This window comes from Streptomyces sp. DSM 40868, assembly GCF_011820545.1.
In the GTDB taxonomy this organism is placed as follows: Bacteria; Actinomycetota; Actinomycetes; order Streptomycetales; family Streptomycetaceae; genus Streptomyces; species Streptomyces eurythermus.
Window position 1 is genome coordinate 7,614,006 of record NZ_CP050504.1, and the last position, 57,671, is coordinate 7,671,676.

43 protein-coding genes (2 of these 43 cut by a window edge) are annotated in these 57,671 nt (G+C 74.2%); 25 read left to right on the forward strand and 18 right to left on the reverse strand.

Annotation, left to right across the window (positions count from 1 at the left end):
- Positions 1–818, forward strand: partial view of a TauD/TfdA family dioxygenase gene (locus HB370_RS34395; protein ID WP_030786740.1) — the 3' portion only. Its footprint begins 7 nt before the window's first position; 818 of the gene's 825 nt are visible here — the last part of the coding sequence; its start codon lies off the left edge, out of view; it ends in the stop codon at positions 816–818.
- Between the two features lie 105 nt (positions 819–923).
- On the opposite strand, the gene HB370_RS34400 is transcribed toward HB370_RS34395, so the two are convergent.
- Positions 924–2,009 carry a M12 family metallopeptidase gene (locus tag HB370_RS34400; RefSeq protein ID WP_030786737.1) on the reverse strand — a complete coding sequence of 362 codons (1,086 nt, stop codon included), beginning with the start codon at positions 2,007–2,009 and terminating at the stop codon, positions 924–926.
- Positions 2,010–2,103: 94 nt separating this feature from the next.
- Here HB370_RS34400 and HB370_RS42165 point away from each other — a divergent pair, with 94 nt between their 5' ends.
- Both HB370_RS42165 and HB370_RS34415 read left to right on the forward strand, forming a co-directional pair.
- Complete coding sequence (locus tag HB370_RS42165) at positions 2,104–4,062, forward strand: LuxR C-terminal-related transcriptional regulator (RefSeq protein ID WP_030786733.1); 1,959 nt, start codon at positions 2,104–2,106, stop codon at positions 4,060–4,062.
- Between the two features lie 119 nt (positions 4,063–4,181).
- On the forward strand, positions 4,182–4,625 hold the full coding sequence (locus HB370_RS34415; protein ID WP_348273512.1) for an RHS repeat-associated core domain-containing protein: 444 nt from the start codon (positions 4,182–4,184) through the stop codon (positions 4,623–4,625).
- Here the strand turns inward: HB370_RS34415 and HB370_RS34420 are convergent.
- Both HB370_RS34420 and HB370_RS34425 read right to left on the reverse strand, forming a co-directional pair.
- Positions 4,569–4,841, reverse strand: coding sequence for a hypothetical protein (locus tag HB370_RS34420; RefSeq protein WP_030786730.1), 273 nt, complete (start codon positions 4,839–4,841; stop codon positions 4,569–4,571). The two genes, HB370_RS34415 and HB370_RS34420, sit on opposite strands and share 57 nt — an antisense overlap.
- A 112-nt stretch (positions 4,842–4,953) precedes the next feature.
- Positions 4,954–7,566 carry a CHAT domain-containing tetratricopeptide repeat protein gene (locus tag HB370_RS34425; RefSeq protein WP_244405746.1) on the reverse strand — a complete coding sequence of 871 codons (2,613 nt, stop codon included), beginning with the start codon at positions 7,564–7,566 and terminating at the stop codon, positions 4,954–4,956.
- 77 nt (positions 7,567–7,643) lie between these two features.
- Between HB370_RS34425 and HB370_RS34430 the strand changes: the two genes are divergently transcribed.
- From HB370_RS34430 to HB370_RS34440, 3 genes are read left to right on the forward strand one after another with little or no spacing between them, the layout of a single operon-like run.
- Positions 7,644–9,071, forward strand: a complete 1,428-nt coding sequence (locus HB370_RS34430; protein ID WP_030786725.1) for a S8/S53 family peptidase — start codon at positions 7,644–7,646, stop codon at positions 9,069–9,071.
- Positions 9,072–9,130: 59 nt separating this feature from the next.
- Positions 9,131–9,706: a sigma-70 family RNA polymerase sigma factor gene (locus HB370_RS34435; protein WP_030786721.1), complete on the forward strand. Its 576-nt coding sequence runs from the start codon at positions 9,131–9,133 to the stop codon at positions 9,704–9,706.
- A gap of 14 nt (positions 9,707–9,720) precedes the next feature.
- Positions 9,721–10,173 carry a hypothetical protein gene (locus tag HB370_RS34440; protein WP_244406068.1) on the forward strand — a complete coding sequence of 151 codons (453 nt, stop codon included), beginning with the start codon at positions 9,721–9,723 and terminating at the stop codon, positions 10,171–10,173.
- 64 nt (positions 10,174–10,237) lie between these two features.
- Here the strand turns inward: HB370_RS34440 and HB370_RS34445 are convergent, their stop codons facing one another.
- The 6 genes from HB370_RS34445 to HB370_RS34470 all read right to left on the reverse strand — a co-directional run bounded on the left by HB370_RS34445 (position 10,238) and on the right by HB370_RS34470 (position 18,612).
- The gene (locus tag HB370_RS34445) at positions 10,238–11,029 is read right to left on the reverse strand and encodes an N-formylglutamate amidohydrolase (protein ID WP_030786715.1); all 792 of its coding nucleotides are present in this window, start codon (positions 11,027–11,029) and stop codon (positions 10,238–10,240) included.
- 110 nt (positions 11,030–11,139) lie between these two features.
- Entirely contained in the window at positions 11,140–13,359 is a 2,220-nt protein-coding gene (locus tag HB370_RS34450; protein WP_030786712.1) for an NADP-dependent isocitrate dehydrogenase, read from the reverse strand.
- 37 nt (positions 13,360–13,396) lie between these two features.
- Positions 13,397–13,828, reverse strand: coding sequence for a DUF4186 domain-containing protein (locus tag HB370_RS34455; RefSeq protein WP_030786709.1), 432 nt, complete (start codon positions 13,826–13,828; stop codon positions 13,397–13,399).
- Positions 13,829–14,701: 873 nt separating this feature from the next.
- Positions 14,702–15,793, reverse strand: coding sequence for a mechanosensitive ion channel family protein (locus tag HB370_RS34460; protein ID WP_030786707.1), 1,092 nt, complete (start codon positions 15,791–15,793; stop codon positions 14,702–14,704).
- Positions 15,794–15,981: 188 nt separating this feature from the next.
- Positions 15,982–17,517, reverse strand: coding sequence for an amino acid permease (locus HB370_RS34465; protein WP_051815915.1), 1,536 nt, complete (start codon positions 17,515–17,517; stop codon positions 15,982–15,984).
- Between the two features lie 108 nt (positions 17,518–17,625).
- The gene (locus tag HB370_RS34470) at positions 17,626–18,612 is read right to left on the reverse strand and encodes a hypothetical protein (protein WP_030786702.1); all 987 of its coding nucleotides are present in this window, start codon (positions 18,610–18,612) and stop codon (positions 17,626–17,628) included.
- A gap of 332 nt (positions 18,613–18,944) precedes the next feature.
- Between HB370_RS34470 and HB370_RS34475 the strand changes: the two genes are divergently transcribed.
- The 3 genes from HB370_RS34475 to HB370_RS34485 are packed head-to-tail and all read left to right on the forward strand — an operon-like array spanning position 18,945 to position 23,004.
- Positions 18,945–20,375 carry an FGGY family carbohydrate kinase gene (locus HB370_RS34475; RefSeq protein ID WP_030786699.1) on the forward strand — a complete coding sequence of 477 codons (1,431 nt, stop codon included), beginning with the start codon at positions 18,945–18,947 and terminating at the stop codon, positions 20,373–20,375.
- Positions 20,372–21,775, forward strand: coding sequence for an FAD-dependent oxidoreductase (locus HB370_RS34480; RefSeq protein WP_030786697.1), 1,404 nt, complete (start codon positions 20,372–20,374; stop codon positions 21,773–21,775). The genes HB370_RS34475 and HB370_RS34480 overlap by 4 nt, the downstream gene beginning before the upstream one ends.
- A complete protein-coding gene (locus HB370_RS34485; protein ID WP_030786694.1) occupies positions 21,772–23,004 on the forward strand; it encodes an FAD-dependent oxidoreductase in 1,233 nt (410 codons plus the stop codon). The genes HB370_RS34480 and HB370_RS34485 overlap by 4 nt, the downstream gene beginning before the upstream one ends.
- 21 nt (positions 23,005–23,025) lie before the next feature.
- Here HB370_RS34485 and HB370_RS34490 read toward each other — a convergent pair whose 3' ends face one another.
- Positions 23,026–23,964: a lysylphosphatidylglycerol synthase transmembrane domain-containing protein gene (locus tag HB370_RS34490; RefSeq protein ID WP_030786691.1), complete on the reverse strand. Its 939-nt coding sequence runs from the start codon at positions 23,962–23,964 to the stop codon at positions 23,026–23,028.
- 96 nt (positions 23,965–24,060) lie between these two features.
- Here HB370_RS34490 and HB370_RS34495 point away from each other — a divergent pair, with 96 nt between their 5' ends.
- The 11 genes from HB370_RS34495 (at position 24,061) to HB370_RS34545 (ending at position 37,862) form a co-directional block, all read left to right on the forward strand.
- Entirely contained in the window at positions 24,061–25,953 is a 1,893-nt protein-coding gene (locus HB370_RS34495) for an ABC transporter ATP-binding protein (RefSeq protein WP_037702299.1), read from the forward strand.
- Between the two features lie 141 nt (positions 25,954–26,094).
- Positions 26,095–26,625 carry a 2Fe-2S iron-sulfur cluster-binding protein gene (locus HB370_RS34500; protein ID WP_030786685.1) on the forward strand — a complete coding sequence of 177 codons (531 nt, stop codon included), beginning with the start codon at positions 26,095–26,097 and terminating at the stop codon, positions 26,623–26,625.
- A complete protein-coding gene (locus tag HB370_RS34505) occupies positions 26,622–27,617 on the forward strand; it encodes a xanthine dehydrogenase family protein subunit M (RefSeq protein WP_030786682.1) in 996 nt (331 codons plus the stop codon). Before HB370_RS34500 ends, HB370_RS34505 begins: the two co-directional genes overlap by 4 nt.
- Before the next feature lie 20 nt (positions 27,618–27,637).
- The gene (locus HB370_RS34510) at positions 27,638–29,755 is read left to right on the forward strand and encodes a xanthine dehydrogenase family protein molybdopterin-binding subunit (RefSeq protein WP_030786680.1); all 2,118 of its coding nucleotides are present in this window, start codon (positions 27,638–27,640) and stop codon (positions 29,753–29,755) included.
- A 2-nt stretch (positions 29,756–29,757) separates the two neighbouring features.
- Complete coding sequence (locus HB370_RS34515) at positions 29,758–32,124, forward strand: glycosyl hydrolase family 65 protein (protein ID WP_106980715.1); 2,367 nt, start codon at positions 29,758–29,760, stop codon at positions 32,122–32,124.
- Positions 32,125–32,240: 116 nt separating this feature from the next.
- Positions 32,241–33,212, forward strand: a complete 972-nt coding sequence (locus HB370_RS34520; RefSeq protein ID WP_030786675.1) for a GNAT family N-acetyltransferase — start codon at positions 32,241–32,243, stop codon at positions 33,210–33,212.
- The gene (locus HB370_RS34525) at positions 33,209–34,519 is read left to right on the forward strand and encodes an extracellular solute-binding protein (protein ID WP_030786671.1); all 1,311 of its coding nucleotides are present in this window, start codon (positions 33,209–33,211) and stop codon (positions 34,517–34,519) included. The genes HB370_RS34520 and HB370_RS34525 overlap by 4 nt, the downstream gene beginning before the upstream one ends.
- Positions 34,513–35,472, forward strand: coding sequence for a sugar ABC transporter permease (locus HB370_RS34530; protein WP_030786669.1), 960 nt, complete (start codon positions 34,513–34,515; stop codon positions 35,470–35,472). Before HB370_RS34525 ends, HB370_RS34530 begins: the two co-directional genes overlap by 7 nt.
- Entirely contained in the window at positions 35,469–36,338 is an 870-nt protein-coding gene (locus HB370_RS34535; protein ID WP_030786666.1) for a carbohydrate ABC transporter permease, read from the forward strand. Before HB370_RS34530 ends, HB370_RS34535 begins: the two co-directional genes overlap by 4 nt.
- Positions 36,339–36,454: 116 nt before the next feature.
- Positions 36,455–37,264, forward strand: a complete 810-nt coding sequence (locus HB370_RS34540; protein WP_030786663.1) for a LytTR family DNA-binding domain-containing protein — start codon at positions 36,455–36,457, stop codon at positions 37,262–37,264.
- Between the two features lie 43 nt (positions 37,265–37,307).
- On the forward strand, positions 37,308–37,862 hold the full coding sequence (locus HB370_RS34545) for an SRPBCC domain-containing protein (RefSeq protein WP_037702297.1): 555 nt from the start codon (positions 37,308–37,310) through the stop codon (positions 37,860–37,862).
- Between the two features lie 13 nt (positions 37,863–37,875).
- On the opposite strand, the gene HB370_RS34550 is transcribed toward HB370_RS34545, so the two are convergent.
- The 6 genes from HB370_RS34550 to HB370_RS34575 all read right to left on the reverse strand — a co-directional run bounded on the left by HB370_RS34550 (position 37,876) and on the right by HB370_RS34575 (position 43,445).
- Positions 37,876–39,072, reverse strand: coding sequence for a cytochrome P450 (locus tag HB370_RS34550; RefSeq protein WP_030786658.1), 1,197 nt, complete (start codon positions 39,070–39,072; stop codon positions 37,876–37,878).
- A 31-nt stretch (positions 39,073–39,103) separates the two neighbouring features.
- Positions 39,104–40,477, reverse strand: coding sequence for an FAD-dependent oxidoreductase (locus HB370_RS34555; RefSeq protein ID WP_030786654.1), 1,374 nt, complete (start codon positions 40,475–40,477; stop codon positions 39,104–39,106).
- The gene (locus tag HB370_RS34560) at positions 40,467–40,676 is read right to left on the reverse strand and encodes a ferredoxin (RefSeq protein ID WP_030786640.1); all 210 of its coding nucleotides are present in this window, start codon (positions 40,674–40,676) and stop codon (positions 40,467–40,469) included. Before HB370_RS34560 ends, HB370_RS34555 begins: the two co-directional genes overlap by 11 nt.
- Positions 40,677–40,835: 159 nt before the next feature.
- Positions 40,836–41,882: an amidohydrolase family protein gene (locus HB370_RS34565; RefSeq protein WP_030786637.1), complete on the reverse strand. Its 1,047-nt coding sequence runs from the start codon at positions 41,880–41,882 to the stop codon at positions 40,836–40,838.
- Between the two features lie 361 nt (positions 41,883–42,243).
- On the reverse strand, positions 42,244–42,876 hold the full coding sequence (locus HB370_RS34570) for a TetR/AcrR family transcriptional regulator (protein ID WP_030786634.1): 633 nt from the start codon (positions 42,874–42,876) through the stop codon (positions 42,244–42,246).
- A 143-nt stretch (positions 42,877–43,019) separates the two neighbouring features.
- A complete protein-coding gene (locus tag HB370_RS34575) occupies positions 43,020–43,445 on the reverse strand; it encodes a cold shock domain-containing protein (RefSeq protein WP_030786631.1) in 426 nt (141 codons plus the stop codon).
- A gap of 98 nt (positions 43,446–43,543) precedes the next feature.
- Between HB370_RS34575 and HB370_RS34580 the strand changes: the two genes are divergently transcribed.
- Genes HB370_RS34580 through HB370_RS34590 form a run of 4 tightly spaced genes read left to right on the forward strand, consistent with a single transcriptional unit; the run spans position 43,544 to position 46,071 of the window.
- On the forward strand, positions 43,544–43,999 hold the full coding sequence (locus HB370_RS34580; RefSeq protein WP_030786628.1) for a hypothetical protein: 456 nt from the start codon (positions 43,544–43,546) through the stop codon (positions 43,997–43,999).
- 54 nt (positions 44,000–44,053) lie between these two features.
- Positions 44,054–44,188, forward strand: a complete 135-nt coding sequence (locus tag HB370_RS42535; RefSeq protein WP_280117770.1) for a hypothetical protein — start codon at positions 44,054–44,056, stop codon at positions 44,186–44,188.
- A gap of 46 nt (positions 44,189–44,234) precedes the next feature.
- Entirely contained in the window at positions 44,235–45,287 is a 1,053-nt protein-coding gene (locus HB370_RS34585; RefSeq protein WP_051815913.1) for a DJ-1/PfpI family protein, read from the forward strand.
- Positions 45,235–46,071, forward strand: a complete 837-nt coding sequence (locus tag HB370_RS34590) for a DJ-1/PfpI family protein (protein ID WP_051815911.1) — start codon at positions 45,235–45,237, stop codon at positions 46,069–46,071. Before HB370_RS34585 ends, HB370_RS34590 begins: the two co-directional genes overlap by 53 nt.
- Here HB370_RS34590 and HB370_RS34595 read toward each other — a convergent pair.
- Positions 46,045–49,410, reverse strand: a complete 3,366-nt coding sequence (locus HB370_RS34595; protein WP_030786619.1) for a sialidase family protein — start codon at positions 49,408–49,410, stop codon at positions 46,045–46,047. The genes HB370_RS34590 and HB370_RS34595 overlap by 27 nt on opposite strands.
- A 186-nt stretch (positions 49,411–49,596) precedes the next feature.
- The gene (locus tag HB370_RS34600; protein WP_051815923.1) at positions 49,597–51,570 is read right to left on the reverse strand and encodes a tachylectin-related carbohydrate-binding protein; all 1,974 of its coding nucleotides are present in this window, start codon (positions 51,568–51,570) and stop codon (positions 49,597–49,599) included.
- A 325-nt stretch (positions 51,571–51,895) separates the two neighbouring features.
- On the opposite strand from HB370_RS34600, the gene HB370_RS34605 reads away from it, so the two are divergent.
- Positions 51,896–57,671, forward strand: partial view of a polymorphic toxin-type HINT domain-containing protein gene (locus tag HB370_RS34605; RefSeq protein WP_051815909.1) — the 5' portion only. It continues 3,899 nt past the right edge of the window; only the first 5,776 of its 9,675 coding nucleotides appear in the window; the start codon lies at positions 51,896–51,898; the stop codon falls past the right edge of the window.

A 57,671-nucleotide genomic window follows, 5' to 3' on the forward strand; every position in this document is an offset into this window, starting at 1 on the left:
CCGTCACCGATCCCGGCACCAGTCTCGTCATCCACCGGACCGGCCCGCGCATCGGCGCGGAGATATCCGGCGTCGACCTGACCCGCCCCGTCGACGCGGCCACCGCCGACGCGCTGCGCGGGGCCTTCCGCGACCACAAGGTGCTGGTGTTCCGCGATCAGCACCTGACCCCCGAACAGCACGTCGAGGCGGTCCGGCTGTTCGCCGAACCGTTCGACCACCCCACCGCCAAGCGCCACCCGGACCACCCGCTGGTCTACCCCTACAACGTGCGGCACACCGGCAAGGCCAGCACCTGGCACATCGGCGGCCTGTGGCGCACCCCCGCCTTCGCCATCGAGTCACTGACCTACGACGAGGTGCCCGAACTCGGCGGCCACACCCTGTGGGCCGACCTCCAGGCGGCCTACGACGACCTGTCCGAGCCCTTCAAGAAGCTGCTCGCCGACGTCAACGCGGTCTACGACGGCAACCCGGAGAACTACGCGCAGGGCAGCCGGAAGACCGCCCCGGACGAGACCACCACCGAGCACCCGGTCGTCCTCGAACACCCGCTCACCGGACGCAAGGGACTCTTCCTCAGCTCCTCCGCGCTCGGGCTCACCGGCGTCACCGCACAGGAGGGCCGGGCCCTGCTCGACCACCTCCTGCGGCACGCCGCCTCGCCGGACTACACGATCCGCTTCGGCTGGCGGCCCGGCGACTTCGTGCTCTGGGACAACCAGGCCACCTGGCACTACGCCGTCGACGACTACGGTGACGGCGCCCGCGTCTACCGCAAGGTCATCGGCGTGGAGCCGCTGCGCACCGCGTCCTGAGCGGGTACGAACGCGGCGTGGGCGCGGACGTCACCTCCCCCGTAGGTGACGTCCGCGCCCGTTCCCCCGGTGCCGGACTGTGGCCTCAGTGCCGTCCGTGTGCCGTCACCAGCACATGACCGCCGTCTCTCCCGACCCCCACGTCGAGTACAGGCGGACCCGGACGGTGTAGCGGCGGCCCTTGACGAGCCGGACCCGGACGGCGGCGTTGTCCGGCGTGCCGCCGTCGTCCCGCCCCGCGAGGAAGCGCGGCTCCCCGTCGCGCTCCTCGAAGACCACGAGCACGGTGTCGGCCTCGCCGAAGGTGCCCACGGTGTACTCGCGGGTCTCCGGCGGCTCGACGGCGAAGTCCGCCTGCTCGCCCGGCCCGAGACCGAGCGGCACCGACCGGAACGGCACCAGCGCGGCCGGCCCCGCCGGACCGGCGGGCGGATACCAGCGCAGTACGAACTCCTTGTCGGCCGGGGACGGGCTGCCGGGCGGCCGCAGCCCCCCGCGGTACTGCTCCGGCTCCAGCACCAGCCCCGGCCCGAGCGGCAGCGTCATCACCGACTGCGGATCCCACACCGAGGCCCCCGCCTCGCAGGCGTCCAGCCGGCCCAGCACATTGGTGTACGTCGTCTCCCGGCTCCAGAAGTTCGGCGGGCCGGCCAGCTCCGCGTACACCGCCTCGTCGTCCCAGTGCAGCCCCGCGTACGGGCTCTGGTGCTCGTGCACCATGCCGAGCGCGTGCCCGATCTGGTGCAGGACCGTCCCGCGCTCCCCGGGCGCGGTCACGTCCCAGCCGAGGTTCATGGTGCGCTCGCCCCGGCCCGCCGACAGGGCGTCCCGGCCCACCGCCGACCAGGACCCGGCACCGGCCTGGAACCCGATCCGCAGCTCCGCCTCGTGCCGGTCGGCGACCTCGGCGAAGGTGACGCCGATGCCGAGGTCCTGCCACTCGCGGAAGCAGTCGCGGACCACCTCCCGCTGCCCCTGACCGCCCGCCCACGGCACCCGGCGCGGCTCCCCGGCCCCGGGAACCGGGATGACCGAGGCGTCGGTGCGGGCGTCCAGGAAGCAGTAGTGCAGCACCGTGCCGTTGACCCACATCCGCCGCCCGGCGAGCAGCGCGCCCAGCCGCTCGGCGGTCAGTTCCGCCGCGAACGACGGGACCGGCTGCCGCGGAAGCGAGCAGAGGCGTCGGGTCATGCCAACAGAGTGCCGCCGGCCCCGGCCGCACACCTGAGTCGAGGGCTACTCAAGTCGCCCTGTATCAGAACCGAGTATCCGCGCTCAGCATGGTGTGAGGACTTACCGACAGGACGCGAAGACCCTGGAGCTGCCCTGGCCGTTCACCGGCCGGTCGGAGGAACTGGAGCGGGTGCGCGCCGCGTTGACCGGGGGACGGCCGGGCATCGTGGTGACCGGACCGGCGGGCCACGGCAAGACCCGGCTGATCACCGAGGCGGTCCGGGGCCTGGACCACGCCCGGGTGACCGGCACGCCCGAGGCCCGGGACCTGCCGCTCGCGGCGTTCGCGCATCTGCTTCCCGACACCGTCTCGCTGCACCGCGCGGTCCGCGCGCTGTCCGGCGTACGGGTTCTCGTCGTGGACGACGCCCAGTTGCTGGACGAGACCTCCGCCGCCCTGCTCCACCAGCTGGCCGTGCACGGCCGCACCCGGCTGATCGTGGCCGCGGCGGACGGCGTACCGGCGCCCGGCGCGGTGTCCCGGCTGTGGACCGGGGAACTGCTGCCCAGGCTGCCCCTCGGCCCGCTCCCGCACGAGGACACCGCCCGGCTCCTCGCCGGCGCCGCACTGGACCCCCTCACCGTGCGCCGGCTGCACCAGGCCTGCCGAGGCGACCTGCGCCTGCTGCGCGACCTGCTCACCGCGCTCACCGAAGCGACCCGGCCGACGCTCCTGCCGAGCCCGGCACTTACCGGGGTCGCAGCGCCGACGCCTGTTCCGGGGGCGGCGTTCGCGGGGTCCGGCGCGCCGATGTCCGTTGCGGGGGCGGCGTTTGAGGGGGCCGGCGTGCCGACGTCCGTTGCGGGGGCGGCACTTGCCCCGTCCAAGCCGCCGGCCCAGCTCCCGGGCGCCGGGCTCGTCGGCGCCGGGCTCGTCGGGGCCGGGCGGCTGGAGTCCGTTGCCGGTACCGGCGAGTGGGCCTGGCGAGGGCCGTTGCCGGTCACCCCGGCGGTCCGGGAGCGGCTGGCCCCCGCCCTGGAGCGCTCCGGTCCCGGCGAACGCGACATCCTGGACCGCCTCGCCTTCGCCGAACCCCTGCCGCTGCCGCTGGACGAGCTGGACGAGGTGGAGCTGGAGGTCCTGGAACGCCTGGAGGCGGACGGTCTGATCGACGTCGGCGAACAGGGCGCGGTCACCCTCGCCCACCCCCTGCACGGCACCGTGCTGCGCGCCACGGCCGGCCGGCTGCGGGCCCTCCGGCTGGGCCGGACGGCCCCCGCGTACGGACCGGCGCTCGACACCGAACGACACGCCCTGGTACGGCACATGGAGCGGCTGGACGTCCGTCCGCTGCCCACGCCGGTGGGGGAGTGGCTGGTGGCGCACGACGCCCCGCTGCCCGCCCGGTACGCCGAGACCCGCGCCCGGTTCGCCCGCCTGCGCGGCGAGTTGCGCGAGGCGGCGGCCTGGGCCCGGGAAGGACTGCGGTCGACTCCCTCGGACGACGGCTGCCGCGGGGAACTCCGGCTGGCCGGGGGCGGACCGGACGAGCCGGCCGGCCCGGACGACGTCCACGCCCGCTACGCCGCCGTACGCCTCGGGCAGCCCGGCCGGGCGGCCGGACGGCTGCCGGCCGGCAGCGTGCTGGCCCGGCACGCCGACGCCCTCGCCCGCGCGGACGGTCCCGCGCTGGACCGGGCCGCCGAGGCACTGGCGGAGCGGGGCTTCACGCTCTACGCGGCGGAGGCGTACGCGCAGGCCGCCCGGACGCACCGGGATCCGAGCGCCGCGAGACGTTCCCGGACCCGGGCCGTGGCCCTGGCCGGTCGCTGCCAGGGCGCGAACACGCCCGCGCTGGCCGGCCTGGTCCTCGGCGAACTCACCGCCCGCCAACGGCAGATCGTCACCCTGGCCGCGGCCGGACTGAGCAACCGCGAGATCGCCGAGAAGCTGACACTGTCGGTACGGACGGTCGGCAACCATCTGTACGGCGCCTACACACGCCTCGGCACGGGCGACCGGACCGCACTGCCCTGGCTGCTGGACGGCCCCGACCGGGAGACGGCGTGACAGTCACTGTGCGGGGAGGCGACCGGCAGGCCGTCATCGATCCAGACCGGGTTCCGCCGGGCAGGAGGTAGGCGCACTCCTGGGGCAGCAGCCAGTACTACCTCACCGACGCCCAGAACTTGGTCATCGGCCTGGTCGACACATCAGGCAAGCGCACCGCGACGTACACCTACGGGCCCTACGGCGAGCCGCGCACCAACACCGGCACCCAGCAGCCCTTCCGCTACACCAGCGCCTATCTCGACCCGACGGGTCTGTACAAGATGGGCGCCCGCTACTACGACCCCGACCTCGGCCGCTTCACCCAGCCCGGCCCCAGCGGCCAGGAAAGCAACCCTTACCTGTATGCGGCAGGTGATCCGGTCAACAGCAGTGATCCCACCGGAAATCTCAGCTTTCCTGATGTGTCGGGTGCCCTCGACTGGGCGTCCCTCACAGAGAAAATCATGAGCGGTGACGCGAAGGGGGCCGGGCCAGGTCGGTTCGTGGACACCGATGAGGTGGCGTCAGGTGTCTGTCTGCCGCAGCAGCGGGGCGATGGCCGTTGCCGTGCTCCTGTGTGAGGAGAGGCCGGTGCCGGTGCGTTCGGCGAGCCGGTTGTCGACGGTGTCGGGGTGCGGGCCGAGCGCGTGGGCGGTCGCCCGCCGGACCCGGCCGTGGCCGAGGCGGACGCGCAGCGCCTCCAGCGACTCCGGGCGGTCGGCGGGCGACCGGCCGAGGAGCCCGGCGATGCGGCGGCCGCTCCGGCCGGGCCGGGGCGGATGGGGTCCGAGGAGCACGTCGTCGAGCCGGTGCGGCCCCGGCGCAGCCCGCGGGACAAGTGCCGCAGGGCCCGCAAGGTCCCGTCCGGCATCAGACCCCGCAGACAACACTCGTCCCACCGAAGCACCGCTAGGCCGCCCCGAACGCCGCGAAGGCCCAGCCCGTCGCCTGGTGGACGGCGTCGCCCGGCAGGGCGGCGCGGGCGTCTCGCAGGGCCTCGGCCAGGGACAGGCCCGTGTCGAGGCCCTTGTGCAGGGCCAGCATCAGCGGCACCACCGCCGCGTCGTTCACCGGCGCGCTGCTCGCCACCACCCCGGCCGTGCCCAGTGGCAGCAACGCCGTGACCACGCCCAGCAGTTCGTCCGCGCCGACCGAGGCCAGGCGCGCCGTCTCGCAGCTGGACAGGATGATCCGGTACGGGCTGCGGGCCAGGCGCTCGAAGTCGTGCACGATCAGCGGCCCGTCCGCCATCCGCAGCGCGGAGAACAGGGGGCTGTCGGCGCGGAACGTGCCGTGCGCGGCCAGGTGCGCCAGGCCCGCGCCGTCCAGCTCGGCCAGCACCCGGGGCACCCGCGCCTCGTCGTCCTCCAGGACCGTCGCCGTGCCGTACCGGCCGGCCAGCTCCGGCACCTCCGCGCCGCCGGTCGCCAGACCCGGGCCGCGCACCAGCACCGGCCGGCCCCGGGGCGGCGGCTCCGTCTCCCGCGCGCGCAGCCAACTGCCCGCCGACGGCGACACGCTGAGCACCCGCTCGCGCAGCGCGGGCAGCAGCGCCCACGGCACCTGGTGCAGCGCGCCCGGTGGCACGATCACCACCGGGCCGGCCCCCAGATGCGGCACCGCGCCGGCCAGCAGCAGGTCCTGCAGCCGCCGGCCGGCCTCCTCCACCAGCGGCAGCCGCGCCTCGGCCCCCGGATGCGCCAGCCGCCGCAGCGCGGCCTGCACATGCCCGGCCTCGGCCACCGCCTGGTCCAGCGACCCGCCGGCGAACCGCCGTACCCGGCCCTGACCGCACAGCAGGACGTGCACCCGGCCGTCGACCACGACCAGTTCCACCAGCCGCCCGTCGCCGAGCCGGTCCAGCAGCCGGTCCACGTCGAAGCGGTACCCGGCGCCCGCCGCGGCGCCGCCCATGTGCCGGGTGCGGGAGCGCACCTCCCGTTCCAGGCGCCGCTGTTCGCGCTCCAGCGCCGGCACCGGGCGGCCCTCCATCCGGGCGGCCTCCGCCCGGGCCGCGATCTCCCGGTAGGCGGTCAGCCCGCTCAGCAGCGCCGGATCGTCCGGCGGCCGGGTCGGCGGCGCGGACAGTACGGTCGCCCGCCACCGTTCGCTCCACGCCAGCAGCCGCCGCGGACTGCCCTGCGCGAGGCTCACCTCCTGCGCCAGCGCGGCCAGTTCGGCGCCCTGCGCGGTCGCGTGGGCGCGCAGCTCCGAGGCGCCCAGCGTCATCCGGTGGTCGTCCAGCACGTCCAGGCCGCGCCGGCACGCCTCCAGCACGCCCCGCCGGGACCCGGCCGCCCGCGCCCGCAGCGCCGGCGCCGCCCAGCCGGTCACCCGGGCCGGCGGCGGCCCGCCGTACCGGCTGCGCGCGGCCACCGCCAAGTGCCGTTCCGCGTCGGCCGTCCAGCCCAGTGCCAGCGCGATCCGGCCGGCCAGCAGCGAGGCCTCCGGCGCGGCGGGCGAGCCGAAGGAGGCCAGCTTCTCGGCGACCGCCGCCGCGTCCGCGACCATCCGCCCCGACCGGCGCCCTGCCGCCACCCGCGCCTCGATCAGCACCAGTCGCGCGTGCGTCTCCCACCAGGTCCGGCGCTGCGCCGCGAACAGCCGTACGGCGACGGCGGCGCGGGCTATGGCGGTGTGCGCGTCCCCCGCCGAGCGGGCGGCCCAGGAGGCGGCGAGCAGCAGTTCGGCCTTGCGGGTGGACTGCCCGCCGATCCGGTCGAGTTCCGCGATCGCCGCGTCCGCCTCGGCCAGCGCCTCCGGGGCCAGCCCCGCCGCCCGCAGCACCTCGCAGCGCCGGATCGACAGGTTGTAGGTGGGGGTGCCCAGCTTGGCGTAGCGCTCCTCGGCCTCGTCCAGCAGCCGCAGCGCCGCCGGGATGTCCCCGGACCGGAAGGCGGCCAGGCCCCGGCTCTCCACCGCGTCCGCCTTGTCGTGCTCCTGGCCGGTGGTGTCCCACAGCCGCTCCGCCGCCGTGAAGTCGGCGACCGCCCGGTCCACCGCGCCGAGCGCCAGGTGCACGGTGGCCCGCAGGGTCAGCGCCCGCGCGGTCCAGATGTCGTCGGCGACCTGGCGCAGCACCGGCAGCGCCCGCCGCACGTCCTCCAGCGCCTCCCGGTGCCGGCCCAGCACCCACCACACGTAGGCGCGCCGGTACAGCACCCGGGCCCGGGTGTGCCCGCTGCCCCGGGCCACCCCCCGCTCGAACGAGGCGAGTCCCTGCCGTGTGCGCCCCGCGTGCACCAGTGCGACCCCGAGCGTCGCGAGCACGTCGGCCTCCCGGTCGGCCGACTCGGCGCGCGCGGCCAGGTCCCGGGCCCGCCGCAGGTGCCGCAGCGCGATCCGCAGGTCACCGAAGTCCCGCTGCCAGATGCCGAGTACCTGGTGGGCCACGCTCGCGTGCAGCGGTGACGGACCCGAGCGCAGCACGTGTTCGGCCCGCGCCCGGGCCTCGCCCGGGTCGGCGAACACCATGGGCAGCAGTTCGAGAATCGCCTCGCTTCCCGCTGTCACGTCTCGCATGGTAGTAGCCGGCTGTATCAGACGGCGGTCCGGCGACTCTCAACTGTCGCAGCACCGTCTACGGGGGAGGACATCACGTGGCACCACAGCGTTTCCACGAGCAGTTCCAGCACATCCAGCGCGCCCTGCCCGACGTCCCGCTGACCATGGGGCCGGACGACTCGGCGGGCTTCCTGTACGAGAAGGGGGTCGTCCTCGTCCGGGACGGCGAGGAGGCCCCGTTCGTCGAGGACGCCGTGCGCACCCACTTCACCGAGACCCAGGGCCTCGTCCCCGACCACGTACGCCGCGAGGGCCCGCAGACGGGCCGCACCGGCGTGACCCGGATCCGGGTCGGCGACCCGGCCGACGGCGAGGACACCGTGCCGCACGCCCTGCACGCCGTCCGGCAGGCCGAGGACCGGCGGGGCCGCCGGCTGGCCGGACGCAACCACGTCATGCACATCGCGGTGAACGCCTGCCCCGGCGACGAGCCGGTGCCCGTCCCGCGGACCGAATCCGCCAACCCGGCCGCCGCCGAAGGCCGTTACGACCCGGCCACCGCGGTCGGCGTCCTCGTGGTCGACACCGGCCTGGTGCACGACCACCGGTGCTGTCCGCTGCTCGCCCACACCACCGGAGACGCCCAGCGCGCCGAGACCGACGCCGACGGCGTGCTGCGCCAGTACGTCGGCCACGGCACGTTCATCGCCGGGATCCTCGCCGCCGTCGCGCCCAACACCGACATCACCGTGCGGGGAACGCTCAGCGACGCGGGCGCCGTGCTGGAGTCGGAGTTCGGCGCCCTGCTGTTCGAGGCGGTCGACCGGGACGGCTGGCCGGACATCATCAGCCTGTCGGCCGGCACGCCCAGCGAGGACGCCGACGGCCTGATCGGACTGGACGCGTTCATGCGGGAACTGCGCGACCAGCGCACCCTGCTGGTGGCCGCGGCCGGCAACAACGGCAGCGCCACCCCGTTCTGGCCCGCCGCCTACGCCGGGCTGCCCGAGTACGCCGGCAGCGTGCTGTCGGTCGGGGCGCTGCGCGCGGACGGCGAGGGCGGGGCCTGCTTCAGCAACCACGGCCCCTGGGTACGGGCCTACGCCCCCGGCGAGCGCCTCACCAGCGCCCTCACCGGCTTCCGGGTCCCGGTGCCGTACGTCTACCAGCACTCCACCTACGACTCCTGCCGGTTCGGCCCCGACGAGTACGCGTGCACCTGCCAGTACCCGCCGCACACCGGCGTGTTGAGCGAGGGCCTGGCGAGCACGGGCGGGAAGCCGGACCAGGTGATGTTCGAGGGTCCGGCGCAGTGGAGCGGCACCTCGTTCGCCACCCCGGTGGTCGCGGGGCTCGTCGCCGACCGGATGACGCGGTACCGGGAACGCGACCCGCGGGCGGCCGGCGCCGCGCTGCTGGCGGCCGCCGCGGACCGCGCCGAGGTACGCGGGGCGCGCGCTCCGGCGCTCCGCCCGCCCACCTGGCGCCCCGTACCGGCCGCGATCCCGGCGCTGCCGGTATGAGCGCCGGGACCCTTCCCCGCACGGCGTACGATGGCGTGCCGTACACAAGGGATGGAGCCGTGGACCGAACAGAGGTCGGCGCGTTGGTCCGGTCCGCCGTCGACGGGGACGCCGCGGCCTGGAAGGCGCTGGTGGAAGGGCTGAGCCCGCTGGTGTGGTCGGTGGTGCGCGCGCACCGGCTCTCGGAGGCCGACGGGCACGAGGTCTTCCAGACCGTGTGGTTCCGCTTCGCCCAGCACCTCGGCCGCATCCGGGAGCCCGACAAGGCCGGTGCCTGGCTGGCCAGTACGGCCCGGCACGAGTGCCTGAAGGTGCTCAAGGGCCTGGCCCGGCTGACCCTGACCGACGATCCGCGGGTGCTGGACCGGGCCAGCGACGAGCGCACCCCGGAGGAGTCGCTGATCGACTCGGAGGAGGCGGCGGACCGGGCCGAGCGGGTCCGCCGGCTGTGGCAGGAACTGGACGGACTGGGCGAGCGCTGCCGGCAGCTGCTGCGCGTGCTGATGGCCTCGCCGCCGCCCAGCTACGGGGAGATCTCGGCCGCGCTCGGCATCGCGGTCGGCAGCATCGGCCCGCTGCGCCAGCGCTGTCTGCGCCGGCTGCGGGCCCGGATGGACGCGCGAGGTGCGCTGTGAACGGGGACGAGGAGATGCCCGAGGGACCGGACGCGCTCGCGGACGGGCTGCTGGAGGAGGAGCTGCGGCAGGCCGCCGCCGTGCTGGACCCGGTCCCGGCCGAGCTGCTCCAGTCGGCCCTGGACGCGTTCGCGCTGCACGACCTGGACGCCCGGCTCGCCGAGCTGACCTTCGACTCGCTCGTGGACGCCCTGCCGGTCCGGGGCGCCATGGACCCACCGCGCATGCTCACCTTCCGGGCGGGCGAGGTGACCGTGGACGTGGAGGTCACCGGGGACGGGCTGATCGGCCAGCTGCTGCCGCCGCAGTCGGCGCGGATCGAACTCCTCGGCGGCCCGGGGCACGTCCGCCCGCTCACCGCCGACCCCCTCGGCCGGTTCACCGGCGGCCCGCCGCCCACCGGCCCGTTCGCCCTGCGCCTGCGCACCGGCGCGGAGGTGATCGTGACGGAGTGGCTGCGGGCGTGACACGGCAGCGGCGCGGGCCGGTGCCTTCGGGCCGGGGTCCGTGCCGCCGCCGTCGGCCACACCGTCACACCGTGTCGACCAGCCTCGCCAGGGCCGTGGCCAGGCGGTCCAGGCCGGGTCCGGCCGGGCCGCCCGGCTCCGTCATGTACGTGTCCCGGCGGATCTCCACCATCAGCGCGCCGACCCGGGCGTCCGTGCCGTAGAAGTCCAGCGGTACGTACGTCCCGGCGAACGGGCTGTCCAGTCCCGTCTCCCCGCAGCCGGCGAACGCCTCGCGAGCGGCCTCGGTCAGGGCGGGCGGGGTGTGGAAGGCGTCCGTGCCCAGGCACACCGGCGGGCGCGGGCCGGTGCCGTGCAGCTCGTAGGGGAGCGGCTCGGTGGGGTACGAGTGCACGTCGATGATCACGGCGCGCCCGGTCGCGGCCAGCCGGCCGGCCACCGCCTCGGTCATGGCCCGCGCGTACGGCCGGAAATACCGGGCCAGCAGCGGCTCCGGGTCGGTGTCCGCGGGCCGCAGTCCGGCCCGGTGCGTGGTCCGCGTGTACACGGCGCCCATTCCGACGGCCGCCATCTCCTCCCGCTCGTCCGGGAACCGCTCCGGGTCCACCACCAGCCGGGACAGCCGGTTGACGAACCGCCAGGGCCGGGTCCCGGCGAGCGCGGCGGCCCGCTCGGCCAGCTCGGCGGTGTGCGCGTCCGTGATGTGGTCCAGCTCCCGCTCCAGCCCCTCGTCGTCCAGCACGATCCCGGCGCGCACGTCGTCCGGTATCACCCGCGAGGAGTGCGGCACGTGCAGCAGCACGGGCGACTCCGGGGCGCCGGGCAGGAGGTCGAAGGAGGTCACGGGCTGCTCCAGGGGCGTGTCGGTGGCATCGTGCGTGATCACGGTGCCACACGCCACCGACAACGGACCGCGCCCCGGACGGGCGGTGCCGTCCGGGGCGCGGTCTCAGGGTGTCGCGGGGGTCAGCTCAGGGACGCCAGGACCTCGTTCCAGGTGGCCGACGGGCGCATGACCGCGTCCGCCTTGGCCTTGTCCACCTGGTAGTAGCCGCCGATCTCGGCCGGCCGGCCCTGGACGGCGTTCAGCTCGTCCACGATCTTCTGCTCGTTCGCGGCCAGGGCCTCGGCGAGCGGCGCGAACGCCTTGGCGAGACCGGCGTCCTCGGTCTGCTGCGCCAGCTCCTGCGCCCAGTACAGGGACAGGTAGAAGTGGCTGCCGCGGTTGTCGATGCCGCCCACCCGCCGGGTCGGGGACTTGTCCTCGTTCAGGAAGGTCGCCGTGGCGCGGTCCAGGGTGTCGGCGAGGACCTTGGCGCGGGTGTTGCCGGTGGCCGCCGCGTACTGCTCGAAGGACGGCACCAGCGCGAAGAACTCGCCGAGCGAGTCCCAGCGCAGGTAGTTCTCCTTGACCAGCTGCTGGACGTGCTTGGGCGCGGAGCCGCCGGCACCGGTCTCGAACAGGCCGCCGCCCGCCATCAGCGGGACGACCGACAGCATCTTGGCGCTGGTGCCCAGCTCCAGGATGGGGAAGAGGTCGGTCAGGTAGTCACGCAGCACGTTGCCGGTGACGGAGATGGTGTTCTCGCCGCGGCGGATGCGCTCCACCGACAGCTTGGTGGCCTCCACCGGGGACAGGATCCGGATGTCCAGGCCCTCGGTGTCGTGCTCCGGCAGGTACTGCTTGACCTTGGCGATCAGGTTGGCGTCGTGCGCGCGGTTCTCGTCGAGCCAGAACACCGCCGGGTCGCCGGTGGCGCGGGCGCGGGTGACGGCCAGCTTGACCCAGTCGCGGATCGGGGCGTCCTTGGTCTGGCAGGCGCGGAAGATGTCGCCCTGCGCGACCGGCTGCTCGATCAGGACGTCGCCGGCCTGGTCGACCAGGCGGACGGTGCCCGCGGCCGGGATCTCGAAGGTCTTGTCGTGGGAGCCGTACTCCTCGGCCTTCTGCGCCATCAGGCCGACGTTCGGGACCGAGCCCATGGTGGACGGGTCGTAGGCGCCGTTGGCCCGGCAGTCGTCGATGACGGCCTGGTAGACACCGGCGTAGGAGGAGTCCGGGATGACGGCGAGGGCGTCGTGCTCCTGGCCGTCGGCGCCCCACATGTGGCCGGAGGTGCGGATCATCGCCGGCATGGAGGCGTCGATGATGACGTCCGAGGGCACGTGCAGGTTGGTGATGCCCTTGTCGGAGTCGACCATGGCCAGGGCCGGGCCCTCGGCGATCTCGGCGTCGAAGGATGCCTTGATCTCGGCGCCCTCGGGCAGGTTCTCCAGGCCCTTGAGGATGCCGCCGAGGCCGTCGTTCGGGGTGAGGCCGGCCGCCTTGAGGGTATCGCCGTACTTCGCGAAGGTCTTCGGGAAGAACGCGCGCACCACGTGACCGAAGATGATCGGGTCGGAGACCTTCATCATCGTGGCCTTCAGGTGCACGGAGAACAGGACGCCCTCCTCCTTGGCGCGGGCGACCTGCGCGGCGAGGAACTTGTTCAGCTCGGCGACGCGCAGGACGGAGGCGTCGACGACCTCGTCCTTCAGGACCGGTACGGAGTCCTTCAGGACGGTGGTGGTGCCGTCCTCGGCGACCAGCTCGATCCTCAGCGTGCCGTCCTCGGCGATGACGACGGACTTCTCGGTGGAGCGGAAGTCGTTCTCGCCCATGGTCGCGACGTTGGTCTTGGACTCGGGGGTCCAGGCGCCCATGCGGTGCGGGTGGGTCTTGGCGTAGTTCTTCACCGAGGCCGGGGCACGGCGGTCGGAGTTGCCCTCACGCAGCACCGGGTTGACGGCGGAGCCCTTGACCTTGTCGTAGCGGGCGCGGATCTCGCGCTCCTCGTCGGTCTTCGGGTCGTCCGGGTAGTCCGGCAGCGCGTAGCCCTTGCCCTGGAGCTCGGCGACGGCGGCCTTCAGCTGCGGGATGGACGCCGAGATGTTCGGCAGCTTGATGATGTTGGCCGCCGGGGTCTTGGCCAGCTCGCCCAGCTCGGTCAGCGCGTCCGGGATGCGCTGGTCCTCGTTCAGGTACTCCGGGAAGACGGCGATGATGCGCCCGGCCAGCGAGATGTCGCGGGTCTCCACGGGCACACCGGCCTGCGAGGCGTACGCCTGGATCACCGGCAGGAACGAATGCGTCGCCAGGGCCGGGGCCTCGTCTGTGTAGGTGTAGATGATGGTCGAGTCAGTCACCGGGTGCTCCGCTCCACGTCTGCAACATTGCTCGACATCAAGATATCTCGTGATCGCCCTCCGCTCGACAGGGGTCCGGCCCGGGAATTCCGTGACCCGCCGTCTCCCGCTCGATCCAGCGGCAGATCACGTCCACCACGTACACGTGTTCGGTTCGGGTCAGCTCGCGGCCCCGGGGGATGCCGTGCCGGCGCTCCAGGCAGCCGCGGCAGCAGGTGGCGGTCGCGTGCTGGGCCACGAAGACCGGGTGGCCGCGGTAGGGGGTCTGTCTGCCGTCCTTGTACGGCCGGGCCGGTGCCAGCCGCCGGGCGATCAGGTCGTAGGCGTGCCACCGCAGGGTCGCCGGCCCCTTCAGCCGGGCGGTCGCGAGTTCCCGCCCGCGCAGGTGGAACCGGGCCCGGAACGGCTGCCGCGCGAGCGCGTCCAGCCGCCGGTCGAGCGCACGGGGGTCGAAAGCGGGAGAAGCCACGCCTTCCGAGCATACGACCCCTGCGGCCTCGGCCCCCGGCGCTCCGCCCCGCCCCCGGTGCCCTCGGGCCCGGCCTTTCGGCGGCCTCTCACCGTGGCTCGCAGAGGCCGTCCACCCCGGGGCCCGGGACCTTCCGCCTTGGCTTTCCGGCGGGGACGTGTCCTTCTTCGCTCGGTCTGCTGCGGGCTTTCGGCCTTGGTCGCCAGGGGCCGCCCACCCCGGGGCCCGGGACCTTCCGTCCTGGCTTCCGGCGGCGTCCCAGCAGGGGCCGTGCGCCTCACCGCTCGGTCTCCCAGCGGGTCCCTGGACCTCTCCGCCCGGCCTGCTGCGGCCTCCCCCTTGGCCCCCAGCGGCCGTCCACCCCGGCCCCGGGCCCTTCCGCGCGGGCCCCCGGCGGGGTCCTAGCGGGGCCGTGCGCCTCTCCGCCCGGTCTGCTGCGGCCCCCCGTCCTCGGCTTCCGCCGGCCTGTCACCCGGGCCCCGGGTCCTTCCCCCGCCCTTCTGCGGCCTTCGGCCCCGGCCTCTATGGCCTCGGCCTTCCACTCGGGCCGCTGTGGCCGTCGGCCTTGTGCCGGCGGCGTTCCGCCTCGGCCCGTTGCGGGCGCCGGGCAGCCTCGGTCCCGCCCTGCGCCCTTCCGTTCCGCCGACCGGGCCTCGGGCCCCGGCCCACGCCAGGGACCCCTCCAGCCCGCCCCCAGGGCCGCTTCCGGCCGGCGCCCCGAGGGGCCTCCGTACCCGGTGCCTGTACGGTCCTCCACCCGGCGCCTGTACGGTCCTCCACCCGGCGCCTCTACGGCCCTCCGCCCGGCCTCCGCACCCCCACCCGGCTCCCCGCGCACCCCGCTCGGCCCCCCCGTGAACCCGCTACCCCCGCCTACTCCGCGCCCGGAACCCCCGACACCGCGTCCTCGCCGCTGCGCTGCTGTGGGATGGTCACCGAACCCTGCTGGAGGGCCACCGTGCGGGTGGGGGCCGGGATGCGGATGCCCTCGGCGCGGTAGCGGCGGTGGAGGCGCTTGATGAACTCGTGCTTGATCCGGTACTGGTCGCTGAACTCGCCCACGCCGAGGATCACCGTGAAGCCGATCCGCGAGTCGCCGAAGGTGTGGAAGCGGATCGCGGGCTCGTGGTCGGGGACGGCGCCGGTGACGTCCCGCATCACCTCCGTGACCACCTCGGCCGTCACCCGCTCCACGTGCTCCAGGTCGGAGTCGTAGCTCACCCCGACCTGCACCAGCACGGTCAGCTCCTGTTCGGGCCGGGTGTAGTTGGTCATGTTGGCCTTGGCGAGCTGGCCGTTGGGGATGACCACGAGGTTGTTGGAGAGCTGGCGGACCGTCGTCTGACGCCAGTTGATGTCGACGACGTAGCCCTCCTCGCCGCTGCTCAGCCGGATGTAGTCGCCGGGCTGCACGGTCTTGGAGGCGAGGATGTGGATGCCCGCGAAGAGGTTGGCGAGCGTGTCCTGCAGGGCCAGCGCGACGGCCAGACCGCCCACGCCCAGGGCGGTGAGCAGTGGCGCTATGGAGATGCCGAGCGTCTGCAGGACGATGAGGAAGCCGATGGCCAGCACCAGCACCCGGGTGATGTTGACGAAGATCGTCGCCGAGCCCGCCACCCCCGAGCGGGACTGGGTGACCGAGCGGACCAGGCCGGCGACGACCCGGGCCGCGGAGAAGGTCACCACGGCGATCACCCAGACCTGGAGCACCTCGTCGATGTGGTGCTGGACGGTTCCGGTCAGCGGCAGCACGGCCGTCGCCGCCGCCGCGCCGCCCGCGATGGCCGCCCACGGCACGACCGAGCGCAGCGCGTCCACGATGACGTCGTCCCCGCTCCAGCGGGTCCGCTTGGCGTGCTTGGCCAGCCAGCGCAGCAGGGTGCGGGACATGAAGGCGAGGGTCAGGCCCGCCGCCAGGGCGATTCCGGCGAGGACGAGGTCGTCCAGGGTCAGCGCGCGGTTCACCGGTCACCTCCGGGGCGCTCGGCGGCTGCGGGAGGCCGGTTGTGAAGTCTCGTCACGTTGTCACCTGCTCGATGTCCGGGATGTGCGACCGCGCCGGCCGGCGGAACTCCGGGCTCCGGCGCGTTCGTTCATCCTGCCGCATCGCGCACGTCGGTTCGTACCGGGAGCGGTGCCCGCCGCACCGCGGCTCAGACGATGCCCTCCGCGAAATCCGCCTGGTCCCGGCCGCTGCCGTAGGCGGCCGAGGGCGTGCCGTACGACCGGCGGGCGACGAACCACCAGACGGTGGCGAGGACCAGCACCACGGCGAGGGCGACGGAGGCGTAGTTCATCGTGCCCACCGTGACCGGTGACGCCTGCGGCAGACAGAACAGGACGGTCACGCACGCCACCCACCCGACCGCGATCCACCCCACCGGTCTGCTCCAGCGGCCCAGGTGCCACGGCCCCGGCCGGAAGCGGTCGCCCGCGCGCAGCCGCAGCAGGACGGGGATGGCGTAGGCGGGGGTGATGCCGATGACGTTGATGGCGGTCACCGCGTTGTACGCCGTCGCCGAGTACAGCGACGGCAGCGCGAGCACGCAGGCCACGCTCACCGACAGCCACACGGCGGCGACCGGGGTCTGGGTGCGTCCGCTCACCTTGCGCCACAGGTGCGAGCCGGGCAGCGCGCCGTCCCGGCTGAAGGCGAACACCATCCGGCTGGCCGCGGCGACCTCGGCGTTCCCGCAGAACAGCTGGGCGACGATCACGACGAGCAGCAGGGCGCTGGCGCCGTCGGTGCCGAGACCGTCCAGCATGATCTGCGCGGGCGGCACCCCGGTGTCCGTGGTGCGCGTGGCGTCGTAGTCCTGGATGGCGAAGGTCAGTCCGGCCAGCAGTACGAAGCCCGCGAGCCAGGACACCCAGATGGCGCGGACGATGCCCCGGGCGGCGGCCACCGAGGCGTGCGAGGTCTCCTCCGACAGATGGGCGGAGGCGTCGTACCCGGAGAAGGTGTACTGCGCGAGCAGCAGGCCGATCGCCGCCACGTACACCTGGTTGTCCCAGCCGGTCTCGTTGACGAACTCGGTGAACACGAAGGACGCCGAGCGGTGCCGGTCCGGGACGATCACCAGTGCCCCCACGATCAGCGCCACGCCCGCCAGGTGCCACCACACGCTGACCGAGTTCAGCAGGCTGACCAGACGCACGCCGAACAGGTTCAGCACCGCGTGCAGCAGCAGGATGACGCAGAAGATCAGCATGGTCGTGCCGGGCGTCGGCGTGAAGCCCCACTGGAGGTTGGCGAACGCCCCGGCGAACAGGGCCGCGCCGTAGTCGATGCCGGCGATCGCGCCGAGCAGGCCGAGCAGGTTCAGCCAGCCGGTGTACCAGCCCCAGCGCCGGCCGCCGAGCCGGTCGGCCATGTAGTACAGGGCGCCGGAGGTCGGATAGGCGCTGGTCACCTCGGCGAGCGCGAGGCCGACGCACAGCACGAACAGGCCCACGCCCGCCCAGCCCCACAGCATCACGGCCGGGCCGCCGGTGTTCAGCCCGAAGCCGTACAGGGTCATGCAGCCGGACAGGATCGAGATCACCGAGAAGCTGATCGCGAAGTTGCCGAAGCCGCCCATCCGGCGGGCCAGCACCGGCCGGTAGCCGAGTTCGCGCAGGCGCTGCTCCTCGTCCTGCTGCGGCAGCCCGGGGGAGGGCACGGGCGAGGGATCGGGGGTGGGTGACACGCGGGAGACCTCCGGATCGTGGTTGCCGAACGGTGTCGAACTGACTGCCGCTACCCGGTGTTCGGGGACCGGCGCCCTCGGCGGCGGCCCGGCGGCGGCCCCCGGCGTTCAGGGACCGGCGCCCTCGGCGGCGGCCCGGCAGCGGTCCCGGGCCTGTGTGAAGACCTCCACCGCGCGCTCCCGGTCCCGGGTGCGGTACATCCACGGCGGCGGGGTGAAGTAGGGGCCGATCGCCTCGAACACCCGCGCCCCGTCCCGGAACCGGAGGGAACCCCACAGCGCGTGGGCCAGATGGTTGAGGTCCGGCAGCGCGCGCTCCCCGGGCAGCGTCCGGTCGAACCAGCACTCCAGCGCCCACCGCGCCTCCCGGGCCGCCTCCTCCACCACCCAGTGCAGGTCCAGCGCCGCGTCCTGCCCGCTGTCCCGGCGGTACCGCTCCACCCGTACGTACAGCGGCAGCAGGTGCAGCGCCGAGCCGGGCGGTGCCTGGGCCGCCGCCCACTGCGCGTACCCGGACGCCTCGGTGAGCCGCCCCGACCCGCCGCGCACGTACAGGAACTGCAGCATCCGGTGGTGGGCCTCGCGGTTGAACGGGTCGCGCCGGTCCGCCTCGGCCAGCAGCCCCCAGGGGCCCGGCGGCAGCATCGGCTCCGGCGGGGCGGCCCGGTGCTCCTCCCAGCGCTGCTCCGGGTCGAGCTGGGCCAGGGCCAGCAGACACACCCAGGGCACCGGGTCCCGGGGCGCGGCCACGGTGGCCGTCTGGGCCGCGTCCCACGCCTCGATCCACAACTCGTGGGTGCGCCGGTGCCGTTCCCGCCGGGCCCGCAGCGCCCGCTCCACGCCGACCCGGGCGAGCATCACCGTCGCGTGGGCGCTGTCCGGCTCCTCGGCGAGCCAGGCCCGCACCACGTCGGTGCCGGCCGCGGCCGTCGCCAGGACCTGGGTGCGCTGGGTCCAGCGCGGCCATTCGGCGGTCTCCGCCAGCAGGGTGCGCATGGCCATCCAGCGGCCGGTGCGCAGCTCCTGGAGCGCGGCCCGCAGCGCGTGATCGGGGCCGGCGGGGTCGTAGGAGGGGCGGGCTCCGTCCCTGGCCATCAGCCGCCCCCCGGCCGCAGGCGCACCTGACGTAGCAACGGCCCTCCCCTGGGCGGTGAAGCAGTGGTCTCGCGTGGTCGGCGGTCACTATAGAGGTGACCGTTCTCCCTATCCATTGTTGCCAAGTCAACCACCAGGTATGGGAGTTGGCCTACTCGGCGGTAGGCGGCCGGTGCCGCGTCCGGCCACCGGCGAGGACGGGCCGCGCCCCGGCCGGAAGAGCTTGACGCCGGGCCCGCGCGACGGCAGGCTGGCGCGGTGATCTTCAGGGCCGGAGCAGTGGTCCTCAGGGCCGGGGCAGTGGTCTTCAGGGCCGGAGCGGAGGACGCGCGATGACGGGGCCGGTGCTCGCCGTCGACCAGGGCACGTCCGGCACCAAGGCGCTCGTCGTCTGCCCCGAACGCGGCGTCCTCGGCACCGGTTTCGCCGAGGTGCGCCCCCGCCACCTGCCCGGCGGCCTGGTCGAGGCGGACCCGGGCGAGCTGTACGACTCGGTGGTCGAGGCCGGCCGGCGCGCGCTCGCCGAGGCCGGCGAGGACGTCGTCGCCCTCGGCCTCGCCAACCAGGGCGAGACCGTCCTCGCCTGGGACCCGGACACCGGCCGCCCGCTCACCGACGCCCTGGTCTGGCAGGACCGGCGCGCCGACACCCTCTGCGCGGAACTCTCCGGCCATGCCGAGGAGTTGCGGCAGCTGACCGGGCTGCCCCTCGATCCGTACTTCGCCGCGCCCAAGATGGCCTGGGTCCGCCGCCACCTCACCCGCGACGGCGTCGTCACCACCTCGGACGCCTGGCTGGTGCACCGCCTCACCGGCGCCCTCGCCACCGACGCCGCCACCGCCGGCCGCACCCAGCTGCTCGACCTGGACCGCACCGAGTGGTCCCCGCGCGCCCTGGACCTCTTCGGCCTGACCGGCGAACGCCTGCCCGAGATCACCGACAACGCCCAACCCGTCGGCACCACCACCGCGTTCGGCCCCGAGATCCCGCTCACCGCCCTGATCGTGGACCAGCAGGCCGCCCTGTTCGCCCAGCGGATCACCGGCCCCGGCACCGCCAAGTGCACCTACGGCACCGGCGCGTTCCTGCTCGCGCACACCGGGGACCGGCCCCGGCGCGGCGCGTCCGGCCTGGTCTCCTGCGTGGCCTGGCGGCTCGCCGGGGAGACCGGCTACTGCCTGGACGGCCAGGTCTACACGGCCGCCTCCGCGGTCCGCTGGCTCACCGGCCTCGGCGTCCTCTCCTCCGCCGCCGACCTCGACCCCGTCGGCGGCAGCGTCCCCGACAGCGGCGGGGTCACCTTCGTCCCCGCCCTCGCCGGGCTCGCCGCCCCCTGGTGGCGCGGCGACCTGCGCGGCTCGCTCACCGGCCTCGGCCTCGACACCACCGCCGGGCACCTGGTGCGCGCCCTGTGCGAGGGCATCGCCGCCCAGGTCGCCGAGCTGGCCGAGGCCGCCGCCGGCGAACTGGGCGCCCCGCTGGACACGCTCCGCGTCGACGGCGGCCTCACCCGCTCCGCGCTGCTCATGCAGACCCAGGCCGACCTGCTGCAACGCCCGGTCGAGGTGTCCGCGCTGCCCGACGCCACCGCGCTCGGCGCCGCCGCCCTCGCCCGCCTCGGCGCGGATCCCGGGCTGCGCGTCGAGGACGCCCTGCCCGACGGGAAGCCAGCCGCCGTGTACGAGCCCCGCATCCCGGCCGGCCAGGCCGCCGAACGCCGCGACCGGTTCCGCGCCGCCGTCGCCGCCCTCCTCGGCCCGTGACCGTCACCGCGACCGGACCGCTCCCGCGGACGCCGTACGACGTGGCGATCGTCGGAGCCGGCGTGGTCGGCTGCGCCATCGCCCGCGAACTCGCCCGCCACCCCCGGCTGCGCGTCGCCCTCGTCGAGGCCCAGGACGACGTCGGCCAGGGCACCTCCAAGGCCAACACCGCGATCCTGCACACCGGTTTCGACGCCACCCCGGGCACCCTGGAGGCCCGGCTGGTCCGCGAGGGCCACACCCTGCTCGGCGCCTACGCCGCCCGGAGCGGCATCCCCGTCGAACGGGTCGGCGCCCTGCTGGTCGCCTGGGACGGGGAGCAGCTCGCCGCCCTGCCCCGGCTGGCCCGGAAGGCCGAGGACAACGGCTGCCACGACACCGCCCTGCTCGGCCCCGAGGAGCTGTACACCCGCGAACCGCACCTCGGCCCCGGCGCGCTCGGCGCCCTGCACGTCCCCGGCGAGAGCGTCATCTGCCCCTGGACGACCACCCTGGCCTACGCCACCCAGGCGGTCCGCGCCGGCACCGACCTGCACCTGAACACCGCCGTGCGGGACGTGGCCTGGGACGGCGGACACCGGCTGACCACCAGCCGGGGCACCCTGTACGCCCGCCACCTGGTCAACGCGGCCGGACTGCACGCCGACTCCCTGGACCGCGCCCTCGGCCACGACGACTTCACCGTCACCCCGCGCCGCGGCCAGCTCCTGGTCTACGACACGTTCGCCCGCCCCCTGGTGCGGCACATCCTGCTGCCCGTGCCGACCGCCCTCGGCAAGGGCGTCCTGGTCGCGCCCACCGTCCACGGCAACGTCCTGCTCGGCCCCACCGCCGAGGACCTGCACGACAAGCACGCCACCGAATCCACCGCCGAGGGCCTTGCCGCCCTGCGGGAGAAGGGACGGCGCATCCTCCCCGCCCTGGTGGAGGAGGAGGTCACCGCCGTCTACGCCGGGCTGCGCGCGGCCACCGGGCACGAGGACTACCGCATCACCGCCCACCCCGGGCAGGCGTACGTCACCGTCGGAGGCATCCGCTCCACCGGACTGACCGCCTCGATGGCCATCGCCGCCCACGTCACCGGGCTGCTGGCCGGCGCCGGGCTCGACCCCGGCCCGGTACGCGAACCCGGGTCGGTGACCCTGCCCGACCTCGGCGAGACCTCCACCCGGCCCTGCCGGCGGGCCGACCTGGTCGCCGCCGACCCCGAGTACGGCATGCTGGTCTGCCACTGCGAGCGCGTCTCCCGGGGCGAGATCCGCGACGCCCTCGCCAGTACGATCCCGCCGCGCGGCCTGCAGGGCCTGCGCCGCCGCACCCGCGCCGGGGCCGGCCGCTGCCAGGGCTTCTACTGCGGGGCGGCGGTCCGCGAGCTGTTCGAACGGGGAACGGGGTCATGACCGCCGTGCGGCACGTGGACGTCCTCGTCGTCGGCGCCGGTCCCGCCGGGCTCACCGCCGCCGCACGGCTGGCCGCGGCCGGCGCCGGGCGGGTGGAGGTGCTGGAGCGCGAGCCCGAACCCGGCGGCGTGCCCCGGCACAGCGCCCACCGCGGCTTCGGCACCCCGACCCGCCCGCTCACCGGCCCCCGCTACGCCCGGCTGCTCACCGAGGCCGCCGACCAGGCCGGCGCCACCCTGCGCACCGGGGTGACGGCACTGGACTGGGCACCCAGGGGACCCGTGCTCACCACCGTCGGCCCCGGCGGCCCGGAGACCGTCCGGGCCCGGGCGGTCGTCCTCGCCACCGGCGCCCGCGAACGCCCCCGCGCCGCCCGACTGGTGCCCGGCACCCGCCCCGCCGGCGTCTACACCACCGGCGAACTCCAGCGGGCCGTCCACCTGTTCGGGCAGCACATCGGCACCCGCGCGGTCGTCGTCGGCGCCGAGGACGTCTCCTACGCGGCGGCCGGCACCCTGCGCGCTGCCGGCACCGAGGTGGTCGCCCTGGTCACGGAAGACCCGCGGGCCCACACCGGCCGCGCCCGCGCCCAGGCGGCCCGGCTGTACCACGGCATCCCCCTGCTGACCTCCGCCACGGTCACCGAACTCCTCGGCCGCGGACGGCTGTCCGGCGTCCGGGTCCGCCACCGCGACGGCCGTACGGCGGTCCTGCCCTGCGACACCGTGGTCTTCACCGGCGACTTCGTACCCGACCACGAACTGGCCCGGCGCGGCGGTCTCGTCCTCGACCCCGGCACCCGCGGCCCCGCGACCGACGGCACCTGGCACACCTCGCGCCCCGGTGTCTTCGCCGCCGGCGACCTGCTGCACGCCGTGGAGCCCGCCCGCACCGCGGCCCTGGAGGGCGCCCGGGCGGCCCGCGCGGTCCTGGACCACCTGGCGGGCGCGCCCTGGCCGGACCCCGGGGTGCCCGTCCTGGTGTCCGCGCCGCTGCGCTGGATCACCCCGAACCGCGTCACCCCCGGGGCCCGGCCGGACCGCCACCTCCTGCGCACCGGCACCCCGCCGCCCCGCCCGGTCCTGTACGTCCACCAGGACGGCCGCCTCCTGCACCGCGCCCGGCCCGTCCCCCGAGCCGCCCTCGCGCACCACACCCTGACCCTCACCGCCCGCTGGCACGACCGCGTCGACCCCGGGGGCGGACCGGTACGGGTGAGCACCGGCTGAGCGCGGCGGGCCGCGGGCGCCTCAGATGACCTTCAGCCGCACCAGCGCCCCCAGCGTCACCGCCCCCGGCAGCAGCGGCAGCCACACGGTGATGATCCGGTAGGCCAGGACCACCGCCGTGGCCACCGCGGCCGGGCCGCCCACCGCGACCAGGGCCACGATCAGCGCCGCCTCCACGGAACCGAGCCCGCCGGGCGTGGGCACCAGGGCCACCGCGACCGTCGCCGCGAGATAGGCGAGCGCCGTGTGGGCGGGCGGCACCGGCAGTCCCAGCGCCCGGCCGACCGCGGCCAGCCCGGCCGCCTGGAGCGCGGGGAAGGCCAGCGAGCCGCCCCACAGCGCCAGCGCCCGGGCGGGCCGGGCGTGCACCGACCGCGCCTCGCCCAGGGCCTCCCGCACGAAGGACCGGACCCGCGCGCGCAGCGGCCGTACCAGGGCCAGGCCGGCGGCCGCCAGGAGCAGCAGGCCCGCGGCGACCGGCAGCACCGGCGCCGGGTGGTCCGGCAGCAGCGCCCCGGGCCGCAGCGCGCCCGGGAAGGCGATCAGCAGCGCGGCCAGCAGACCGAGCCGGCCCACGGACTCGGCCAGCAGATACAGGGCGAGCGCGGCCGAGGACCGGGCGAGCGGCACCCCGCACACGGTCATGAAGCGCAGGTTCACGGCGCCCGCGCCGAGCCCCGTGGGCAGCAGGTGGTTGGCGGCGCCCGCCGCGAACTGGGTGGCCAGCAGCCGGCCCTTCGGCAGCGGCTGCACCACCGCGCCCTGCCGGGTGACGGCCGCGGCCACCCAGGTCAGACAGGTGACGCCGGCCGCGACGAGCAGCCACGGCCAGGACGCGGTGCGCAACTGGCCGAAGCCCTCGGCGAGCAGGGCGCGGTGCCGTACGGCGGCCACGGCGACCAGCGCGAGCGGCACCAGGCACAGCACCCGGCGGACGGGGACGCGGCGGGGGATCGTCACGGCACCCGAGGATGGCCGCGCCGTCCGAACCCCGGGTGAAAAACCGCCGACCTTGACCTCAACGAAGCTTGAGGTCCTACCGTCGTCGGCATGAGCATGGAGACCACCGCCTGGACGCAGCTGCACAGCGTGATGAACGCGCAGTCCCAGCGTCGCCCGTTCGCCCGCGCCACGCTGCGCCGGATCGCCGCCTTCGCCCGCCCGCACCGCGCCGGCATCGCCCGGTTCGTACTGATCGGGGTGGTGACCGCGCTGCTCGCCGTCGCCACCCCCGTGCTCGCCGGACGCGTCGTCGACGCGATCGTGGCGGGGCACGACTCCGCCCGAGTGATCCGGCTCTCCCTGCTCATCGCGCTCGTCGCGCTCGCCGAGGCGGGGCTCGGCATCCTCGGCCGGCGCCTGTCGGCGACGCTCGGGGAGGGACTCATCCTCGACCTCAGAACGGCTGTGTTCGATCATGTGCAGCGCATGCCTGTCGCGTTCTTCACACGTACCCGTACGGGAGCGCTGGTCAGCCGGCTCAACAACGACGTGATCGGCGCCCAGCGGGCCTTCGCCAACACCCTGTCCGGCGTCGTCAGCAACCTCGTCACGCTGCTGCTCACGCTCGCCGTCATGCTGACCCTGTCCTGGCAGATCACCCTGCTCGCGCTGATGCTGCTGCCGGTGTTCGTGCTGCCCGCCCGCCGCATGGGCAGCCGGATGGCCCGGATGCAGCGGGAGGCGGCGGCCCTGAACGCGGCCATGGGCACCCGGATGACCGAGCGGTTCTCCGCCCCCGGCGCCACCCTGGTCAAGCTGTTCGGCCGCCCGGAGGAGGAGTCCGCGGAGTTCGCCGCCCGCGCCGCCCGGGTCCGGGACATCGGCGTCCGCACCGCCACCGCCCAGTCCGTCTTCATCACCTCCCTCACCCTGGTCTCCGCCCTCGCCCTGGCCCTCGTCTACGGCCTCGGCGGCTGGTTCGCCCTGCACGGCACCCTGGAGCCCGGCGCGGTCGTCTCCCTCGCCCTGCTGCTGACCCGGCTGTACGCCCCGCTGACCGCGCTCGCCGGGGCCCGGGTCGAGGTGATGAGCGCGCTCGTCAGCTTCGAGCGGGTCTTCGAGGTGCTGGACCTGAGGCCCCTCATCGAGGAGAAGCCGGACGCCCGCGAGGTCCCCGAGGGCCCGGTCGCCGTCGAGTTCGACGACGTCCGCTTCGCCTACCCGGCCGCCGACCAGGTCTCCCTCGCCTCCCTGGAGGAGGTCGCCGCGCTCGACACCCGCGGCGGCACCGAGGTGCTGCACGGCATCTCCTTCCGCGCCGAACCCGGTCAGACCGTCGCCCTCGTCGGCTCCTCCGGCGCCGGCAAGTCCACCATCGCCCAGCTGCTGCCGCGCCTGTACGACGTCGACGCCGGCGCGGTCCGTATCGGCGGGGTCGACGTCCGCGACCTCACCTCCGCCTCGCTGCGCGCCACCCTCGGCATGGTCACCCAGGACGGCCACCTCTTCCACGACACCGTCCGCGCCAACCTGCTGCTCGCCCGCCCCGACGCCACCGACGAGGAGCTGTGGGACGCCCTCGGCCGGGCCCGGCTCACCGACGTCGTACGCTCCCTGCCCGACGGCCTGGACACGGTCGTCGGCGAGCGCGGCTACCGGCTCTCCGGCGGCGAACGCCAGCGCATGACCATCGCCCGGCTGCTGCTGGCCCGCCAGCGCGTGGTCATCCTGGACGAGGCCACCGCCCACCTGGACAACACCTCCGAGGCGGCCGTGCAGGAGGCGCTCGCCGAGGCGCTTCAGGGCCGTACCGCCGTGGTCATCGCCCACCGTCTGTCCACCGTCCGCGCCGCCGACCAGATCCTGGTCGTGGAGTCCGGCCGCATCGTGGAACGCGGCACCCACGACGAGCTGCTGGCGGCGGGAGGACGCTACGCCGAGCTGCACCGCACCCAGTTCGCGACCCGCGGCGAACCGACGGCGGCGATGGCACCGCCGGCCGGCTGAGCGGTACCGGCACCGCGCCGGACGGGTGCCGGTACCCGTGAGGCGGGGGTGACCGGATACGCGGCGGGACGTGTGAGGCGGGGGCGACTGGATACGCGGTGGGAATGGCAGCATCGTCCGTCCGGAAGGTCATCCCCGCCCATGACCAGCGCACCCCACCACTCCGAGGTCACCCTCCGGGTCAACGGCAAACCCCACACCCTGCGCGTCGACAACCGGCGCGTCCTGCTGGACCTCCTGCGTGAGGACCTGGAGCTCACCGGCTCCAAGAAGGGCTGCGACCACGGCCAGTGCGGCGCCTGCACCGTGCTGGCCGACGGCCGCCGCGTCAACAGCTGTCTGCTGCTCGCGGTCACCCTCGACGGCAGCGAGATCACCACCGTCGAGGGCCTCGGCGGCGACGGCGAGGAACCGCACCCGCTCCAGCGGGCCTTCCTGGACCGCGACGCCTTCCAGTGCGGCTACTGCACCCCCGGCCAGCTCTGCTCCGCCGTGGGCCTGCTCGCCGAGGCCGCGGCCGGCCACCCCTCCCACGTCACCGACCCCGCCGCCCCCTCCGGCCGGCCCGTCCCGCTGGACCGGACCGAGATCCGCGAGCGGATGAGCGGCAACATCTGCCGCTGCGGCGCCTACCCCCGCATCGTCGAGGCGATCGAGGACGTGATCGAGTGAACGGTTTCGGATACCTGCGCCCCGGCACCCTCCAGGAGGCCGCCGAGGCATACGCCGCCCACCCCGGCGCCCGCTACCTGGCCGGCGGCACCAACCTGGTCGACCTGGTCAAACTCGGCGTGGAACAACCCACCGTCCTCATCGACGTGGGCCGGCTGCCGCTGGACACCATCGAGGAACTGCCCGACGGCTCGCTGCGCGCCGGCGCCACCGTCCGCAACAGCGACCTCGCCGCCGACCCGCGCGTGCGCGACCGCTGGCCCGCCCTGTCCCAGGCCCTCCTCTCGGGCGCCTCCGCCCAGCTGCGCAACGCCGCCACCACCGGCGGCAACCTCCTCCAGCGCACCCGCTGCCCCTACTTCCAGGACCTGGGCAAGCCCTGCAACAAGCGGGAACCGGGCAGCGGCTGCGGCGCCCGCGACGGCGTCCACCGCGACCACGCCGTCCTCGGCCACTCCGCGCAGTGCATCGCCACCCACCCCTCCGACATGGCCGTCGCCCTCGCCGCCCTCGACGCCCAGGTGGAGCTGTACGGCCCCGAGGGCACCCGCCGGCTGCCCGTGGCCGACTTCCACCGGCTGCCCGGCGAACACCCCGAACGCGACACCTGGATCCGCCCCGGCGAACTGATCACCGCCGTGCTGCTCCCGGCCGCCACCGCCGGCGTGCCCTCCGCCTACCGCAAGGCCCGGGACCGGGCGTCGTACGCCTTCGCCCTCGCCTCCGTCGCCGTCGCGCTGCGCGTCGCGGACGGGATCGTCGACCAGGTCGGCATCGCCTTCGGCGGGCTCGCCCACCGCCCCTGGCGGGCCCGGCACACCGAACTCGCCCTGCTCGGCGCCCCCGCCACACCGGACGCCTTCGAAGGAGCCGTCGCCCTCGAACTCGCGCACGCCGAGCCCCTGCGGGACAACGCCTACAAGGTGTCCCTCGCCCGCAACCTCGCCCTGGACGTCCTGAACCGTCTCGCCCCGGCCACCGCGACGGCCTGAGCCGACCCAGGAGGACCCCCATGACCGGTACGACCGGTACGACCGGCACCGCCCTGGGTGCCCCCGCCGAGCGCCGCGAAGGACGCCAGAAGGTCACCGGCGCCGCCCGCTACGCCGCCGAGTACACCCTGCCCGGCCGGGCTTACGCCTGGCCCGTGCCCGCCGCGATCGCCCACGGCCGGGTCACCTCCGTCGACACCTCCGCGGCCCTCGCCCTGCCCGGCGTCCTCGCCGTCCTCACCCCCGGCGACGCCCCCCGGCTCGCCGAACCCGAGGACCACACGCTCGCCCTGCTGCAGAACCCGAAGGTGCCGCACCGCGGCTGGTGCGTGGCCCTGGCGGTCGCCGACACCCTGGAGACGGCACGCGCCGCCGCCGGCGCGGTCCGCGTCCACTACGCCCCCGAACCCCACGACGTCACCCTCGTCCCCGGCCACCCGGACGCCTACGAACCCGAGGAGGTCGGCGGCGGCTACCCCGGCCGGCTCGAACAGGGCGACCCCGCGGCCGCCTACGCCGCCGCCGAGGTCCGCCTCGACGTCACCTACCGGGTGCCGCCGCTGCACAACCACCCCATGGAACCGCACGCCAGCACCGCCCACTGGGACGGCGACCGGCTCACCGTGTACACCTCCAGCCAGGGCGGCAGCACCGTGCGGACCGTGCTCGCCGGGCTGTTCGAGCTGCCCGAGGACCACGTCACCGCCGTCACCGAACACGTCGGCGGCGGCTTCGGCTCCAAGGGCACCCCACGCCCCGACGTCGTCCTCGCCGCCCTGGCAGCCCGCCGCACCGGCCGCCCCGTCACCGTCGCCTACCCCCGCCGGTACCTGCCCACCACCGTCGGCCACCGCGCCCCCACCGTGCAGCGGCTGCGGCTCGGCGCGCACCCCGACGGCCGGCTCACCGCCCTGCTGCACGAGGTCACCACCCACACCAGCCGGGTCCGCGAGTTCGTCGAACAGGCCGCGGTGCCCTCCCGCGTCATGTACGCCACCCCGGCCCTGCTCAGCACCCACCGGGTGACCGCGCTCGACGTCCCCAGCCCGTCCTGGATGCGCGCCCCCGGCGAGGCCCCCGGCATGTACGCCCTGGAGTCGGCCGTCGACGAACTCGCCGACGCCCTCGGCATCGACCCGGTGGAGCTGCGCGTACGCAACGAACCCGACCGGGAACCGGGCAGCGGCAAACCGTTCAGCAGCCGCAGCCTCGTCGGGTGCCTGCGCGAGGGCGCCCGCCGCTTCGGCTGGGACGGACGCGACCCGCGCCCCGGGGCGCGCCGCGAAGGCCCGTGGCTGACCGGCACCGGAGTGGCCGCGGCCACCTACCCGGCCGCCGCCCAGCCGTCCGCCGCGGCGGCCCGCGCGCTGCCCGACGGCACCTTCACCATCCGGATCAACGCCACCGACATCGGCACCGGCGCCCGTACCGTCCTCGCCCAGATCGCCGCCGACACGCTCGGCGCGCCCCTGGACCGGGTCCGCGTCGAGATCGGGCACAGCGACCTGCCGTACGCCTGGCTGGCCGGCGGCTCCATGGGCACCGCCTCCTGGGGCTGGCCCGTCCACGACGCCTGCGCCGAACTGGCCTCCCGCCTGGCCGCGCACCCCGGGCCGCTGCCCGCCGAGGGCATCGAGACCCGCGCGGACACCACCGGGAAGGCCGGCGCCGACAGCCCCTTCGCCAAGCACGCGTTCGGCGCCCACTTCGCCGAGGTCGCCGTCGACACCGTCACCGGCGAGATCCGGGTCCGCCGGCTGCTCGGCGTCTACGCCGCCGGCCGCATCCTCAACGCCCGCACCGCCCGCTCCCAGTTCACCGGCGGCATGGTCATGGGCCTCGGCATGGCCCTGACCGAACACAGCACCCTGGACCCGGCGTTCGGCGACTTCCCCGAGGCCGACCTCGCCTCCTACCACGTGCCCGTGCACGCCGACGTCCCCGACATCGAGGCCCACTGGATCGAGGAGGACGACCCCCACCTCAACCCCATGGGCAGCAAGGGCATCGGCGAGATCGGCATCGTCGGCACCGCCGCCGCCCTCGGCAACGCCGTCCACCACGCCACCGGCATCCGCTTCCGCGAACTCCCCCTCACCCCCGACCGGGTCCTGGCCGGCCTGCTCTCCGAGGGGTGACGGTGACCGGGCCCGCCTGGGAGTACGACGGCTACCGGCCCGGCGAGGAACGCCTGCGGGAGTCCCTGTGCACCCTCGGCAACGGCTACTTCGCCACCCGCGGCGCGCTGCCCGAGTGCACCGCCGACGACATCCACTACCCCGGCACCTACGCGGCCGGCTGCTACAACCGCCTCACCTCCGAGGTCGCCGGGCGCCGGGTCGAGAACGAGGACATGGTCAACCTCCCCAACTGGCTGCTCCTGCGCTTCCGGCCGGCCGGCGGCGACTGGCTCACCCCGGACACCACCCCCGTCACCGAGCACCACCAGGTCCTCCACCTCGACCCCGGGACCCTGGAGCGCCGCACCCGCTACCCGCTCGGCGGCGGCGCGAGCCTGCTCGTCCGGCAGCTGCGCCTGGTCCACCTGGCCGACCCCCATCTCGCCGCGCTGCGCACCGAGTTCACCGCCGAGGGCGAACCCCTCGACCTGGAGGTGGAGGCCGCCCTCGACGGGCGCGTCACCAACTCCGGCGTCGCCCGCTACCGGCAGCTGGACGGCCGGCACCTCACCCGGGTCGAAGCCGGTGCCGCCGCCCCCGGCACGGTCTGGCTGCGCTGCCACACCCGCGCCTCCGACATCGGCTTCGGCCTGGCCGCCCGGCTCACCGCGCGGGCCCCGGTCCGGCACGCCGCCGAGGACCGCCGCGCCGTGCAGCGGCTGACGCTGCGCCTCCTGCCCGGCCGGACCGCCACCGTGGACAAGACCGTCGCCCTGCACACCTCCCGCGACCCGGCCATCAGCGACCCGCTGTGCGCGGCCCTCGACCGCACCGCCGGGGCGCCCCCGTTCGAGACGCTGCTGGAGGCCCACCGCACCGCCTGGCAGCAGCTGTGGCGGCGCACCGCGCTCGACGTGCCCGGCGAGGCGGGCAGCATCCTGCGCCTGCACCTGTTCCACGTGCTGCAGACCCTCTCCCCGCACACCGCCGACCTGGACGTGGGCGTACCCGCCCGGGGACTGCACGGCGAGGCCTACCGGGGCCATGTCTTCTGGGACGAACTCTTCGTCCTGCCCTACCTGAACCTGCACCTGCCCGAGGTCTCCCGGGCCCTGCTGCGCTACCGCCACCGCCGGCTGGACGCCGCCTGCCACGCCGCCGCCGCGCTCGGCCGGCGCGGCGCGCTCTACCCCTGGCAGAGCGGCAGCGACGGCCGCGAGGAGACCCAGCAACTGCACCTCAACCCGCGCTCCGGCCGCTGGCTGCCCGACCACTCCCGGCTCCAGCACCACGTCGGCTCCGCCGTGGCGTACAACATCTGGCAGTACTGCGAGGCGACCGGCGACACCGATTTCCGGCACGGCGAGGGCGCCGAGATGCTGCTCCAGATCGCCCGCTTCTGGGCGGACTCGGCCGTCTGGGACGACCACCTCGGCCGCTACCGCATCCGGGGCGTGGTCGGCCCCGACGAGTACCACGACGCCTACCCCGGCGCCGCCCGCCCCGGCCTGGACGACAACGCCTACACCAACGTCACCGCCGCCTGGGTGCTCGGCCGCGCCCTGGAACTGCTGGCCGGCCTGCCCGAACCGCGCCGCCGCGAACTGACCGAGTACTCCGGCCTCGCCGACGACGAGCCCGCCCGCTGGGAGCAGGTCTCCCACCGGCTGCACATCCCCTTCCACGACGGCGTGATCAGCCAGTTCGACGGCTACGCCGACCTGGCCGAACTCGACTGGGACGGCTACCGCAAGCGGTACGACGACATCCGGCGCCTGGACCGGATCCTGGAGGCCGAGGGCGACACCGTCAACCGCTACAAGGCGTCCAAGCAGGCCGACGTCCTGATGCTCGGCTACCTCTTCTCGCCCGGCGAACTGCGCGGCCTGTTCCAGCGCCTGGGGCACCGGCTGGACGAGCACACCTGGACCGCGACCGTCGACCACTATCTGCACCGCACCAGCCACGGCTCCACCCTCAGCGGCCTGGTCCACGGCTGGATCCTGGCCCGCGCCCGCCGCGCCGACGCCTGGCGGTTCGTGCAGGAGGCGCTGCGCGGCGACATCGCCGACCTCCAGGGCGGCACCACCGGCGAGGGCGTCCACCTCGGCGCGATGGCCGGCACCCTCGACCTCGTCCAGCGCGGACTGACCGGCCTGGAGACCCGCGGCGCCCTGTGCCTGGACCCGGTCCCGCTGCCCGAGCTGTCCTCCTACGGCTTCTCCCTGCGCTACCACGGCCACTGGGGCGTACGGCTGCGGCTGCGCAGCGGCCTGCTGGAGATCGCCGTACCGGCCTCCGACCGCTCACCCATCGACATCCGGCTGCGCGACCGGGTGGTGCCGGTCGGCCCGGGGGAGACGGCCCGGCTGGTACTGCCGGACTGAGCCGCTCCGGGCGCGTCCGGCTCGACAATCCCGGACGGAGCAGTAGATTTCCAGCCACCGTTTCGACAGGCCGCCCGGCAGCCGGGGGCACAGGACGAGCCAGACGGGGGCACCCGATGAGCCAGCACGACGGGGCCGTGCTCCGCGGCTTCCGCACCGGTGACGGACCGGGCGTGGTGGAGGCGTGGCGCCGCAGCGCGCCGGCCGACCCCCTCACCCCCGGCCGGTTCCGCTCCCTGGTCCTGCTGGACGCCAACTTCGACCCGGAAGGGCTCCGGGTCGCCGTGACCGGCGGCCGGGTCGTCGGCGCCGCCTACGCGGTGCGCCGGCTGATCCCGCAGACCGGCACCGACCTGGAACCCGAGCAGGGCTGGATCCCGTTCTTCTTCGTCGACCCCGCCGCCCGCGGACGCGGCCTCGGCCGACGGCTGCTCACCGACGCCCTCGACTGGCTGCACGGCCACGGCCGCACCCGGGTCGACTTCGCGTCGTACACCCCGAACTACCTCCTGCCCGGCCTGGACACCGGCACCTACCCGGAAGCGGCCGGGCTCCTCGCCTCGCTGGGCTTCCACACGCTGTACGAGGCGGCGGCGATGGACCGCGGCCTGGTCGGCTACCGCCTCCCGGACGAGATCGCCCGCCGCCGGGACGACCTGACGGCCCGCGGCTACCGGTTCACCACCCCGGCCGACGACGACCTGGTGGACCTCATCGCGCTCGCCGGGGGCCACTTCCACGCCGACTGGGCCCGCGCGATCCGCGAGTGCTGCGCCGCGGGCACCCCACTGGACCGGATCGTCATCGCCCGCGACCCCTCGGGCCGGCCGGCCGGCTGGGCGATGCACGGGGCGTACGAGGGAGCCGTCGAGCGGTTCGGCCCCTTCGGGGTGCGCGCGGACCTGCGCGGTACCGGCCTCGGCAAGGTCCTCCTCCACCTGGTCCTGGAACGGATGCGGGCGCACGGCGCGCACGGCGCCTGGTTCCTGTGGACCGGCGAGGACTCCCCGGCGGGCCACCTGTACCGCGCGGCCGGCTTCACCACGACCCGGGTGTTCCGCGTACTGCGCCGCGAGGCCGCCCGGTGACGCCGAGCCGCCGGCACTTCGCGCTCGCCCTGCCCTCGGCGCTGCTCGCCGCCGGCTGCGCCGCCCCGCACCGGGGCACCGGGCGGCCCGGCGACCCCATCGTCCTCACCCTGCTGTCCCACTACGCGAGCGGCACCCTCCGCCAGGCCCTCCAGGGACCGGTCGACGAGTGGAACGCCACCCACGACCGGGTCAAGGTCCGCACCAAGGCCGTCGAGTTCACCGACCTGCTGACCACGTTCATGGTCCGGCAGGCCGCGGGCCAGGGCGCCGACATCCTCCACCCCTACTGCCTGTGGAACGGCCAGCTGGTGCGCGCCGGAGTGCTGCGGCCCGCGCCGCCCGAGCACGCCGAGCGGATCCGGCGCGACTGGGGCGAGGCCGCCGTCGGCGCCGTGACGGTGGACGGCACGGTCTACGGCTACCCCACCGAGGCCCAGACGTACGCCCTCTACTACAACCGGCGGCTGCTGCGCGAGGCCGGCGTCGACGGCCCGCCCGCCGCCTGGCCGGAGCTGGAGGACGCCGCCTACCGCACCACCCGCCGCGACCGGTACGGCAACCCCCTCGTCCAGGGTTTCGGGCTGTCGGCGAACGACGACGCCACCACCGTCGGCCAGACCCTCGCCCTGCTGCACGCCGCCGGCGGACGCTTCGTCACCCCCGACGGCAGGTCCACCGCCATCGACTCGCCGGCCGGCCGCGCCGTGCTCGCCCTCGAACACCGGCTCGTCACCCGCGGGGCGAGCGCCCCCGCCGTCAACGTCTACCAGGCCTTTCCGTCCGGGCGGGTGGCCATGGTGGTCGGCGCCGGCTGGTGGACCGGGAGCCTTCGGCCCCTGATGGGCGGCGACTACCGGGACGTCGGCGTCGCCCCCGTGCCCGCGCCCGCGCCGGGCGCCCGGCCCGCCACCCTCGCCACCGGCTTCATGCTCGGCGTCAACACGGCCAGCCGGCACCCGCGCGAGGCCTGGGAGTTCCTGCGCTGGCTCAACGCCGACCGGGTGACCACGCCGAAGGGCGCCGCGGCCACCCGGATGAGCGCCCTCCAGGTCTCCGTGGGCACGCTCACCGCCCGCGCCGACGACATGCGCGGGCTCCTCGGCACGGGCGGCGACCCGAACCTGCGCCCGTTCCTGGACGCCCTGGACTACGCCGTGCCGGAGCCGAACGGGCCGGGCGCGGCCCGGGCCAAGACGCTGCTGCGCAAGAACATCGAGGCGCTGTGGACCGGCCGGCAGTCGGTCGAGGAGACGCTGCGCACCACCCGCCGCCAGGTCGACCAGGAGGTGTCCCGGCCATGGTGAACGTCCTGACCCCGCAGACGCCCGAGCGGGCACCGGACCCGCTGCCCGGCGCGCCCGCCGGGCACGGCCGCCGCCGGGGCCGGCACCGCGAGACGGCCGTCGCCTACCTCTTCCTGGCCCCGGCGCTGCTGTTCTTCGCGGTCTTCCTGCTCCTGCCGCTCGGCTTCGCGCTGCTGCTGTCGGTCTCCCGCTGGACCGGCTTCGACCTCGGCGCGATCGAATTGGTGGGCCCCGACAACTTCGCCGCCCTCTTCGCCGACGGGTCGACGTTCCTGGTGCCGGTCCTCACCAACACGCTGCTGTTCGCGCTGGGCACCGTGGCGCTGGCCCTCACCGGCTCGGTGGTCGTCGCCACGTGCGTCGACCGGCTGCGGTTCCAGGGGCTGTGGCGCACCCTGCACTTCCTGCCGATCGTCACGACCGTCGTCGCCGTCGGCAACGTCTGGAAGTACATGTACGAGCCGGGCGGCCTGGCCAACGGCGTCCTCAACGCCCTCGGGCTCGGCTCGGTGGCCTTCCTCCAGGACCCGGACACCGCGCTGCCCTCGGTCGTCGTCGTCCAGGCCTGGGCCTCGCTCGGCTCGGCGATCCTCGTGCTGACCGCCGGACTGAAGTCCGTCCCCGCCTCCTACCACGAGGCCGCCGCGCTGGACGGCGCCGGACCCGGCACCGTCTTCTGGCGGATCACCCTGCCGCTGCTGCGGCCGTCCCTGCTGTTCGTGTGCGTCACCCAGTTCCTCACCGGCCTGCAGTCCTTCGCGCTGATCACCGTGATGACCAGGGGCGGCCCGGGCGACGCGACCAACGTGGCCGCGCTGGAGATGTACCGGCGGGCCTTCGACCACGGCGACTGGGGCACGGCGAGCGCCGCCGCGTTCGTGCTGTTCGCCGTGGTCCTCGTGGTCACCCTGGCCCAGCTGTGGGTCTTCCGCCGGGCGGGGGAGGACGCGTGAGGCCGCGCCGCCTCCCCTGGCTGTCGTACCTGGTCGTGGCGACCGGCGCCCTGCTCACGGTGGTGCCGTTCCTGGACATGGTGATGACGTCCTTCAAGGGGCCCGGTGAGGCGGGCACCCTGCCGTACCGGTTCTGGCCGAAGGCGTTCGCGCTGTCCAACTACCGGGCGGCCATCGGCCAGTTGAACCTTCCGGTGCTCTTCCGCAACAGCGTCGTCGTCACCACCGTGATCACCGCGTCGGTGCTGCTCACCTCCTCGCTCGCGGGCTACGCGCTGGCCAGACTCCGCTTCCCCGGACGGGACCTCGTCTTCCGGCTGGTGCTGGCGACCATGATGTTCCCGCCGTTCCTCTTCCTCATCCCGCGCTTCCTGATCCTGGTGCACTGGCCGCTGGCGGGCGGCAACGACCTGCTCGGGCGCGGCGGCGCCGGCCTGACCGTCAGCATCGCGGCCCTCGCCGTGCCGTTCCTGGTCAACGGCTTCGGGATCTTCCTGACCCGCCAGTTCATGCTGTCCCTGCCCGACGAGGTCCTGGAGGCAGCCCGCATCGACGGGGCCGGCGAGTTCACGGTGTGGTGGCGGATCGTGCTCCCGCAGACCAAGCCGGTCCTGGTCACCCTCGGGCTGCTGACCTTCGTCGACAGCTGGAACGAGTACATCTGGGCGCTGCTCGTCTCCACCGCCAACCCGGACCTGATGACCCTGCCGGTCGGCGTCCAGCTGCTGCGCGACCACGTCGACCCGGCCCGTACGATGCCCGTCGTCATGGCCGGACTCGTGCTGAGCGTCCTGCCGGTGCTGGTGCTGTTCCTGCTGCTGCAGAAGCACTACATCCGCGGCGTCATGCTCAGCGGCCTCAAGTGACGAGGGGCGCCCCGCGGGCATCACGGCACGGACACACCGCCGTCCGTGATCTCGACGCCGGTGACCGGCCGGTCCACCATGGGGGACCGGTCGAGGACGAGAGGAGCTGTGCGCACATGGGGGTGAGCGACGCGCCCTTGCGCGTCCTGGCCGTGGACGACGAACGACCCGCGCTCGACGAACTGCTGTACCTGCTGGGCGAGGACCCCCGGGTCGGCACGGCCGTGCCCGCGCGGGACGCCACCGAGGCGCTGCGCCGGCTGGACGACGCCCTCGCCCGGGACCCGGGCGGCCCCGAGGGCTTCGACGTCGTCTTCCTCGACATCGGCATGCCCGGCCTGAGCGGCCTCGAACTGGCCCGCACCCTCGGCGGGTCCACCGCACCACCGCTGATCGTCTTCGTCACCGCCTACGAGGACTTCGCCGTACGCGCCTTCGACCTCAAGGCGGTGGACTACCTGCTCAAACCGCTGCGCAAGGAGCGCTTCGCCGAGGCCGTACGGCGCGTCGCCGAACTGGTCCGGGCCGGTCAGGGACCCCGCCCGGCCGGACCCCCGGCGCCCGCGCCCACCCCGCCCGGCACCGGCGGCCACGTACCCGTGGAACTGGGCGGGGTGACCCGGTTCGTGCCCCTCGCCGACATCACCCATGTCGAGGCGCAGGGCGACTACGCGCGGCTGCACACCGGTGAGGGCAGCCATCTGGTGCGGATCCCGCTGTCCACCCTGGAGGAACAGTGGCGCGCGCACGGCTTCGTACGGATCCACCGCAGCCGGCTGGTCGCCCTCGGCCGGATCGAGGAACTCCGGGTGGAGGGCGGCAACCTGACGGTCCGGATCGGTGACCGGACGCTCGCCGTCAGCCGCCGCAACGCCCGCGACCTGCGCGACCTGCTGACCGGCCGCGCGACGGGCCGGGCACGCTGAGCGAAGCCCTCAACCGCCTTGCCCAGGTGTTAGGTTGGGCCTCATGGACGCAGGCAACCTCGCCCGGGCGGAGACGGACGGGCCCCCGGCGCTCCCCGCGCGGCACGGCACGTTCTTTGTCGACAAGGACTTCACGGTGCCCCGCGCCGAGGTCTTCCGCGGCTTCGCCGAACCCTCCCTGCGCCGCCGCTGGTTCCGGCTCCCCGGCCCCTCCGGCACCGCCGGACACGACCTGGACTTCCGGGTCGGCGGCGGCGAGAGCGCCGGTAACGTCTTCGTCTCCGGCGACACCGAGGAACGCCTCGCCTACCGCTCCCGCTTCCTGGACATCGTCCCGGACACCCGGATCGTGTACGTCTACGAGGCCGAGGTCGACGGCGTCCGCCGCTGGATCTCCCTCGTCACCGTCGAACTCACCGACGATCCCGCCGGCTGCCGTCTGACCTGGACCGAGCAGTACACCTGGCTCGTGCCCACCGGCGACGGCGAGCACGACGCCGCCCATCTGCGCGGCGGCACCCGCCTGCTGCTCAACGGCCTGTCCACGGTGGTGAACCCGGACCGCTACGCCGGCCTCGTGCGCCATCCCGCGTCGTAGGCGCCGCGCCGGTTCACAGCCGGACCCGCAGATGGCGGGGGCCGCGCAGCATGGCGTTCCGCCGGTACGGCGGGTCCTCGGCGAGCTGCGCCCCCTCCAGCCGGGGCAGCAGCGCGCCCAGCGCGGTCTGGGCCTCGATACGGGCCAGCGGTGCGCCGTAGCACAGGTGGATACCGCTGCCGAAGCCCAGGTGCTCGTTGTCCGGGCGGTCGGGCACGAACCGGTCCGGCTCGGGGAAGCGCAGCGGGTCGCGGTTGCCGGAGGCCAGCGCCAGCATCACGGAGGTGCCCGCGGGGATCGTGGTGCCGGCCACCTCGATGTCCACCAGGGGCACCCGCTCGCGCAGATGGACCGGCGGCTCGTAGCGCAGCAGCTCCTCCACCGCGCGCGGCAGCAGGCCCGGCTCCCGGCGCAGCCGCTCGAGGTGCTCCGGCCCGCGCAGCAGGGTCAGCACCCCGTTGGTGATCAGGTTCACCGTGGTCTCGTGCCCGGCGATGAGCAACAGCGCGGCGGTCACCGCGAGTTCCTGCGGGCTGAGCCGCAGGGAGGGGTCGGGCTCGTTGACGAAGGCGGAGAGCATGTCGTCCGCCGGCCGGCCGCGCCGCCGCTCGGCGAGGTCCAGCAGGTACTCCCGCAGTTCGGCGCCGGCCCGGTCGCCGGCCCGCTCCACCTCGGTGGTGTCCTCGCCCGGCCGGATGTCGGCGGTCGCCACCAGCGCGTCGGACCAGGCGCGGAACCGCGGCTCGTCCTCGCGCGGCACGCCGAGCAGCCGGCAGATCACGATGACGGGCAGCGGGTAGGCGAAGTCGTCCACGATGTCGACCGGCCGGTCCGCCGGGAGGTCCGCGAGCAGCTCCTCGGTGATCCGGGCGATCTCCCCGCGCATGGCGTCGACCCGGTGCGGGCTGTGCGGCGGCCCGAACGGCCGCATGGCCAGGGTCCGCAGCCGGTGGTGCTCGGGGTCGTCGAGCCGCAGGAACGACGCGTCCCGCGTCCCCTCGTACGGTGCCGGCGCGGTGCGGGACCGCTCGTCGGCGCTCATCCGGGGATCGTGCAGCAGCGCGGCGATCTCGTGGTAGCCGCCCACCAGGAAGCCACCGTCGTCCTGCCGCACCACCGGCCCCGCCGCGCGCAACTCCGCGTACAGCGGATAGGGGTCGGGTCGGCTCGCGTAGTCGGTGATCCGGGCCAGCAGGGTGCCGGGGTCCATGGCGGCTCCTCGTGGTCGGGCGGGACGCATGTCAGCCGGGCGGCTGCACCACCATCAGCCGGCGGTCGGGCAGATGACCGGTGAGCGCCACGACGGGTTCGTGGGACAGCTCCCTGGGGTCCGGCACGTCCGAGGGGACCGGGACGTCGGCCGCCAGCGCGCGGTCCGCCGCGCCGGGCGGGGGCGGGAACGGGGCGGCGGTCTCGATCAGATGCCGGTAGTGGTCGACCGACTTGGCCATGTCGACGGTGACCGCGGCGGTGACCCGCCCCCGGTAGCCGTAGACCACCGCCAGCCGGCCCGCCTCCAGCGAGCCCTGGGCGATGACGACGTGGTCGGAGTAGGTCGGCACGCCCACCGACTTGATGTTCCGCCCGAACTGGGTGGACCAGAACACCGGCAGGGACAGGTGCGGGCGGCGCAGCGGTCCCGGGCTGACCATGTTGTGGGCCGCCACCTCGGCCTGGGCGACCGCGTTCCCCCAGTGCTCCAGGGAGATCATCTGGTAGCCGAACAGCGGGTGCGGGAACCGGGAGACGTCCCCCGCCACGAAGATGTCGTCGGTGACGATCCCGTACCGGGTGAAGGCCCGGCAGCCCGCGTCGCAGGCGATCCCGCGCGGGCCCGCCGCCAGCCCCGACTCCGCCAGCCACTCCACATTGCGCACCGCGCCCAGCGCCACCACGCACACATCCGCCTCGACGCGGCTCCCGTCGGACAGGTCCGCCCCGGCGAACCGGCCCGCGCCGTCGCCGAGCAGCGCGGTGACCGTCACCCCGCAGCGCAGGTCCACCCCGTGCTCGCGGTGCATCAGGGCCGCGAGCCGCGACAGCGTCCCGCCGAGCGCGCCCACCAGGGGAGCGGGGCCGCGTTCGGCGACCGTCACCTCCAGCCCGCGCTTGCGGCAGGCCGAGGCGATCTCCGAGCCGGTGAAACCGGCGCCGATCACCAGCACCCGCTGCGGACCGGCGGCCAGCCGCGCCGCCAGCCCCGCCGCGTCCTCGCGCGTACGCAGGGTGAACACCCCGTCCAGGGCCGCCTCCCCGGGGACGGGCCAGGGCCGGGCCCGGGTTCCGGTGGCGATCAGCAGCCGGTCGTACGGCAGTGACTCCCCGTCGGCCAGCAGCACCCGCCGGGCCAGCGGGTCCAGCCCGGTGGCGGCCACCCCGAGACGCCACTCGGCGTCCGGGTCCCGGCGCACCGGCAGCCCCGTGCTGTCCGCCGGGACGTCGCCGAGCAGCACCTGCTTGGACAGCGGCGGCCGGTCGTAAGGGGGGTGGGGCTCGTCCCCGACCACGGTCAGCGCACCGGTGAAGCCCGCGTCGCGGAGCGTCTCCGCGGCCCGCAGCCCGGCGAGCGAGGCGCCGACGACGACGATACGGCCGTCCCGTGGATCACCCGTCACCGGCGGCCACCTCCTCGCCGACGAGGATCGCCTGCACCGGGCAGGCGGCCGCGGCCTGGCGGACGCGCTCCAGCCGGTCACCGGGCACCGCCGGGGTGTAGAGCAGTCCCTCCTCCCCGTGCAGCTGGAAGACCTCGGGGGCGAGGAACACACACTGCGCGTAGCCCTGGCAGCGCGTGAGATCCACCACGATCCGCATGGCCGTCGCTCTTCCTGCTCGGCTGACCGCTGACCGTCCCATCATGGGCGGCACGGCGCCCGCCCGCCACGGGAGCCCGCCGGCGGCGCGGACGGCCTTCCGGGGACCGGTCGTCGGAGGTCGGTCGTCGGCCCGGGGATCGGACGGCGGCCCGGCAGGTCAGTCGGCGCCGGGCTGGACCAGCTTGAAGGCGAGCCGGGCACCGGCCCGGTGCACCGACCGGCGCAGGCGCGCGGTCAGGGGCCGGGCCGGGGCCGCGGGCGGCCTGGCGGCCAGGCGGGGGAAGAGCGCCTCGGCGTTGGTGCGGCTGACGGCGGTCAGGGTGTCCGGGTCGACATGGGTGTCCAGGCCGGCGGTGAAGTACTGACCGGCGGCGGTGGGCGCGAACGGCCAGTCGCTGCCGAACAGCACGTGCCCGGGGCGGGCGAAGCCCAGCAGGGTGGGCAGGGCCGCCGGACTGGACGAGAGCGCGGTGTCGAAGTAGAAGGACCGGAAGTCGTCCAGCACGTCCAGCGGACAGCGCCCGGTGTCGTTCGCGATGGTGACGGCCATGCGGTGCGAGGCGTACGGCACGAAGCCGCCGCCGTGGCTCAGCACGAACCGGATGTTCGGGTGGTCGCGCACGATGCCGCCCCGCACCAGGAGGTAGGCGGCACGGGTGGTGTCGAGCAGGAAGTCGGCGGCGAACGGCGGGATGTCCTTGATCGCGGGCGCCGGCAGCTCGGCCGGGTGGACGAACACCACCGCGCCGTGCTCGTCCAGGCACCGCCACAGCGCGTCCTGGCCGGGCGCGCCGAGGTAGACGCCCTGGGTGTTGGCGAGCAGGATGACCCCGTCCGCACCCAGCGAGAGCAGGGCCCGGCGGGCCTCGTTCACGGCGGCCTCGGCGTCCGGCATGGGCAGGGTGGCGAACCAGCCGAACCGGCCGGGGTGGTCGGCGGCCAGGGCGGCGGAGAAGTCGTTGAGCCGCCGGGCGAGGCCGGCGGCCTCGGCCGGGTCGGTGAGGAAGCCGGTGCCGGGCGTCGAGACGGACACCATCGCCGTGGCGGTGCCCAGCAGGTCCATCGACTCCAGCGCGGCCCCGGGGTTCCAGTCGGGCAGGGCGCGGCCACCCGCCTCGGCGATGCCCGCCTGGGCGAGCAGGGCGCCGTAGAAGGGCGGTGTGACGTGCTGATGGACGTCGATCCGGCGAAGTGCGGCGGGCATGCGGTGACCTGCTGACTCTCTCTCGGGGATGGATTTCCGGACGGCGCGGGCGGGTGGCGGTGGTCCGCCGGACGTCACCGGCACCGGGCCGGGACGGCCGGGGCGCGCCCCGACGGGCCCGGCCGGCGACGGCGGCGGGCGCGGCGGTCGAGACGCCGGGTGAGGTCCGCGGACCGGGGTCCGGGGCGCTGCCGTAACCGGTGGGGAGGTCCGCCCGGCGTCGTGGCGAGGGCCCTGGCCATCCGTGCGCCCCGGAGCCGGGGGAGTCCGGGGTGTGCGCGCGGGAACCGGCCGGCGCACGCGGGCCCGGCGGTCCCGCTCGGTCGCGGGGCGGACTCGGCGCGTCGCCGGCCGGCCGGGGTCATCGCGCGCTCTCCGCGGCCATGCGCAGGCCCGTCTCGTACACCAGCCGGGCGTGGAACTGGAACATCTCCACCAGATCGACGCTGTCGCCGTTGAACTCCCGCTGCACGAACAGCCCGTCGGCGCCGGCGATGGCATAGGTGGTGAGGAGGCGCACCGCGTCGTCGTCCAGCTGCGGTAGCACGAACCGGACGACTTCCTCGATCCGCTGCCGCGCGATGTGCCGGACCTGGAAGAACACCGTCCGGCTGCGGGGCTCCTCGGGCCGCCGCTCCAGGGCGAGCATGAGGCCGAGCCGCAGGAAGTCCGGCTCGTTCACCAGGGACTTGGCCACGTTCGCCGCCATGATCACGGCCCGGTCCAGGGGAGTGCCGGCCTCCTCGCCGGGCAGTTCGACGGCCGCGAGCCAGGTCTCGAAGCTGCGCTCGATGACCGCGGCGATCAGGTCGTCCTTGTCCCTGAAGTGCCAGTAGATCGAGCTGGCCGGCAAGCCGCACCGGGCGCTGACCGCCGCGATCGACGTGCCGTCGTACCCGCGTTCGCCCGCGATGGCCACCGCCGCGTCGAGGATGCGCTGCCGCGACTCCACGCCGTTGGCGCGCTTCTTGCCACTCGTCCGCGGCCCGGTCATGCAGAAGACCCTTCCGTCGCCCCGCTCTTGACCCTGTCGGGCGCCGATCTTACCGTAATGCCTGCTCCAATTGGAGCAGGCATTACAGCAAGTCGCGGAAGCGGCGGACGGCCCCCTCGCGGGACGGCCGCGTCAGGAACGGATCAGTCCTCGACCCAGCCGTGGCTCTCGCTGAACTTCACCAGGGCGGCACGGATGCCGAGGGTCTGCTCCGCGGTCAGCGACGGGCTCGCGTTCAGCAGCAGCTCCGTCACCTCGCGCCGGTACTCCGCGGCGCTGAGCACGTCGCACATCGGCTGGCCGGACTCGTCCGGCAACGCCGGCCGCGACGCCGCGCCCGGCCGGCGCGGCGCGCCGGGCTCGACGCCCTCGGCGAGCCGGATGTCCGACGCCTTCGGCCCCCGCTCGCCGTCCTCCACGTCGAACTCCACGACCAGGCCCGGGCGCACGTACTCCTCGGGGATCAGCAGATCGTTCACATGCAGGAAGACATCCTCTCCGCCGCCTTCCGGCGCGATGAACCCGTAACCGCGTGAACTGTCGAAACGGACGACACGACCCGCAACCATGCGGAACCCCCAACTCCTCGAAACCACACACCATCCGGGACCTGTCCCCGGAAACCATGTACGGATGCTAAGCCCTGTCGTCGGGCATGATCGGGGCCATGGAACACGCACACCTGCCGACCACCGAGGCCGCGGTCAGCGCGGTACGCGCGCTGGCGGAGGAATTCCGGCTGTCGGTGTCGGTCACCGACGACATCGGGGCGGACCGCACATCGCGTCGTACCTCGGCCCCGCCGTTCACCGTGACCGACCCCGACGGCTCGCTGCCGCACGAGGCGTTCGTGGAGCTGACGGGCCCGCCGTCGGTGAGCGTCCGGCTCTTCCCCGAGGACGACGCGAAGATCACCGTCGAGGGCGTGGAGTTCCACGACGTCCCCCGCGACTGTGTCCCCGCCTTCCTCCGCTCCGTCTACGGCGGCCTGGCCTTCACCAAGGGCCGCCTGTTCCCGCCCGGCCAGTGGCTCGTCGTCCCCCTGCCCGGCGACGAGACGTACAAGGAACTGATCCCGTTCCCCCTCCTGACCCCCTGGCTCGCGCGGGGCACCCGCCGCTAGCGCGCCCCCGACACTCCGACGCGGGGCGCCGGTGCCAGGACCACCCCGGACCTGGTGGTGGTCCGGTCGCTCGCCTGGGCTGCCGAGCCCGCCGCCTCCGCGATGGCCCGCAACCTCCTCGAACCCCACCGCGTCGCCCTCTCCCCGGCCCTCCGGCGGCACCAAGAGGACCTCGGCCGGTACCGCTGATCCCGCCACTGTGGTGGGGTGGGTCCACAGGAGGGGGTAGACAGACATGGACGGTCAGCGGCGCGTTGTCATCGTCGCCTACGACAACGCGCAGATCCTCGACATCGCCTGTCCCAGCAGTGCCTTGGACATCGCCAACCGCTACGGCGCGGCGCCGCCGTACGCCATCGAGCTGGCGACCCTCGGCCGCCGGGCCGCCCGCAGCTCGGCGGGGATCCTGGTGGGCGCCGGGCGGGACCTGACGACGGTCACCGGTCCGCTGGACACGCTGATCGTCGTGGGCGGCGTCGGGTGCGAGGACGCCGCGGCGGACGAACCGCTCCTGCGCCAGGTGCGCCGGCTGGCCGCCCGCAGCCGACGGGTGGCGTCCGTCTGCACGGGCGCCTATGTGCTGGCCGCGGCCGGACTGCTGGACCACAGACGGGTGACGACGCACTGGGGATGGGGCGAGCGGCTCGCCGAACGGCACCCCGCCGTGGCCGTGGACGTGCGCCCCCTGTGCGTCCGTGACGGCAACGTCTACACCTCGGCCGGCGTCACCAGCGCGCTGGACCTGACCCTGTCGCTGATCGAGGACGACCACGGGCCGACGCTGGCCCGCGCCGTCGCCCGGGAACTCGTCACCCCGCTGCACCGCCCCGCCGACCAGGCGCAGATATCGGTGTTCCTGGCCGCCCCACCACCGCAGGACCGGCTGGTCCGGGACCTGATGGGCCATGTCTCCGGCCATCTGGCCGAGGACCTAACGCCCGCCGCCCTGGCCCGCCGGGCGGGGATCAGCACCCGCCATCTGACCCGCCTGTTCACCGCCCACCTCGGTACGACCCCGGCCCGGGCGGTGCGCGTGGCGCGTACCGAGGCGGCGGCGCAGCTCGCGCGGTCCAGCGGGCTACCGCTCGCGGCGATCGCCCGCCGCTGCGGGTTCGGCTCGGCGCAGACCCTGCGGCAGGCGTTCCTGGACCACTACGGCGTCACGGGGGACAGGATGCGCAGGATGCCGGACATGCCACCGCCCCTCGCCCCTCCCGGGCAGCAGACTCCGGGACATGACCGACAGCACGCGCACAGCGCACAGCACACGGCACTCGACGACCCGTAGGAACGTTCTGCGCGGGACCGTGGCCACCGCCGCCCTCGCGGCCACGACGACGGCTCCGGCCGGACCGGCACACGCCGCGCCGCCGGCCGGCGGCGGCCCGGAGATCGGCATCCTCCTCTACGACGGTTTCAGCCTGCTGGATCCCACCGGTCCCGCGGAGGTCCTGTCCCGGCTGCCCGGCGCCACCGTGACCATGATCGCCGAGCGGCGCGGCGCGGTCCGCACGGACACCGGTGACGTGGCGGTGGTCGCCGAGCGCTCCCTCGACGAGGTGGACCGCCTCGACGTCCTGCTCGTCCCGGGCGCGGGCAACCGCGGCACCGTGGCGGCGATGAACAACCGGACGCTCCTGGACTGGATCCGCCGGATCCACCGGCACACCCGGTGGACGACCTCGGTGTGCACCGGAAGCATCGTCCTGGCCGCCGCGGGACTACTGGACGGGCGGCAGGCGACGACCTACTGGGCCGCCGCCGAGTACCTGGAAGCCACGTTCGACGTGACCTGCCTGCCCCGCCGCCATGTGCGCTCCGGGAAGATCATCACCGCGGCCGGGGTGTCGGCGGGCATCGACATGGCCCTGTACCTGGCGTCCCTGCTCGCCGGCGCCGACACCGCGAAGGCGGTCCAGCTCGCCATCGAGTACGTCCCACAGCCCCCCTTCGACGCGGGCGACGCGAGCCGGGCCGACGCCCGGCTGAAGGAGCGGGCCCTGAGACTGCTGGAGGAGTCCCAGGGGCAGGGACAAGGCCCCCGCTCACATCCGGGCGTACGGCTGGGATGACAGGGTCTCGAAGGGCAGGCGGACGGTGGTGGCCGTCCCGGTGTCGGCGTTGGCCGTGCGCAGGGCGGTCAGCTCCTGTGCCGTCAGCGCCCGCCGGACCAGGCGGAACTCGTCCAGGGAGCCCTTGAACCGGTCGTAGCCGTCCGGGCTCGCCCCCAGATGCAGGCCGAGCACGGCGAAGCCGTCGTCGTACGTCACCGAGCCGGCCGGGGCCGCGGCCTCGCCGGGCGGTCCGCCGTCCACCGACAGGCTGAGCCTTCCGCCCGCGCGCTGGAGCACCACATGGTGCCAGGCGCCGTCGCCGAAGGCGTAGGCCGCGCTCGGGTCGGTGGCGTGGACGAGGGTGGTGGCGGTCTCCGTCTGCAGCAGGGCGGTGAGCCGGTCCTGGCCCGGCTGGGCCCGCAGCCACAGCTGCCGTTCCGCGCCACCGATGCCGTAGGCCCAGAAGAGAACCTGGTTGGCGCCGGACTGACCGGCCGTGTAGCGCACCCAGGTGGCCACGGTGAAGTCACGGGAACCGAGGGCCTCGTCCGCGCCGTACGGCAGCTCGACGGAGTCGTCCGTGCCGTCCAGGGCCAGCCCGGCGCCGAACCGGCCGCCGCCCGCCGAGGCCACGGGCCGGGCCCCGCCGCGAACGAAGGCGTGGTTGCAGTGCGCCGAGGCGTCCGGGGTCGCCGGGCCCGCGGCCGGCCGGGCCACCAGGTGGGCCTCGGTGTGGCCGTTCTCCATGGACCACGACAGGGCGGGCCGGTCGGCCGGGTAGCCGCCCGTGGAACCGACGACGGACTGCGCGGTTCTCGTCAGCTCGTCCGTCGTCAACGCCCGCTTGTACAGCCGGACTTCGTCCAGGGCGCCGGTGAACGGGATGAAGTTGCCCGGCTTGGAGCCGACCCGCAGCCCCTCCGGTGTCGCCGTCGAGGTGAGGGCACCGGACAGCCCGGTCGCCTCGGCGGCCGTCGTGCCGTCCACGCTCAGCCGCAGCGTGCCACCGCTGCGGCTGACCGCGAGCAGATGCCAGGCGCCGTCCCCGAAGGCGGCCGACGGGCCGGGGTCGGTCAGCGCCACCTGCGTCGCCCCCGCCGGTGTCTCGGCCCACGCGAGCAGCCGCCGCTCGGACGGCTGGGCGCGCACCCACAGCGAGGGTTCGCCGGAGACCGAGCCGTAGGCCCACAGCAGCGCGGCGTTCGCGTCGGTCTCGGTGAGGGTGTGCCGGAACCACAGGGTGTAGGTGAAGTCGCCGGAGCCCACGTCGAGGGCCGGCAGATAGGGCACCTCGACTCCGGGCCGGGACGCCGAGACGGAGATCGCGCCTCTGCCGATCCGGCCGGTCACCTCACCGGGCGGCCCGCCGAGGAGGGTGCCGTCGGCGCAGTGCCCCGAGACGTCGTCCTCGATCCCGACCGAGGTCAGCGCCGGCACATCGGCCGTGTCGATCACCTGGAACGGAAGGCGCACGCCGAGCCGGTCCTCCGCGGAAGGGGCCGAGTTCGCCGTGCGCAATTCCGCGAGCTGGGCGTCGGTCAGCGCGCCGCGGTACACCCGGAACTCGTCCAGGCCGCCGCCGAAGGGGTCGCCGGCCGTGCCGTCGGGCTTGGCCCCGAGCCGGATCCCGTCGACCCCGGCGGCGCGGTCGGCGCTCACCGACCCGGCCACCCCGGTGGCCTGCGCCGAGGACGTGCCGTCCACCGAGAGCGTGATCCGGCCGCCGTCGCGCACCAGCGTCAGATGGTGCCAGGCGTCGTCGCCGAAGGCGGCCGACGGCCCGGGGCCGGCCAGGGCGACGGAGGCGGTGCCGCCGGTGCCCTGCACCCACGCGTACAGCCGGTTCTGGCCGGGCTGGGCGCGCACCCACACCTGCGGTTTCGTCGCGCCGTACCCGTAGGCCCACATCAGCACCCGTTGCTGGGTGTCGCCGGGCTGCGCCTTGTACTTGAAGAACACCGAGTAGGTGAAGTCGCCGTCGCCCGGGTCGATTCCCGGCGCGTAGGGCACGTCGGCGTACTCGCCCGGGCCGTCGAGGGCCAGACCTTGCTCGAAGCGGCCCGCGCCGAGCGCGGAACCCCCGGCGAGATAGGCGTCGTCGGCGTCGGGGGTGGTGTCGGGGGTGGTGCGGCCCGCGGCCCGGGACGGCTGCGGGTGGACCGCGCCGGTGAAGGTGCCCGGCACGCCGGCCGCCGCCGGGGTGAAGCGGTTGAAGTAGATGTTGGCCGCGGAGAAGCCGTCACCGCCCTCGTAGACCAGGCCGATCTCGCCGTCGGTCAGCTCGACGAGGTCCGAGTAGCCGGCCCGCTTGGCGTTGACCTGCGCGGCGTCGTGCCAGGTGGCGCCGCGGTCCGTGGAGTAACGGATCCGCATGTTCTGCCGGTCCGTCGGGTGCGAGGGCGCCGAGAGGACGAGCGTGTCACCGGGCGTGGCCTGGTAGGTCCGCTCCAGCGCCAGGACCGACGCCTGTGCCTCGGGTGCGGTCAGCGAGGGCACGACCTGCTGCACGGGCACGCTCGCGCCCGCGTCGGTGCTGACGGCGTGCGTACGGTGCCCGGACGAGGTCCCGTTGTTGTTGCGGGCGTTGATGTACACCTGGCCGTTGTCGAGTTCGGCGACGGTGGGCTCGCCCGGCGCGAGTCCGGGCCCGGAGGAGTCGGGCGTGGTGCTCGCGAACCACTGCTCGCCGTCGTCGCTGTAGAGCACACCGACGTACTCGGCGTCCCGGCCGGAGCGGGGCAGGGACTCGTACGCCCCCACCACCAGCCGGCCCGCCTTGTCGCCGTGCTTGAGCTGGATGCCGTGCGAGGGGCCGGTGCCGAACCAGCCGTCCTGCGGGTTCACCAGTCGCGGCAGCGGTTTCGGGGCGCCGAAGGTCAGTCCGTCGTCCGTGCTGCGCTGGACGTACGGCAGCCGTTTGCCGCCCGGCTCGGCCGGTTCCGCCGTGGAGAGCAGGTGGACGGCGCCGGTGCGCAGGTCGGCGACGGGGGAGGGGTTGCCGCGCGTGTAGGGCGTCTCCGGGTCGGTGTCGCTGCCGGTGAGCGCCACGCGGACGGGACCCCAGGTGCGGCCGCCGTTCGTGGAGCGGCGGACGACGATGTCGATGGCGCCCCGGTCGGCGCAGGAGGGCGAGCGCCGGGCCTCCGCGAAGGCGAGGAGTGTGCCCGCCTTCGTGCGGACGACCGTGGGGATGCGGAAGCATCCGTATCCGGCGGTCCCGGAGCGGAAGAGGATCTGTTCGGTGCCGATGAGGCCGTCGGACGACGGCTGGGTACCGCCGGCCATGGCGGGCGGCGCGACGGCTCCGAGGAGGAGCAGGAGCAGGGGTATGAGGACGCGTATGCGTGAGCGGGACACGGCGGCGCGGACCTTTCTGGAGCGGGTGCGGGCCCGTGGTGGGCCCCCGGCCGTGAGCGGACCGCCGCCCGGTCCGCCCCGTGCCCGTGCCAGCGGGACGGGAGGAACGCGGGGCGGAGCGGGCGGCTGCGGAGGAGGGGCGGCCGTCGGGCCGCCGCGGCCTTGGCTACGGCTTCTGCGGCGTGATCACCCGGCCGGCGGGGCGGGCAGTTCGTGGGCCCGGAATTCCGGCGCGTCGGCGGCGGCGCGCATCGCGCTGAGCGAAGCGCTCTGGCCGACCTCGTAGATACGGGTCTGGTTGTCGGCGCTGCGGAAGGTGAAGCCCCAGGTCACACCGTTGGGGTTGGTGTAGGTGAAGGCGACCGGCTCGGTGGCCGCGGCGTCGCCCTGGTAGGTCCTCGGCTTCCAGGTGCGCCACTCGGCGCTGCCCTGAGTGATCTCACCGGTGTTGTAGACGAGGTTGTCGGTGCCCCGGACGACGATCTCGGTGAGACCGGTCAGCGGGGAGAGCACCGCGCTGGGGGAGCCCTGTGCGGTGATGCCGGCGACGGTGTCCCACGTGCCGTAGGCGCCGCCTTCGGCGGACTGGCCGGCGGTGATCACGTTGCCGCCCGTGTCGGTGGCGAACAGACGGATGCGGTAGCCGGGGTAGACGACGACGGACGGGGCGCCCGTGACCGCCGGGCTGCCGAGGGAGGTCCACGCGGAGAGGGTGCCGTCCTCCTTGAAGAGGGCGGTGCTCAGCGTTCCGGAGCCGTTCTTGGCGAAGAGCTGGATGCCGTCGCGCACGGTGACGGCGCGCAGGGGACCGGTGAAGCCGGTGCCGGTGAGCCGCATCCAGCCCATGAAGTCGACGTTGGCGCGCTGCTGGATGCGGTACCAGGGGGTGCCGCCGGCGTCGAGGGCGAACTGGGTCATCAGCCCGGTCGGCGTCTTGCCGGTGACGGGGTGCTGGGCCATGGCGCCGCCCAGGTCTATCCAGTCGCCCCAGTCGGCGGCGCCCTTGACGGTCTGGTTGCGCTGCCAGACCCTGCCGGAGGTGTTGTGGGCGGTGACGACGACGCGGCCGTCGGTGTGGGAGGAGAGCGACGGCGTGCCGGTGAACGCCTCCTGACCGGAGATCACCGTCCACTGGGCGCCGTTGATGTCGGCCGGGTCGGTGCGGCCGTGGACCAGACGGCCGACGTTGTCGGTGTAGGCCAGCTCGATCTTGCCGTCGGGTCCCTGCGTGACGGCGTTGGGGGTGTACGACTCCAGCGGCACCGAAGTCGCCGCGGGCGTGTGGTTGTTGAGGATCCGGCAGGCGTCCGGGGCGCCCGCGACATTGGTGTAGTCGTCCCAGCCGGCCGTGCCGACGGTGGTCTTGTAGACGGGGAAGTCGCGGACGTTCTCGTCGAACCGGTAGTAGTGGGCCTGGCCGGCGGCGTTGACGCCGAGCAGGGTGTCCCCGCCGATCGACGTGATGCCCTTGGTGTACAGGTTCCAGTCCGCGAGGCTCTCCACGACATGGCGCTCGATCCAGCGCTGGCTGGCGAAGTCGTAGCGGGAGCGGTAGAGCTTTCCGTCGGTGGCCGAGCGCCCGTAGAGCACGCCGGCGTCCGCCGCGACGATCAGGTTGTAGCGGTCCCAGCCCTGGTCGAGGATCTTGCCGCTGCCGGCGACCCAGGTGCCGTCCGCCACGTCGTACTTGTACGCGCGCAGCGCCCCGGCGTTGTCGAGCACCCAGATCCAGCCGGCGCGGTCGATGGTGACCTGGTTGCGGTCCTCGGCCTTGGTCAGCCAGCCGAAGCTGTCGCTGATCTTCTTGTGGTGGATGTCCCAGGTGGCGGTGGAGCTGATCCGGTGGCTGAGGTAGAGCCCGTCGGACTTGATGCCGTAGAACTGCGCCGACGGCCCGGCCAGCATGCGGCCGTAGCCGGACCAGCCCGTGTCGATCTGCGCGGGGCTGCTCAGGGTGCCGCCCGAGAGCGGTGTCGGCATGTCGTAACGGAGCAGCTTGCCCGCGGAGTCGAGCGCGTAGGCGGGGCCGGTGGCGGTGCAGGACGCGGACTCGGCGGCGTGTGCGGTGCCGGGCGCGGCGACGAGGAGCGGCATCACGGTGGCGATCGCGGCCGCCAGGACGGTCCAGCGTGTTCTTCGGGGCGATGAGTCGAGAGTCATGCCGACGGACATTAGGCAGCGTTTGGTGAACGCTGCGGTGGCGAAAAGATGAACTTAATGATCTTGGAGTTTTCGATTCCATGAACATGAAGATTCCATGGGGGAGTTCGGGAATTTATCCCCCTCATGGCCAACTCGCGCCGTGGATGGCCGTATTCGTCCAGGTCGGAATGGTCACGGAAAGATCACGCCCAGATGAATGGTCTGGGCAACGGGTCGACAAAGAGGCCGGCGGACCGTCAGGCTCCCCTCAATTCTTTGTATTTCCCGTGGGGGGACTGTGCCGGTGTATCGAATACGCGCGCGCAAATTCCTGCCGGCCAGGATGCTGCGCACCCGGTGGGGCAGAGCCGTCGCGCTCGCCATGGTGGCGGTCATGGCCATGGGGGCGCTCGCCGTCGCCGACGGGGGGATCCCGCTCTTCCCCGCCGACCCGGCCGCGGCCGAGGGCCCCGCCCAGCGGTGGGGCAGCGCCGAGGGGCTCGGCCACCTCGTGGGCGGCCGGCACAACGACGACGCGCCGCGGTCCCTGCGGGCCAAGTACCCCCTGAAGGGCGCGCCCGCCGCCCGGCCCGTGGTGCGGAAGAACAAGGCCGAGGTGACCACGCCGCCGCCCGCGCGGGTGAAGGGCTTCGACCGCGGGACGAGCAAGGAGATCGTCGAGCGGCGGGACGCCCACAGCCGGACGTACGCCAACAGTGACGGCACCCGCACCACCGAGATCTCCACCAGCCCCCTCAACTACCGTGACCGGCACGGCGACTGGCGGGGCATCGACAGCTCCCTCACCGAGAACGGGGACGGCGGCTGGGCCAACACCGCCGACTCGGTGGCCGTCCGCTTCGCGGGCCGGGCCGACGCCGACGTGCTGGCCTCCGTCACGCTGCCGTCCGGCGAGTCCTTCGGGTACGGCCTGAGCGGCGCCGCCCCCGTGGCGGGACACGCGGACGGCACCCGCGCCGCCTACGCGCAGGTGCTCCCCGGGACCGACCTCTGGCTGGACGCGCGGGCCGGCGGGGCCAAGGAGACCCTCGTCCTGAAGTCCGCCACCGCCCCGGACAGCTTCGTCTTCCCGCTCCATCTGAAGGGCCTGACCGCCGAAGCCCACGGCGAATCGATTCTGCTGACCGACGCCGAGGGGCGCACCCGCGCCGTGATCCCGGCCGGCTTCATGGAGGACGCCGCCCGGTCCGTCTCCCACGCCGTCTCCTACGAACTCGTCCAGGGGCAGGACGGCGGCCAGGCGCTGAAGGTCACCGCCGACCGGGAGTGGCTCGCCGACCCGGCCCGCGCCTACCCCGTCCGCATCGACCCCTCCGTCGACACCACGACAGCCTCCACCGCCATGACGGCCGGCGGCTCCACCACCGACGCCAAGGAACTCCAGGTCGGCAAGGGGCCGAACGGCGCCACCGCCGCCTACCTCGGCTTCCCCGGACTCGACGAAGAGCTCAAGTACCACCAGATCTTCGGTGTGCAGCTCCAGGTCGTGAACTACGACTCGGCCTCCTGCAAGCCGCGTTCCGTCTCCGTCCACCCCGTGACCGAGTCCTGGACCGCGGGCGGCGACACCGCCTACCCCGGCCCCGCCGTCGGCGGCGCCCTCGCCTCGAAGTCCTTCGCCTACGGCCACATCGGCTTCGGCCAGTCGGCGTCCGCCTGCCCCACCGCCGGTGAGCTGTTCGACCTCGGCAAGGGCGGCCGGGACCTGGTGCAGCGCTGGGTCAACGGCACCCAGCCCAACTACGGCCTGTCCCTGCGCGCCTCGGCCACCGACCCGCTCGCGTTCAAGAAGTTCACCGGCCCGGGCACGGCCAACCCGCCCAAGCTGTACGTCACACACTCCCCGTACAACGCGTCCTACAGCTTCCCCAAGCCCGTCCCCGACCCGCCGGTGCTGCAGAACCAGGCCGGCCAGGTCAAGGTGGCCGTCACCAACAAGGGCGCCGAGACCTGGACGCCCGCCACCTACTACCTCGCCTACCGCGCCTACGACAAGAAGGGCAAGCTCGTCACGCAGCAGCGTGCGGGCAGCCTCACCGGCAACGTGGCCCACGGCGCCAAGGCGACGGTCGACGCCACCATCAAGGCCCTCCCGCCGGGCGTCTACATGCTCGACTTCACGATGGTGCGCCAGGGCGGCAAGGTCTTCACCGACGAGCAGGTGCCGCCGGGCCGGCTGACCATCCAGGTCTTCGACATCGCGCCGGTGGTCAAGGAGCAGTTCCCGCCCAACGGCTACCAGGCCCAGACCCTGACCCCGCAGCTGTGGGCGGCCGGCGTCGACATCGACGCGCCCCCCGGGTCCTCGCTCCAGTACAAGTTCGAGATCTGCGAGGCGGACAAGGACGGCAAACCGGCCGCCTGCACGACCTCCGCCTACCAGACCGGCTCGGCCTACCCGGTGCCCGCCGGCCGGCTGAAGTGGGGCAAGACCTATCTGTGGCGCGGCTTCGTCAAGGACGCGTCCAACGAGGTCCCCACCCAGCAGGTGGCCCTGGTCGCCACCGTTCCGCAGCCCGAGATCACCTCGCGGCTCTCCGGGGCGCAGGGCAAGGAGTACGACCCGAACGTCGGCAACTACACCGCGAGCGCCACCGACGCCTCCCTCGCCGGCGTCGGCCCCGACCTGACCCTGATCCGTACGTACAACAGCCTCGACCCGCGGCGCGACCTCGCCTTCGGCGCCGGCTGGACCAGCCGCTTCGACATGCGGCTCACCCCGGACGACGACGGCAGCGGCAATGTCGTCATCCGCTACCCCGACGGCCAGGACGTCCGCTTCGGCAAGAACGCGGACGGGACCTACGCCCCGCCGCCCGGGCGCTTCGCCAAGCTGACCCTCGACTCCACGGCCGGCACCTACAAACTCCAGGACAAGTCCGGCACGACGTACGACTTCGGCACGACCGGTCTGCTCGCCAGGATCACCGACGCCTACTCCAACTCGGTCACCTACACCTACAGCGCCGGCAAGCTCGTGACCGCGACCAACAACCGCACCGCGCGCTCGCTGACCTTCACCTGGACCGGCGCGCACGTCACCAGGGTGCAGACCACCCCGGTCGACGGCGCCCCGCTCACCTGGACGTACAGCTACACCGGCGACCTGCTGGACAAGGTCTGTGACCCGCTGAACGGCTGCACCCAGTACACCTACGGCACCGGCAGCCACTACGCCACCACCGTGCTCGACTCCCGCCCCGAGTCCTACTGGCGCCTGGGCGAGGAGGAGGGCACCGCGGCGAACAGCGCCAACGAGGCCAACCTCGGCAAGGACCGCGGCACCTACCAGAACGTCACCCTGAAGGCCGCCGGCGCGATCAGCGGCGACCCCGGCACCGCCGCGTCCTTCAACGGCACCGCCTCCCGCGTCGACCTGCCCGCCGGCACGCTGAAGAAGAGCCGTGACGCGGCGGTGGAGGTGTGGTTCAAGACCATCGCCGGCGGCGTCGGCGGTCCGCTCGTCGGGTACCAGGACAAGGCCTGGGGCACCACCCCGGGCACCGGCGTCCCCCTGCTGTACGTCGGCACCGACGGCAAGCTCCGCGGCCAGTTCTGGACCGGCACGGCCGGGCCGGTCACCGACATCACCAAGAACGTCAACGACGGCCAGTGGCACCACGCGGTGCTGTCGCTGTCCGGCTCCACCCAGAGCCTCTACCTCGACGGCAAGCTCTCCGGGACCCTCACCGGCAAGCAGCCGCTGCAGGGCAGCCTCACCTACAACCAGATCGGCGCCGCCCACGCCACCACCCCCGCCTCCTGGCCGGGCTGGGGCTCCACCGCCGCCAAGTCCTTCGCGGGCACCATCGACGACGTCGCCGTCTACCACCACCCGCTGGGCACGGCGGCCGTCACCGCCCACTACCGCGAGGGCGGCCGCACCGCCGACGTCCTGACGAAGACGACGCTGCCGAGCGGCCGCACCGCCTCCGAGGTCCAGTACGACACCGCCCGCGACCGCGTCCAGGAGTACACCGACCGCAACGGCGGCACCTGGCGGATCGGGACGCCCGCGGTCTTCGGCAACGACCGGGACCTGCGCCGCACCGTCGAGGTGCGCGACCCGATGGACGCCCCGTACTTCTACGAGTACGACGGCCTGTCCTCGCGGCTGCTGCGCTACGGCGAGCCGATGGCGCTCGGCGCCCGGGAGCCCGTCACCGCGTCCCCGTCACCGACCGACCCCGGCCAGGTCTGCACCCAGCCCGACCCGGGCGACCCGGCCTTCTGCACGACTCCGCCCGGCCGGAGCGGCGACGGACCGGACTTCATCCGCTACCCCGTCGACGGCGTCGCCATCCGCTCCTTCACCTACGACGACAACGGCTTCCAGACCGGGATCACCAGCGAGAACGGCGACAAGGTCACCCTCGGCTACGACGACCGGGGCAACGTCACCAGCCGGACGACCTGCCGTGCGGCCGGCGACTGCCAGACCTCGTACACCACCTACCCGACGACCACCGGCGACTTCGACCTGCGGGCCGACCAGCCGTCCGAGACCCGCGACGGCCGCTCCACCGGCCCCACCGACAACCGCTACCTCACCAAGTACGCCTACAACACCAGCGGCGCGCTGCTCACCCAGACGGCGCCCGACGGCGGCACGGCCAGGAACACGTACACCACCGGCGCCGAGCCGGCCATAGGCGGCGGCAACACGCCCACCGGCCTGCCGCTCACCACCGCCGACCCGCGCGGGAAGATCACCCGCTACCAGTACTACAAGAACGGCGACCTGGCCTGGGTGACCGAGCCGTCCGGCCGCGTCACCAAGTACACCTACGACGCGCTGGGCCGCAAGCTCACCGAGACCGTCGTCACGGACGCCCAGCCGGCCGGCACGACGTCCGCCTTCACCTACGACAAGCTCTCCCGGGTCCGCACCCTGACCGACCCGCCGGCGACCAACGCCGTCACCTCGGGCCGGCACCAGCAGCGGACCACCACGGACTACGACGCCGACGGCAACGTGGTGCGCACGGAGATCAGCGACCTGCTGGGCGGCGACGCCACCCGCGTGATGACCTTCGGCCTCGACGACCACGGCCGTCCGGAACTGGTCACCGACGCGGAGGGCAACGAAACCGCCTACACCTACGACGTCTTCGGCAACAAGACCTCGATGGTGGACGCGAACGGCAACCACTTCGACTACGTCTACACCGCGCGCAACATGCTGGCCGAGACCCGGCTGCGCGACTGGGAGGACGACGGCGGCGACGACGACTACACCGTCCTGCAGTCCTACGCCTACGACATGAGCGGCCGGCTCGTCCGGCACACCGACTCGATGGGCCGCTCGCTGGTCTACCAGTACTACGGCGACGACCTGGTCAAGTCGATCACGCTCAAGGACTTCCACAACCCCGACGGCACCAAGCGCGACATCCTCGTGGAGTCCGACACCTACGACGGCGCCGGCAACGTCCTGACCGAGACCACCGCGAACGGCACGCTCGTCACCGCGTACACCTACGACCTGGTCGGCCGGGTGAAGTCCGAGGTCACGGACCCCGACGGGCTGGCCCGCCGCACGACGTACACATACGACCCCGCCGGCAACGTGCTGACGACGGCCTCCAGCGGCTCCCCGTCGAACGTGCCCTGGCCGGTGAGCGTCAGCGGCGACTCGGTGCGCTACGAGTACGACGACGCGGGCAACGTCGTGCACGAGACGGTCGAGAACGGCACCGACTCGCGCACCACCGACTACACCTACGACCAGCGCGGGCTCACCACCTCCAAGACGGACCCGGCGGGCAACAAGACCGAGTACGGCTACGACGAACTCGGCCGGCCCGTCTCCGTCACCGCGCCCGCCGTCCCGACCGAGTCCGGCGGCGCCGTGCCCACCACCACCCGGCCCACCACCTTCACCGGCTACGACACCTTCGGCGCGGTCACCGAGTCGGTCGACGCCCTCGGAAACCTCAACCGCACCGCCTACGACCGGCTGGGCCGCCCGGTCACCGAGACCGCGCCCGCCTACACCGCGCCGGGCTCCACCGAGACCGTCGCCCCGACCGTCACCCGGACCTACGACGCGCTCGGCAACGTCACCGAGAGCACCGACCCGCTCGGCCGCGTGACCA

Bases quoted from the DNA above. Each gene is read 5' to 3' on its own strand.
- HB370_RS34400 (WP_030786737.1), bottom strand. From the start codon at position 2,009: ATGACCCGACGCCTCTGCTCGCTTCCGCGGCAGCCGGTCCCGTCGTTC.
- HB370_RS34425 (WP_244405746.1), bottom strand. From the start codon at position 7,566: ATGCGAGACGTGACAGCGGGAAGCGAGGCGATTCTCGAACTGCTGCCC.
- HB370_RS34440 (WP_244406068.1), top strand. From the start codon at position 9,721: ATGCCCGAGGGACCGGACGCGCTCGCGGACGGGCTGCTGGAGGAGGAG.
- HB370_RS34470 (WP_030786702.1), bottom strand. From the start codon at position 18,612: ATGGCCAGGGACGGAGCCCGCCCCTCCTACGACCCCGCCGGCCCCGAT.
- HB370_RS34475 (WP_030786699.1), top strand. From the start codon at position 18,945: ATGACGGGGCCGGTGCTCGCCGTCGACCAGGGCACGTCCGGCACCAAG.
- HB370_RS34485 (WP_030786694.1), top strand. From the start codon at position 21,772: ATGACCGCCGTGCGGCACGTGGACGTCCTCGTCGTCGGCGCCGGTCCC.
- HB370_RS34495 (WP_037702299.1), top strand. From the start codon at position 24,061: ATGGAGACCACCGCCTGGACGCAGCTGCACAGCGTGATGAACGCGCAG.
- HB370_RS34500 (WP_030786685.1), top strand. From the start codon at position 26,095: ATGACCAGCGCACCCCACCACTCCGAGGTCACCCTCCGGGTCAACGGC.
- HB370_RS34510 (WP_030786680.1), top strand. From the start codon at position 27,638: ATGACCGGTACGACCGGTACGACCGGCACCGCCCTGGGTGCCCCCGCC.
- HB370_RS34520 (WP_030786675.1), top strand. From the start codon at position 32,241: ATGAGCCAGCACGACGGGGCCGTGCTCCGCGGCTTCCGCACCGGTGAC.
- HB370_RS34530 (WP_030786669.1), top strand. From the start codon at position 34,513: ATGGTGAACGTCCTGACCCCGCAGACGCCCGAGCGGGCACCGGACCCG.
- HB370_RS34540 (WP_030786663.1), top strand. From the start codon at position 36,455: ATGGGGGTGAGCGACGCGCCCTTGCGCGTCCTGGCCGTGGACGACGAA.
- HB370_RS34545 (WP_037702297.1), top strand. From the start codon at position 37,308: ATGGACGCAGGCAACCTCGCCCGGGCGGAGACGGACGGGCCCCCGGCG.
- HB370_RS34550 (WP_030786658.1), bottom strand. From the start codon at position 39,072: ATGGACCCCGGCACCCTGCTGGCCCGGATCACCGACTACGCGAGCCGA.
- HB370_RS34560 (WP_030786640.1), bottom strand. From the start codon at position 40,676: ATGCGGATCGTGGTGGATCTCACGCGCTGCCAGGGCTACGCGCAGTGT.
- HB370_RS34565 (WP_030786637.1), bottom strand. From the start codon at position 41,882: ATGCCCGCCGCACTTCGCCGGATCGACGTCCATCAGCACGTCACACCG.
- HB370_RS34570 (WP_030786634.1), bottom strand. From the start codon at position 42,876: ATGACCGGGCCGCGGACGAGTGGCAAGAAGCGCGCCAACGGCGTGGAG.
- HB370_RS34575 (WP_030786631.1), bottom strand. From the start codon at position 43,445: ATGGTTGCGGGTCGTGTCGTCCGTTTCGACAGTTCACGCGGTTACGGG.
- HB370_RS34580 (WP_030786628.1), top strand. From the start codon at position 43,544: ATGGAACACGCACACCTGCCGACCACCGAGGCCGCGGTCAGCGCGGTA.
- HB370_RS34585 (WP_051815913.1), top strand. From the start codon at position 44,235: ATGGACGGTCAGCGGCGCGTTGTCATCGTCGCCTACGACAACGCGCAG.
- HB370_RS34590 (WP_051815911.1), top strand. From the start codon at position 45,235: ATGACCGACAGCACGCGCACAGCGCACAGCACACGGCACTCGACGACC.
- HB370_RS34600 (WP_051815923.1), bottom strand. From the start codon at position 51,570: ATGACTCTCGACTCATCGCCCCGAAGAACACGCTGGACCGTCCTGGCG.